Below are 41,682 nucleotides of genomic sequence, written 5' to 3' on the forward strand. Positions count from 1 at the left end.
GGAGAACAGGTCGCCGAGCCCGTTCGGCGGGTTGTCGACGCGCTGATGCTCGGCAAGCAGCGCCTGCCTGCGATCGACGAACAGCGCCGCCGCGCCCTGCTTCAGCATGGAATGCGCCGAGGTGACCACGACTTCCGCCGGCCCGAGCGCAAGTGCTGCATCGATTGCGGCCGTATTGTCTTCAAGCGTGCGCCCTGAAAGCCAGGCGAGTTCGAATCGGTTGGGCGTCGCGATATCGGCGAGCGGCAGAAGCCGGTCGCGGATCGCGCGGGCGGTGTCTTCGCCGACATAAAGCCCGCCCTCATCGCCGATCACGGGATCGCAGAGATAGATGAGGTCGGGTTTTTCGGCGCGCAGGTTTTCCACCAGTTTCGCGATCGCATCGGCCTGCGCCGCGCTGGCGAGATAGCCGCTGATGACGGCGCGAACCTCGCCGCGCCAGCGGCTTTCGCCGAGTTCGTGCAGCGCCGTCGCGAAAGCCTCGCCTTCAAATTGCAGCCGTGTCGCCCGCCCGTGTCCCGGATGCCAGGGCAGCACGACGGTGGGCACGGCCCAGGTCTCGTAGCCCAGAGATTCAAGTGCAAAGACGATGGCGCGGTTGCCAATCTTGCCGCGCATGACGTAGCTTGAAATCGCGATAACGGCGCCGTCGGGGATGTCGAATGTCATAATGGGTCCCGTTGATGCCTGGGCTGAATGCAACCAAAACGATAAAATGGCGAAATTGTTTTGTCATTCGCCTCAATTACGCTCTAAATCGCCTATTGGAGCAAGCTGTCAAGCGGCTGTCATGGCCGCGGCTTTAAACGGTATCCCAATGGCGCGGAAAATCGCCCAAAATAGCGGCTCGATCCGCTGACATAAAATAAGCTGGAGGAAACATGGACACCAAAGCCGATCAGAAGCGCAAGTCCCTGATGCAGCAGGCCGAGCGCCTCGCCAGGGAGGCCAACAAGGCTTACATCAACCCGGCTTTCATGTTCGACCATGCCAGTCCCGAGGATCTGGAGCGCTACACGCCCGAAGCGATCGCCGCTGCGGCATACCACGCGGCTGACGAGATCGCGGCCTATGACGGCGGCGACGCGCGGGTCACGATCGGCGCGGTCGAAGGCATCGTTCCGCAAGGCATCGCAACCGACGTGATAACGGTCACCGACCGCAACATGCCGTTCATCTATGATTCGGTAATGGCGGAGATCGCGGAATTCACCAATGATTTCATGTTGGCCGTCCACCCGATCCTGGTTGTTGCGCCGGGACAGGCGCCGGTGGCGTTCTCATCCGATGTCGAGCATGCCGAGGACGATCGCATCAGCCATGTCCAGGTCCATGTCCGCCAGCTCGCGCCGGAAACGCGCGCGCGGCTGAAGGGGCAGCTCGAATATATCCTGAACCATGTTCGCCTCGCGGTCGCCGGCTGGCCGGAAATGCTCGCCAAGCTCGAAACCGCGATGAACGAAATCAAAACCCGCGCCCCGGCTGCCGTCGCGGATGCGCGGGAGGAGGCGCTTGCCTTTCTCGCCTGGCTGCGTGATGGCAATTTCACCTTCCTCGGCATGCGCGAGCTTGTCTATCTCAAGGATGCGGACGGCGCGCGGGTCGAGCATGTGCCGGATGCGGCGATCGGCATCCTCTCCGATCCGGAAATGCGGGTGCTGCGGCGCGGCCCCAATCCTGTGGTCTCGACGCCGGAAATCATCGGCTTTCTGGAAAGTCCGAAACTGCTTCTGGTGACCAAGGCTAACACCACCTCCACGGTTCACCGCCGCGCCTATATGGATTATATCGGCGTCAAGCGTTTCGGTGAAAACGGCGAGGTGGTTGGCGAGCTCAGGATCGTCGGCCTGTTCACCTTCACCGCCTATACCCAGTCGGCGGTGCGCATACCGCTCTTGCGCGCCAAGATCGCGGATGTCACCCGCCGCTTCGGTTACGAACCGAAGAGCCATGCGGGGCGGATGCTGCAGAACATTCTGGAATCCTATCCGCGCGACGAACTGTTCCAGGCCCCGGTGCCGCTGCTTGCCGATTTCTGCGAGCAGATCATGGCGATTGCCGACAGGCCGCGCATCCGGGTGCTGAGCCGGATCGACAATTTCGACCGTTTCGTCTCGGTGCTCGTCTATGTGCCGCGCAACCTTTACGATTCCCGCCTGCGCGAGAAGATCGGCGACTATCTGGCCAGCGTTTACAAGGGCCGCGTGTCCGCCTATTATCCGTCATTCCCTGAGGGGCGTTCGGCGCGGGTGCATTTCATCATCGGCCGGCGCAGCATGGACAAGACGCCGGACGTGCCGCAGGCCGAACTTGAGGCCGAGGTCACAAGGCTTGCCGCCGACTGGACGGAACGGTTCAAGGAACTGTCCGGGCCCGGCGCGCCGGAGATCGAGGCCAACGAGGCCTATCACGAGGCCTTCTCCCCGGACGAGGCCTATGCCGATCTCGGTCTGATCGGTGACGCGGCCAAGAAAGGCATGCGCATCGATTTCTACCGCGACCGGCATGAGGACGAGGCAGAGGTGCTCCGTCTCAAGATATTCCATGGCGGTTCTCATGTACCATTGTCGCGCCGCGTGCCGCTTCTGGAAAATCTCGGCTTCTCCGTCGTCTCGGAGCGGACCTTCGAACTGGAATATGCCGAAAGCGGCGCGGCCAGCATCGAGGTTGTCCTTCATGACATGGAGCTGCTGGTCGAAAGCGATGTCGATCTGGAGGCCGATGGCGACCGGCTTGAGGAAGCCTTCGTCGACGCCTTTCAGGGCGCGATCAGCAATGACAGCTTCAACCGGCTGGTTCTGCTGGCGCGGCTCAGCGGGCGTCAGGCCAACGTGCTGCGCGCCTATGCGCAATATCTGCGCCAGGCCGGCGTCAACTACACCGGCGATTACATCGCCAATTCGCTCTGCCAGTATCCGGTGATCGCGCGGGCCTTGTTTTCCATGTTCGAGACCGCCTTCAATCCGGCGCTCTCCGATGACGCCCGCAGCGACGGCATGAAAAGCGCGCGCGGCACGATCACGGAAGGGCTGGAGGGCGTGCCGAATATCGATGACGACCGCATTCTGCGGCTGTTCGTCAAGCTGATCGACGCGACGCTCAGGACTAACTATTTCCAGACCGACGAGAATGGCGCGCCGCGGCCAAACCTCGCCTTCAAGTTCGCCTCGCAGTCGCTTGCCATCCTGCCGCAGCCAAGGCCGTTCCGAGAGGTCTATCTTTACGGTCCGCAGGTGGAAGGCGTGCATCTGCGCTTCGGCAAGGTCGCGCGCGGCGGTCTCAGATGGTCGGATCGCGGCCAGGACTACCGCACCGAGGTGCTGGGGCTGGTCAAGGCCCAGCAGGTGAAGAACGCCGTGATCGTGCCGGTCGGCGCCAAGGGTGGCTTCTACCCGAAGAACCTCCCGATCGGCGGCAGCCGCGAGGAGGTGTTCAACGCCGGCCGCGAGGCCTACAAGAGCTATATCCGGACACTGCTTTCGATCACCGACAACATCATCGACGGCGAGGTGGTGCCGCCGAAGGACACGGTGCGCGCCGACGAGGACGATCCCTATTTCGTCGTCGCCGCCGACAAGGGCACGGCGACCTTCTCCGACACCGCCAACGCGCTGGCGCAGGAAGCGGGCTTCTGGCTCGACGATGCCTTCGCCTCCGGCGGCTCGGCCGGTTACGACCACAAGAAGATGGGCATCACCGCGCGCGGCGCCTGGGAGGCGGTCAAGCGGCATTTCCGCGAGATGAACATCGATATCCAGACCACGCCGTTCACCGTGGCGGGCGTCGGCGACATGTCGGGCGATGTCTTCGGCAACGGCATGCTGCTGTCGGAACAGATCCGGCTGGTGGCCGCCTTCGACCACCGCGATATCTTCATCGACCCGAACCCCGATCCGGCAACCGGCTTTGCCGAGCGCAAGCGGCTATTCGACCTGCCACGTTCGAGCTGGCAGGATTATGACCGGGAGAAGCTGTCTGCGGGCGGGATGATCATCTCCCGCAACGAGAAATCGGTCCGGCTGACGCCCGAGGCGGCGGCCGCGATTGGTCTCAAGGCGGAGGAGTATTCGCCGTTCGATGTGATGACCGCGATCCTCAAGAGCGAGGTCGATCTGCTCTGGTTCGGCGGCATCGGCACCTATATCAAGGCCGCCGGCGAGACCAATGCCGAGGTCGGCGATCGCGGCAATGACGCGATCCGCATCAATGCCAACGAGCTTCGCGTCAAGGTGATCGGCGAGGGCGCCAATCTCGGCGTCACCCAGAAGGGCCGCATCGCCTTTGGGCTGAAGGGCGGGCGCTGCAATTCCGACGCCATCGATAATTCCGCCGGCGTCAACTGCTCCGACGTCGAGGTCAACATCAAGATCGCGCTGGCCTCCGCAATGCGCGCCGGCCGGCTTTCGCGCGAGGACCGCGACCACCTGCTGGCGGAGATGACCGAGGCGGTGGCCGAAATCGTGCTCGAAAACAACTATCTCCAGACGCTGGCGATCTCGCTCAGCACCCGCGAGGGGTTGCAGAGCCTGCTGTCGCTGTCGCGGATGATGGACGTGCTGGAGCGCGAGGGCCATCTCGATCGCGCCGTGGAAATGCTGCCGGACGAGGAGGCGCTGAAGACGCGCCGGCAAGCCGATCAGGCGATGACCCGGGCCGAAACCGGCGTGCTGCTCTCCTATGGCAAGATCGTGCTGTTCGACCAGATTCTGGAAAGCGACCTGCCGGACGATCCCTATATGGAGCCGGTGCTCTACGGCTATTTCCCGGAGCGGATGCGCAAGGCGTTTTCCGATGATATCGCCGGCCATCGACTGCGCCGCGAGATCATCTCCACCGGGCTTGCCAATGACGTGATCAATCGCGGTGGTCCGGAATTCGTGATCAACGCCTGCGATATGACGGCGGCGACGCCGGCCGAGGTGGTCAAGGCCGCGATCATCGCCCGCGATGGTTTCGCGATGGACGAGGTCTGGGACGCGGTCCATGCGCTGGACGGCACGATCGACGGCGATGTCCAAAACGCGATCTATGCGCAGCTTCGTTATCTGTTCCGGATTTTGACGCATCTGTTGCTGCGCAACGGCCTTGCCGAGGGCGATATCGCCGGTTCGGTCGCGAAGCTGCGCGACGCCTTCTCGCTGTTCGAGTCGGATATCGAGGGCCTGCTGCCGGAGGCGCGGGCCGAGTGGCTGGCGGACCAGGAGGCGGGCTGGCGGCAGGCGGGCGTGCCGGAGGCGCTGTCGCGGCGGCTCGCGCATCATCTGGCGATGATGTTCGTGCCGGAGGCGCTGCAGATCGCAAGCCGCAGCGGCCACAGCCTGGAAAAGGCCGCCAGGGCCTATTTCGAGGTGACGCGGATGTTCTACGTCTCGCCGCTGCTCTCGGCGGCAGCCCGGATGAGCCCGACCGACTTCTACGATTCGCTCGCGCTCGCCCGCTCCATGGACCAGATTTCCGCAAGCCGCCGCGATCTCGCCGCCAATGCGCTGATCGGTCACGGCGATGCGGAGGAACCCGTCGAGGCCTGGCGCGAGGCGCATGCCCAGCGGGTGTTGCAGGTCACCGACCAGCTCTCGCGTCTCGCGGCGTCGGGCGATCCGACCATCGCCAAGACGACCGTGGCGGCCGGCCTGCTCAGCGATCTCGCGCGCGATCTCGTCTGACGGGCTTGCGCCAGACCTGCCGTCATTCTATCGGATAGGGGCAGGCAGGAATGGGGGCGAGACGATGGCGCTGGCTGAGGGCGAGGCGGACGAACGCGCGGCGGGCCGGTCGGGAATCCTTGGTTGGATGTTTTTCGACTGGGCGGCGCAGCCCTTCTTCACGGTGATCATCACCTTCATCTTCGGCCCCTATTTCGTGGCCTCGCTCGGTCCGGACAAGGTCGCGGGCCAGACGGCCTGGGCGAATGCGGCGACGGTGGCGGGCGTCGTGATCGCGCTCACCGCCCCGCTGGCCGGCGCGCTGTCGGATTCAACCGGCGGCAACAAGCGCTTCATCGGCAGCCTCGCCATCGTCCAGATCGCAGCCCTTTGCATGCTCTGGCAGGCCGCGCCGGGGAGCGGCTATTTCTGGCCGGCGGTGATGATCGTGCTCGCCACGGTGGCGGCCGAGCTCTCGGTGGTCTTCAACGACGCCATGCTGCCCCGGCTGGTCGAGCGGGGCGCGATCACCCGGATTTCCAACGATGCCTGGGGGCTCGGCTATCTCGGCGGCATGATCTTCCTCATCCTGTTCCTGCTGTTCCTGTCCGCAGACCCCGATACCGGCCTCACCATCCTAGGCAAGCCGCCGCTGTTCGGGCTGTCGGCGGTCGAAGGCGAGCCGGCGCGCCTTGCCGGACCGCTTTCGGCGCTGTGGTATCTGGTGTTTCTGATGCCGATGATCCTGCTGACGCCCGACCATGTGAAGACCGGCGCGGCGGGCCGGCGGCTGAAGGGCTGGCTTGCAGACTTTTTCGCGACCCTTTTAAGCCTCAGGAAGCGTCCGGCGCTGTTCAGCTTCTTTATCGCGCGCATGCTCTATATGGACGGGCTCAACGGCCTGCTGATCCTCGGCGGCGCGTTTGCCGCCTCGATGTTCGACTGGTCGATCACCGAGATCGGCATCTACGGCATGATCCTCAACGTCGCCGCCATTTTCGGCTGCTTTTGCGCCGCCCGCCTCGGGCATCGCCTCAGTGCGGGGCGGGTGGTGATCGTCACGCTGTCGATGCTGATCTTCGCGACCCTGGGCGTGGTGTCCACAAGCGTCGATGCCACGGCGTTCGGCCTAGTGCCGCTTGCGCCGGCTGGTCACGGGCTGTTCTCGTCCGGCGCGGAGAGGGCATTCCTGTTCTACGGCGTGATCATCGGCCTGGCATTCGGGCCCGTGCAGGCGGGCTCGCGCGCGTTTCTGGCGCGGGCGGTGGACCGCGCTGAAGCCGGCCGCTTCTTCGGCCTGTTCTCGCTCACGGGCCGGCTGACGAGCTTCATGGCGACCGCGGGCTTCGCGGTGCTCACAAGCTGGACGGGCTCGCCGAATATCGGCATGGCGAGCCTGCTTGTTTTTCTGGTCGCGGGGCTGGCGCTGTTCGTGCCGGCGGCCGTGGCCGTCAGTGACGGAAAGTCCTGACGCCTGTGAACACCATCGCCACGCCATTGGCGTTGGCGGCGTCGATCACCTCCTGATCGCGGATCGATCCGCCTGGCTGGATCACGGCGGTGGCCCCGGCGGCAACGGCCGAAAGCAGCCCGTCCGCAAACGGGAAGAAGGCTTCCGAGGCGACCGCCGAACCGCGCGTCATCGGCTCGGGCCAGCCGGCGGCTTTCGCGGCTTCCTCTGCCTTGATGCCAGCAATGCGGGCACTGTCGATGCGGCTCATCTGGCCGGCGCCGATGCCGGCGGTCTGGCCGTCCTTGACGTACACGATCGCGTTCGACTTGACGTGCTTGGCGATCGCGAAGGCCATCTTCATGTCTTCCAGCTCGCGATCGGTCGGCGCGCGTTCGGTGACCACGTTGAGGGCGATCTCGTCGATCATCGAGGTATCGCGCGACTGCACCAGGAAGCCGCCGGCAACGGTCTTGAAATTCACGCCGCGCGCGCGCGGGTCCGGCAGGCCGCCGGTGGTGAGCAGGCGCAGGTTCTTCTTGGCGGCGAGGATTTCACGGGCGGCCTCATCGGCGTCGGGCGCGATGATCACCTCGGTGAACAGCTTCACGATTTCCGACGCGGTCTCGGCATCGAGCGTGCCGTTGAGCGCGACGATGCCGCCGAAGGCCGACTGGCTGTCGCAGGCAAGCGCCCGCTTGTAGGCCTCGGTCAGCGTCCCGGCCCGCGCCACGCCGCAGGGATTGGCATGCTTGATGATGGCGCAGGCGGGGGCCATTTCCGGCGGAAACTCCGCGACCAGCTCGAAGGCGGCGTCGGTGTCGTTGATATTGTTGTAGGAAAGCTGCTTGCCCTGATGCTGCACGGCGTTCGCCACGCCCGGTCGCTTGTCGCCGGTGACGTAGAAGGCCGCCGACTGGTGCGGATTTTCGCCGTAGCGCATTTCCTGGCGCAGCGTGCCGCCAAGCGTCATGTGGCGCGGATTTTCGATCGACAGCGCCTCGGCGAACCAGCCGGAAATCGCGGCGTCATAGGCGGCGGTGCGGGCATAGGCGCGGGCGGCAAGCGTCTGGCGAAGCGCATAGGGAACGGCGCCGTTGCCGGCTTCGATCGCCGTGCGCACCTCGTCGTAATCGGCGGGGTCGGTGATCACCGTGACATAGGCGTGGTTCTTGGCCGCCGCGCGGATCATCGCCGGGCCGCCGATATCGATGTTTTCCACCGTCGTCGGATAATCGCCGCCGGCGGCGCGGACCTCCTCGAACGGATAGAGGTTGATCACCGCGAGATCGATGCCGGAAATGCCGTGCTCGCGCATCGCCGCCTGATGCTCCTCGTCGTCGCGGATGGCCAGCAGGCCGCCATGGACATTCGGATGCAGCGTCTTGACCCGCCCGTCCATGATTTCGGGAAAGCCGGTGACGGCGGAAACATCGGTGACCTCAAGGCCGGCCTCGGCGAGCGCCTTGTGGGTGCCGCCGGTCGACAGCAGCCTGATCCCCTGGGCCGCAAGCGCGCTTGCGAATTCGACGATGCCGCTCTTGTCGGAGACCGAAAGCAGCGCGGTTTTCACGGTCACGAGATCGGGTGCGGGAATTTTCTTGGAGGCGACAGCCATGGCGATGTCCTTCGGGCGGTCGCTGCGGAGGCCGCAGCGCTGAAATTCGGGGATACCTGCGGCGCTTTAGCATGCTGCGCGGGAATTATAAACCGCTGCCTGGAGGGCTTGGCGTTATGTCCACTTATAAGAGATCGTCTCAGTCCAGGCGTTTGAACTGCCAGGCGATGTCGGCGTGTTCGGCGATGTCGGCGGTGATCACGATCTGGTGCGAGGCCCTGGCGCCCGTGCTTGCGGCGAAGAAGACGTCGTCTTCGATTTCAGGCGCAAAGCCCGGGGCGGAAAACAGCCAGCTTTCATTGTCCGGCGCGGTCATGAAGATCGTGTCGGCATCTTCCCGCATCGTCCAGATGGCCGGATGGAGGTGGAAGCGGATGGTGGCGACATGGCCGTCGCGCGCAAGCGGCAGGGCGTCATGCGGGCGGCGAAACCGGTCGATGCCGGACAGCGTGCGTCCGTCCGGCGACAGCGTCAGGCTGCGTTCGCAATAGAGCCGGAAGCGCGACAGATAGCCGTCATGGCGCATGACGAGACGGTCATCGCCGCGCTCGTCCTCATCCCGCTCAACCGCGATATGGCGCAGACCGCCGAAGGCGACGGGGCCGAGAAAATCCGAGCGGGAGAAGCGGATCGAGGAGTGGTCGTCGATCGTGACGGTGGAATGTGCGGCGGTGGCGCGCGCCATGCGGGCCGCATCGCCGCGCGGGGCCGCGGGAACGCCGGCATTGACGATGAAACGGTTCCTGCCGGATGACAGTTCGAAGGCGGTCGCGCCAGCATGGGCGGTCTTCGACAGATGCGCGGAAAGCGGTTTGCCGGCATCGACGATCAGCACGGTTCCGCCGGCCTCCAGTCGCTGGAAACCGGTATGGGGCAGGGCCTTGAAACCGGCGCTGCCGATCTCGTCATAGCGCAGAAGCGCGGAAAGCGCGGTGGAGGGCACCCGGCCCGAGCCGTTGAAGAGCGCAAGCTCGCCATCGCTGTGGCGGAAGAAATTCAGCGCCGCATAGGCCCGGTCGATGCTGGCGAGCAGGCGCTTGGGCAGCGGCTGTTCCAGATTGATATAGGTCTGCCTGAGCGGCAGCAGGCCGAGCAGAAGGCGTAGCAGCGCATCGGGGCAGCGCGAGACATGGCCGCCATCGGGCAGGATCTGACGGGCAAGCTCGTCGTCGAGCCTTTGTCGCGCTTCGGACTTGCGCCGGTCGGAAAGATCGAGGCTGATCGAGGCCATGGCGAGCGTCATGGCCACCTGCAGCTTCAATTCGTCGCGCGCCATGCCGCGATAACGCCGGCGCAGCAAGCGCTCGTGGCTGATGACGGCATCGATGAAACGGCGGTAGAAGGCGGCGTCCGCGCCCTTGAGAATGACGGTGGAATGGCAGAGCCAGGCGTTGAGCCGGGTGGCCACCGTTTCCGTCGCAAAGCTCGGCCCCGTTCGTGTGCGGTGGCGGCGCAGGAAGCTCAGCACCGCAGCGCGGGCGAACTCGTTCGCGCTGCTGTCGCGCTGGGTCCTCAGATGCCTCAGCCAGCCGAAGCCGGACACGATTCGCTCGAAGTTCGGGCTCGGCATTTCACAGGAGAACAGCGGCCGGCCTTCCGTGAGCAGCAGTTCGCCGGCAAAGGCGAAGCGGCCGGAGACGATGTCCTCGCCCTCCAGCGGATCGGCGATGCGCAGGTCGGTGGGGGCCACCAGCAATTGCGGCGTTGCGCCGCCGGGCCAGCGCGGCAATGGCAGCGACAATACGGCCGCCCTGGCACGCCGGAGAGATTCCTCGGCGTACAGAAAGGCATATCGTGCGATTTCCGCGCCCGGAAAAACCAATTTCAGACCCTTTTTGTTTGTTTCGTTCGCCGGAAACCGGCGTGACCCGACCTTACGGGGTAGCGCAAGAGCCTGAACACTTGCTTAACAGGTTGTGCTTTGTCAGTTTTTGCTTACCCGTCTGTGCGTCGGAGTGCGACGGCGTAGAAGCCGTCGAGCCCGGTCTTGCCGTCAAGCATGGCCGCCGGCGTGGTGCGGATCGCGCCGTGGGCATCGAAAAACGGCGCAAGCGCTTCCGGACTTCCGGCCGGGAAGGCCGCGCGCTCGGCGGGCGCGCCATCGGCCAGAAGCCGCTCGACAACGGCCTCGCCCTCCAGCGGATCGAGCGAACAGTTGGAGAAGATCACGATGCCGCCGGGGCGCACCAGACCGAGCGCGCGCCGCGTCATGGCGTATTGCACCTCCGCAAGCTTCTCGATGTCGGAGAAATCCTTGGTCCAGAACACGTCCGGATGCCGGCGCGCGGTGCCGGTGGAAGAGCAGGGGGCATCCAGAAGGGCGGCGTCGAACGGGGCTTCCGGTTGGTACTCCATCATGTCGGCGGCGATCGTTTCGGCGGAAAGCTGCAAGCGGGAAAGGTTCTGCTCCAGCCGCCGGAGCCTGCTCCTGGAGCGCTCCAGCGCGGTCACCTGGCCGCCCTGCATGATCAGTTGCGCCGTCTTGCCGCCGGGAGCGGCGCAGAGATCGAGAACGCGCTGGCCCGAAAGATCGCCGAACAGCGTTGCGGGGATCGCGGCGGCGGCATCCTGCACCCACCATTCACCCTCGGCAAAGCCGTCCATGTCGGAGACTGCGCCCGACGGCGCATCGAGGCGGATTGTGCCGGTGGACAGCACCGTGCCGCCAAGCCGCGCGGCCCAGCCTTCCGGATCGGACTTGACGGTGATATCGATCGTCGGCGGCTGAAGCTGGGCACGGCCGATGGCTGCGGCCTTATCCGCGCCATAGACGGCGGTCAGCCGCTCGGCGAACCAGTCGGGGATCGGGCTCACGGTTTCGAGTTCGTCCAGGATTTTCGCCTTGCGCCGCGTCATGCCGCGCAGAACGGCGTTGACGAGGCCGGCAAAGCGCTTGTTGCGCGGATCGGCATTGGCCTGCTCCACGGCGATATCGACGGCGGAATGATCGGGCACGTCGAGATAAAGGATCTGGGCGGCGGCGATTGCCAGCACATGCGACAGCGCCCGCGCGCCGCCCGGCAGCGGACGGTCGAGCAGCGAGGCGATCGCCTGATCGATCATCGGCTTGTGGCGCAGCGTGGTCAGCACCAGCGCGCGGGTGAGCGCCCGGTCGGCGGGGCTGAGCGCGCGATAGGCGGCATTGCCGTGCTCGGTGTCGATCATGCCATCGAGCGGCGTCTTGCGGTCGACAACGGCTGCGAGGATTTTGGAGGCGGCGGCGCGGGCGGCGTAGCCGGGCTTATCGGTCGGACGGTCCTTTTTCGGGGCCGTCCGCTTCATGTCATCATTCAAGACCAGGGACCTTTGAAGGGCGGTTCATTGCCGTTGCCGGTATTGGGAACCGACTGCGATCTGCGGGTCGCTGTAGCAGGCCGGTAGCCCTGCGTCGAGGTCTGCCCCATGCTTGCGGCCTGATCGCGCAGTGCCGCGATCCGGTTTTCAGTGTTGGGGTGGGTCGAAAACAGATTGTCCATGTTCTGGCCCGAGAGCGGGTTGATGATGAACATATGCGCCGTCGCCGGGTTGCGCTCGGCACGTTCATTGTGGATCGCCTGCGCCCCATGATGGATTTTCTGCAGCGCGGAGGCAAGCGCCATCGGATTGCCGCAGATCTCGCCGCCGCGCCGGTCGGCCGAATATTCGCGGGTGCGGCTGATCGCCATCTGCACAAGTGCTGCCGCCATGGGCGCGACGATCATCATCAGCAGAACGCCGACAATGCCGAGCGGATTGTCGCGCCCGCGCCCGAAGAAGAAGGCGAAATTGGCGAGCATGGAGATCGCGCCGGCAAGGGTCGCGGTAATCGTCATGGTCAGCGTGTCGCGATGCTGGACGTGGGCGAGCTCATGGGCCATCACGCCGGCCAGTTCCTCGCGCGAGAGCATTTTCACGATGCCGGTCGAGGCGGCGACGGCGGCGTGTTGCGGGTTCCTGCCGGTGGCAAAGGCGTTCGGCTGCGGGCTGTCATAGAGATAGACCTTGGGCATGGGCAGGCCGGCGCGGCCGACAAGCTCGCGCACCATGCCGTAATATTCCGGCGCCGTGCGCTCGTCGACCTCCTGGGCGCCGTACATTTTCAGCACCATGCGGTCTGAATTCCAGTAGGAGAAAACGTTCATGGCGGCGGCCACGAGGAAGGCGATCACCATGCCGCTCTGGCCGCCAAGCATATAACCAATGCCCATGAACAGCGCCGTCATCGCGGCAAGCAGCATGGCGGTGCGAACGAAATTCATGTCCAGGTCTCCTGAAGCGACAAAGAGGAACTCTTCAGATTGGTTGAAGCTTGCCCTATAATTGGGGCATGGTCGCGCATATATCAATATTGCGGCGACGCAGGGTTTGATTGACGAGAGACGTGGCATGACAGACGGAAACGACGGCAACAGCAACGAAAACGATATCGCCGGCCTGCCATCGGCAGCCGATCTGGCGGCGCTGACGTCGACGCCGGAAAAGCCCGCCGATGAGCCGGATGCGCAGCACCGCGACCTGCCAGAGGCCGCAAAACGGGCCTTGGCCGAGGCCGAGGAACGCCGCCGCAACGCCGCAAGTGCGGCTGGCAAGCCGGCAACCGAGCTTGGCGGGCGTGGTGGGCTCGACCCGGCCCGTTTCGGGGACTGGGAGATCAAGGGCCGGGCAATCGATTTTTAACTATGGGTAAAAATTCCTATTGATGTGGTCGAAACAAAGGAATAAATTCCTTTGTCATGAATCGCCCCTTTTCCACATGCGCGCTGTTGTGCACCGTTTTCCTGTCGCTGCCGCCTGTCGCTGGCGCCGTCGAGATATTCGCGGGGCCGGTGAGCGCTGAGGTGGTGCGCGTTGTGGATGGCGATACAATCGCAGTCGAGGCGCGGCCCTGGCCGGGGCAGGTGATCGAGACGCTTGTCAGAGTGCGCGGCGTCGATACGCCGGAACTCCGCTCGTCCTGCGGGGCCGAGAAGGAAGCGGCCAATATCGCGAAAGACTATGTGATCTCGCTGCTCAACGAGGGCGACCGGGTGGAGCTGCGCGAGATCGCGGGCGACAAATATTTCGGCCGCGTGGTGGCCGATGTCGGCGTGCCCGAGAAGGGCGATCTCACAACATTGCTGCTGACCGGCGGTTATGGGGTGCCCTATGACGGCGGTCGCAAGACGCCGTTTGTGTGCCCGTCTTCCTGAAGCTCACGCAGCGTCGGCGTGGACGAGGATGTTGAGCAGCAGGCCATCGGGATCGCGCACGAAGAAACGACGCACGCCCCAGGGTTCCTCGGCGGGACCATAGGCGAGGGCAAGGCCCATCGCCTCCGCCCGGGCAAGGACCTCGTCAAGATCATCGACCTCGATGGAAAGATCGGGCACCGGCGTGCCGGAACCGCCTTCGCTCGCGAAGGCGATCTGCACCAGCGCGCGTTCGTCGGATGTCAGGGTAACGATCCAGCCGTGATCCATCACCGCCTTCAGCCCCAGCAATTCCTCATAGAAACGGCGGCGCTCCGTTATCGACTGCGTGGCGATGTTGGCAACGATCCGTTTGACGGTCATGACGCCTCCCTGGCTTTTTCACGGGGCCGGCGATGCGTCCGGGTCAGATCGAGGCCCCCGATTCATCGAAAAAGTGTAATTTTTCCGGCCGGAATTTCAACCCGACCTCCTTTCCGCGCATGCCGGCCTCGATCTCCGCCACGCGCACGATCAGGCGGCCAGCTGTGCCGCAATCGACATAGAGGAAGGTGTCGGAGCCGAGATATTCGTCGATCTCGACTTTGCCGGTGACCTGCCCCTCGCCGGGGGCGACGACGTCGATATGTTCGGGACGGATGCCGAGCGATGCCGGTGTCCCGCCTGTGCCATCCGGCAGGTCGCCGCCGCCATGGCCTTCGATGGCGTACTTCTCGTCGCCGCCGGTACACGGCATGATGTTCATCTTCGGTGACCCTATGAATTGCGCCACGAACAAATTGTCGGGTTTTTCGTAGAGTTCGCGCGGCGTCCCGATCTGCATGATCCTGCCGTCCTTGAGCACCACGATCCGGTCGGCAAGCGTCATCGCCTCCACCTGGTCATGGGTCACGTAGATCATCGTGGTGCCGAGCGTTTCGTGCAGGCGGGCAATCTCGAAGCGCATCTCGACGCGGAGCGCCGCGTCGAGATTGGAGAGCGGCTCGTCGAACAGAAAACCCTTGGGCTCGCGCACGATCGCGCGGCCGATCGCGACCCGCTGACGCTGGCCGCCGGAAAGCGCCTTGGGGCGGCGGTCGAGATAATCGTCGAGTTTGAGGATTTCGGCGGCGCGGCCGACCTTTTGTTCGATTTCCGATTTCGGACTGCCGGCGGTCTTCAGCGAAAAGCCCATATTGTCGCGCACATTCATGTGCGGATAGAGCGCGTAGGATTGGAACACCATGGAAAGCCCGCGCTCCGACGGCAGGCGGTCTGTGACGTCGTCGCCGTCGAGCAGGATGCGGCCGCGGCTGGTCTCCTCGAGCCCGGCGATCATCCGGAGCAGCGTCGATTTTCCGCAGCCCGACGGGCCGACGAAGATGACGAACTCGCCATCGGCAATCTCGAGGTCGATGCCCTTGATGACCTGCAGGTCGCCGAACCATTTTTCCACGTTTTCGAGCTTGATCGCGCCCATATCAGTCTCCTTCCGCCTGCAGCATGTCGTCGCCCATGGCCCAGGCCAGATGGATGGCCGCCGTCCAGGTAAACAGCTTGCCGCCCAGTCCTTCACCCGAAAGCGGGTCGAAATATTCGTAGAAGCCGGATTTTTCCACCGCCTTGCGGGTGTCGGCTCTCAGCCGTTCGGCAAGCGCCGTCTCGCCCTTTTCGGCAAGGCCGAGGCCGATCATGCAGTTGACCACGGACCAGATAGGCCCGCGCCAATAGCGCCGGCTTTCGAACCGCTCGTCGCGCGGGTCCCAGCTTGGGAAACCATAGGTGCAATTGTCGAGGATGGCGGCGATTTCGGCCACCGAGCGCGCCTGCTGTTCGGTGGTGCCAGCATCGGCGTAGAGCGCCATGGCGGAAGCATTGGTGAAGGCTGTCGAGAGCCCGCCGGAGCGCAGGTCCTTGGCCACGAAGCCGCCGACCTCGTCGTTCCAGAAGCTTTCGCAGCCCGCCTTCGAGCGCTTCAGCCACGCCTCGCATTCGTCGCGGATGCCGGGCTCGCCGAATTCACCGGCAAGTTCGGCAAGGTCGCGGTCGCCCCGCATCAGGGCGAACTGGACGCAGGGGTCGACCATGAAGAACGGGCCGTTGCGGGCGATCTCCAGATGATCCCATCGGCATTCATGGCCGAATTTCACGATGGCGAGATAGCGGTTATATTGCTCCGCCGTCGGGCGTTCGGACGGGTTGACATGGGTGATGTCGCGGCGCGGCAGGTCGCCGAGATCCTCCGGCACGGCCACTTGCGCCATGCCGATATCCCAGTCCGGGCAGTTGTCGCGGCCGGATTCCCAAGGGTGGACGATGCCGACCACGCCGGTTTCATCCGGGTCTCGGTATGTGTGGAACCAGCGATGCCACCGGACGAGCTTTTCGAAGAGCGCCTTGGCCCGCGCCCGGTCCATCGCGCCGCCGGTCTTCATCATCGTCAGCATCGCGCTTGCGGCGACCGGCGGCTGGGAATGGCCGGAGGAGGGCGGCGCGGTGTTGGATTTCCACATTTCCGGGCCGGGGAAATAATCCGGGTCGGTCTTGTGGAAAATGATGTGCGGCACCATGCCGTCGGCCCACTGGCCGGAAAACAGCGTTTCGATTTCCTGCCATGCCCGGTCGCGGTCGAAGGTCGCGAAGCCGAGAGCCGCGAACACGGAATCCCACTCCCACTGATAGGGATAGAGCCGGGCGGTGGGCACGGTGTAACCGCCGCGGTCGTTCATGCGGAGGATGTCGATGGCCTGTTGTTTCAGCGAGCTATGCATGCTCATCCTTTCACGCTGCCGGCCGTCAGCCCGGCCACCAGGAAGCGTTCGAACCAGAGGAACACGAACAGCACCGGCACGGTGGCGATCACCGCGCCCGCCATCAGATGCTGGCGCGGGACCTCCGAGGAATTGAGCGAGACAACGCCGCGCGAGAGCGTGAACATGTTGATGTCGTCGAGGAACATGAAAGCGAACAGGAACTCGTTCCAGGCGATCATGAAGACGTAAAGCGCGACGGAGGCGAGCGCTGGCAGGGCAAGCGGCAGGGTGATCTTGAGGATCACGCCCGGGCGCTTCAGCCCGTCCATCAGGCCCGCCTCCTCCAGTTCGGAGGGCAGGCCCCGGAAATAGCCCTGCAGCATGTAGAGCGCGACCGGAATGGTGGTGGCCGGATAGACGATCATCAGCCCGAACAGCGAGTTTCTGAGGCCGATCTGCGAAAAGGCCGAATAGAGCGGGATCACCAGCACGATCGCCGGCACCATGTAGATCAGCAGGATAGAGCGGGACAGGAAGTTCTGTCCGGGAAAGCGCAGCCGCGCCACCGCATAGGCGCCGGGCACGGCGAAGACCAGCGTGATCACCACGGTGGCGACAGAGACGATCGCCGAATTCATCAGGAACGTGCCGAAGTGATAGGTGGTGAACAGCTCGATATAGGAGCTGAACAGGCCGGAAAGCCCTTGCGACAAGTCGATGGAAAGGTCGAGCGGATTGGAGACCAGCGATTGCTGGCTCTTGAAGCTCGTCATCACCATTACATAGAAGGGCAGGGCCACGACGATGGTGAACAGCGTCAGCCCGAGGCCCTTCATGAACCGCAGGAACACGACTTCGAGGTGATAGCGGCCGATATTGCCGGCCGGCTGATCATGAAGCGCCGCCACGATCGACCAGCACAAGGCGGCGATGAAGGCGACAAGCGCGATCAACTGATAGAGCGTGGAGTAGAGCAGCGACAGGCCGAAGGGCTCGCCGAAGGTCACGATCATCAGCACCGCGAAGATGGCGATGGCCACGATCGCCTTAAGCCGTGTGCCGCGCGCCTTCGGCCGGTCGCGGGTCTTCACCGGCGATAGTATGTAGATCGCTGCGGCCACCGCGCCTGCAAGGGCGGCCACCCATACCTGCGGCGCGCTCGCCTCGCCGGCAAACAGCGTGTAGATCAGGCCGATGACGACCATCCAGACCGCGCCCCAGAAGGCACCGAGCAGGATGGCCGCGATGAAACCGGTTCCGATACGCATCATCCCTCGTCCTGCGGTGAGAATTTGAAGAACAGCAGCGCGAACGCCAGAAGCACGACGAACACCACGACCGCGACCGCAGCGCCCGCGCCGAGATTGGAAACCGCAAAGGCCTGCTCATAGACATCGACGGTCAGCGTGCGCGTGCCGGCAGCACCACCCGTCAGAAGGAAGATGTCGTCGAACTTGTTGAAGGTCCAGATGAAGCGCAGCAGGAACAGCACCGCCAGAATGCCGACGAGCTGCGGCAGAGAGATGTACCAGAACTGCTGCAGCGGCGTCGCGCCGTCGATCTCGGCCGCCTCGTAGACATCGGTGGAAAGCGCCTGCATGCGCGCCAGGATGAACAGGAAGGACAGCGGGAAATAGCGCCAGGCCTCGAACGCGATCACCGTCGTCAGCGCCACCGGGAAATTGAAGGTGAGGCCGAACACAGAGATCGGGATATCGCGCTGGCCGAAGAAATCCACCGGCGCGCCGATCATGCCGGAGCGCACCAGAAGCGCGTTGAGCGTGCCCGAATAGGGGTCGAGCAGAATGACCCAGGTGAAGGCGACGGCAATGACGGGCGCGACATAGGGAAACAGGAACAGGCCGCGCAGCGCCGTACGCCCGCGGAAGCTCTGGTTCAGAAGCTGTGCTGCGAACAGGCCCAGCACCAACGCGCTCGCCGTGCCGAACACGGTGTAATAGAAGGTGACCCGCAGCACCTTCCAGAAATCCTGCGAGGAAAAGATGCGCGCGAAATTGTCGAGCGTGAACTCGAAATTGGTCAGGATGTTTTCCGCGCTGCCGAAGGCTGCCGGGTCGCTGTCGCGCGGGCTGACGGGCGTTTGAAGATAGGCGGTGTCGGCGATCACTTGCAGGCGGATGCTGTCGCGGAATTTGGGCGGCAGGTCACCGAGCGTGCAGCTCACCTGCCGGCCCTCGACCACGCAGCGCTCATCGACGCCGGTTACCGTCAGGCCATCGGGCACGATGTCGACGAAGCCAGCCTCATAGATCGAGGCATCCTGCGAGGTGTTACGGAGGCGATATTCGAGTTCGACCGCATCGCCGGCGTTTTCGATATCGCCGCGAATGCGCTCGTTGATGTTGAGCTGCGGCGGGCGCAGGTCGGAAAGCTGGACCGGCTTGAACGAGATCCAGAAATTGGCGATCAGCGGCATCAGCACGACCGCGAGCACGATCAGGAAGGTCGGCGCCAGCATGGAATAAGCAAAGCGCATCTCGCGCCTGGCCATGCGGCCTATGGTCTTGGGCGGCCCCTTCAGCGTCGTTTCGGTTGTGTCTGTCATGCGATCGTTTCCGGCCTGGAGACTGTTCGCGCGTCCGGCGGGGACGGGCTGCAGGATCGGCCGGGCGGTTCAGAAGACCCGCCCGGCGGTTTTCCCGAAAGGGCAATCAGTTGATTGCGCCAAGCTCCGTGTTGAGCCTTTCGACGGCCTGCTGACCATCGATCTCGCCGTCGATATACTGGCGCACGACCTGATTGATGATCTGGCTGTTGATCATCTTGGAGGCGAGCGCGAGCTGGCCTTCTTTCACGCCCCAGCGATTGGCGGTTTCAAGGCCGGTCACGATCTTGTCCACCGTCGCTTCCGGGTAGAGATCGGCAAGCGGGGCCTTGCGGTCGACGCCGACAGGCAGAGTCGCCCATTCTTCGACGAATTCCGTAGGCGCGTCCGCCGTGCCGCGACGAACCGGGAACTTGCCCTCCGGCGCCATCGACAGCGTGCTCATATAGCCCTCATCCATCGAGAACTTGATGAAGTCGGCGGCGACATCGATATTGGCGTCCGCGGTCACGCCGAGATAGCGGATATCGGCCCAGGCCGCGCCATCCGGATTGGAGGGGCCGGAGAAGGTGGTGACGACGTCGGTCTTTTGGGCAAGTTCGGTGGAGGTCGGATCGTCATTGATGGTCGGCGGCGCGCTGTCGCGCAGGCCGGCGAGTTCATCGAGAATGAAGGGCGACCAGATGATCATCGCCGCCTTGCCGTCGAAATAGAGCGAGCGCGACTGATCCCAGTAGAGTTCGCCGGCGGGAGAGGCATCGGCCAGCGTCTTGTAGAATTCCAGAACCTCGATCGTCTTCGCCTCATCCAGCGGCTTGAAGCCGTTCTCATCGACCGGCGTCACGCCGTTGGCGAGGAAGACATGCTCCAGAACCTGGCTCATGAAGTTCTCGTCGATCTTGGTGGCGGCGACAAAGCCGTACATATCCGGCGGATTGTGCAGTGCCTCGATCGCGGTTGCGATGTTTTCGTAGGAATCCGGCGCGGCAAGGCCGTTCTCGTCGAACAGATCCTTGCGGTAGATGATCATCTGGGTCCAGCCATCCACCGGCACGGCGGCAGTCATGCCCTCGAACTGCGCCATCTCGATCGCGCCGGGCGCGAAGGTGTCGATGCCCAGATCATTGACGATTTCGTCGTTGATCTCGACGTCCAGAATGCCGGCTTCGGCCCAGGGCAGGACATATTGCACGGTGTGGTAGATCACATCGGGAAGATCGCCTGCGGCGAAGGCTGCGGTGGCGCGGGTGCCGAGATCGGTCTCGGTCACCGGTATGACCTGAACCTCGTTGCCGGTTGCTTCCTTGAAAGCGTCCGCGATTTCCTGCTGCTTGGCAAGGCGCTCCGGCTGCTCCTCCGTGGTCCAGAAGCGGATCGTGTCCGCCTGCGCCATGGTCGCGGTGCTGGCGGTCAGCGCCAGAGCGGCGGTCAGTTTGCTCAAAGTCGACATGTCAGTCCTCCCTCATTTTCAACCGGCGGCTTGCCGGGACCGAACTCCTGCGGGGCAAAAAGGCGATTGACCGGGGCGGCCCCTGTCCCGGTGTCGTTGGCAAAATCCATCAGACGCTTCCCGGAGCACCGGGTCGGCGTTTCGTTTTTCAAAGAAACTATCAGACTTCACCGAAGGTGAAGCACCCTCCCTAACGCGTTGGGCGCGTCTTTTGTTGCACAAAAAATACGCCTGACCGCTTCTTAGGCAAAAATGTAGCGCCGAAAACGACACGGGGTCAAGGCGCAGCGGCGTTTCGGCTCTTTGCCACTTTGGTCTGATGGGGCCTGGGGCCGGTGCCCCGCGCGAGGAACAAAGCCACGGGCCGCACGTTGGCTCACTGACTATTCACGCAAAACAGGATTGGGGAACGTTCAATGGTGCAGGGCGCGAGATGGCTAAAACCGCTGGCCCGCACGGGCTATTTTGCCCGGGGCGTAGTCTACACGATCATCGGCTTCTTTGCCATTCTGGCGGCGATCGGCTCCAGCGAGAACAAGGATACCAAGGGCGCGCTGGAGACGCTACTCGGCCAGCCCTTCGGGGCGGTGCTGATCGCGGTGTTGATCATCGGCTTGATGAGCTACGCGGTGTGGCGGTTGTTCCAGTCGGTCATGGATCCTGATGAGCATGGCACCAAGCCGACAGGGCTTGCCGTGCGCGCCGGGCTTCTGGCCAGCGCTTTTACCTATACCGTGCTCGCATTCTACGCGTTATCGCTGATCGCGTTTTCGGGCTCTGGCGGCGAGGGCGGGGGACAGTCGCCGGCGCAATATATTGCCGGCTTCATCGGCTCGCGGCCCGTCTCGCTTGGCCTTGCGGCGATCTTCGCCGGCGTTGCGATCGCCCATTGGGTGAAGGCGTTCAAGCGCAAATACGCCGATCATCTGAAGGCGTCGGAAGAGGTGATGGCTTATGTCCATCCGATCTCGATCGCCGGTCTGATGGCGCGCGGCGCGGTGTTCGCGATCCTGTCGGTCATGCTGGTGTTCCGCGGTCTTACCGCCGACGATTCCTCCGGCACGCCCGGCATCAAGGAGGCGATGGAGTTCATCCAGGGGCTTCCCTTCGGCGCCATCCTGCTCGCCGCCATGGGCGCCGGCGTCATCATGTTCGCCGCCTATTCCTTCGCCGAGGCGATCTGGCGGGAGATCAATATCGAGGATGCGTGAGGCGAGGGGGCTCAGCCCTCAATCGAAAGGGTCGATGAACGGAGCAGAAGGGCACGGGCGTACCGTACCCCCGACGCTCTACTCGCTTTCAAACTCGGTCGGCGCGTTCTCGCTCAGAAGATCGCCGCGGCCGCGAGAGCGGCGCTCCCGTTCCATGCGCCGCTGCAGACCGGCATCGATATCGGTGTTTTGCGGAACAGCCGTTTCCTCTCGGACCTTCTTCTTCGGAGCGGGCTCGACCGGCTTTTCCTCCGCGCCGGTGAAACCGGAAAGCGCCGATTTGAGGTCGTCATCATCGAAGCGCAGGCGATAGATCGGCTCCGGCAGAGAGAAGCCGTTGGACTCGAGCGCCCGTTTCACCAGCCGCATCGCCTCGGATCGCGCCTTCGCCCAGTTTGTGCTGCTCTGGTCGATCCAGCCGACAAAATAGAGCACCACATTGGAATCGCCGAGTTCCTCGATCCAGGCATCGGCTTCCGGGTCATCGAGGATGAAGTCCTGCGCCGCGATGGTTTCAAGCCCGATCTTCAGGGCCATGTCGAGATCGCTGTCGGCGCTGACGCCGAGTTCGAAGGTGAAGCGGCGCTGCGGATTGACGGTGTAATTGGTGATCGCGCTCTTGAAGACGGTGGCGTTGGGAATGCGGATATGGTTGCCGTCAACTTCCATCAGAATGGTGGCGCGCGAGGTCAGGCTGATGACGAACCCCTCGAAGGCGTCGATTTTCACAAGGTCCTTGGGCCGGAATGGTTGGCGGATGGAGAGCAGGATACTGGCGATATAATTCTCCACCGTATCACGCACTGCGAAACCGACGGCCAAACCGACGATGCCGGCGGCGCCCAGGAGCGTGCCGAGCAGCGCGGTTGCGCCCAGAATATCGAGCGCCAGAACGCCGCCGATCACGAAGAACACGATCCGGACCACCTGGCGCAGAAGATCGGCTATGAAGGCGTTCGGCGCGATCCGCGACCACGGCCAGCTTCGCGAGGCAAGATAGAGGCCGAAAACGATGACGACGACGCAGACGACGAAGGCCACCAGCAGCAGCGGCAGGTAGCTCAGCGCCTGGGCGGCCCGGTCTTCCAGCCTGTCATAGACCGGCTCCAGCCGTTCGCCGAGCGAGGTTTCGACCATGATCCGGCCATTGACGGCGACGACGCCGTTAAGGCTGCCGGCAAGCTCTCTGGCGCGGCTTGCAAGCTGCGCCTCCTGCACCTCGCCGCCGAGCGTGACAACGCCGTAATGCACGGAAACGTCGACCGCCGACAGTCCTTCGATCTGGCTGAAAATGCCCTCAAGCCGGTTCCGGATCGCGGTGTCCGCAGCGGCATCGGCATCGTCCGGCACAGTCCGCGCGCTCTCGTGCTGCGTGGGCTCTTCCGTCAATTGGGCGAGAGAGGGAGACGCCGGCGAGAGCAGGATGAGGGCGGCGACGGCGATGCATCCAAGAATCCTGTTGCATCGCGCTGTCTGTTCGCCAGCGCCTGAACCGGCGCAAAACGACAAAATCCCGCGGGCGCGCCGCAGGAGGGTAGGAAAAAGGGCCCTCTGCGGGCCCTTTCTTATGGTGATGGCTTCCATACTTACGGCTGCGTGCGGCGGAAGAACGGGCCGCGGAAGGCCGAGATCGCAATGCCTTCGTCGCGGTGGTTGCCGCCGGCAAGGGCCGCGAACCACGCGCCTGCCGCGGCAAGAACAGCGCCGGCGCCTGCCGCGAAGGCGGTGATCGTGGAGGCGGACTGCATCAGCTGCATCATTTCCGCGCTCACTTCCGGATCCGCTGCGGCGGGAGCCATGGCTGACGAGACCGCCGCCGAAAATCCGGCCGCAAGGCCCGTCGCTACGGTGGCGAGCGCCCAGACGACGATACCGTGAATGCCGTCGCGGAATTCACTCTCGTCTTCCGTGCCGTCGCCGAAATGCGAGCGCATCCGGCCTGCAACATAGCCGCCGGCGCTGGCGCTGGCGAAGGGGATGAGAACCAGCCACAGGCCCACCAGGAAGATGCCCCATGTGAGGCCGTCTTCGAGCGTCGGGTCGGCGGTTGCGATGCCGATGCCGGCGCCGAACTGCGTCAGCACCACTGTCAGCGCGCCGGCAACCACGGAGCCGGCGAATATCGCGCCCCATTCGATGTAAGAGACGCCCGGCCTTGCAGCGGCGGTTGTTACGGGTTTGTGATCGATATCACTCATGGTTACGCCAGACCCAGAACGGACAGGATGAACATGACGACCACGATCAGACCGACGAGATAAATAATACCACTCATTTTTCTGCTCCGATTGAAATTGATATCCGGTAAAACGGCTTGACGCCGCGAACGTTCCGCAACCGGCCTGTTTTTTCAGGTCCGCGCGCCAAACGCGGGTCGTGGCTGTGTCCGGCAACGGCCTTTTTCGAAGGGAGAAAGTCGGAAATCTGCACGTTGCCCGTGGACCGGGGCGGAGAGTTTCGCCACTTTGCGGCTGAGGAAAGCTCTATCGGGAGAAGAATGAAATGTCGCATCGCCGCCTGCGTTCACAAGACTGGTTCGACAATCCGGACCATGCGGATATGACCGCGCTCTATCTCGAGCGGTTCATGAACTATGGCACCACGCCGGAGGAGCTGCGCTCTGGCCGGCCGATCATCGGCATTGCCCAGAGCGGCAGCGACATCAATCCCTGCAACCGTCACCATCTCGACCTCGCGCGCCGGGTTCGCGACGGCATTCGCGATGCCGGCGGTATTCCGATCGAGTTTCCCTCGCATCCGCTGTTTGAAAACTGCAAGCGCCCGACGGCGGCGCTCGACCGCAACCTCGCCTATCTCGGCCTCGTGGAGATCCTTTACGGCTATCCGCTGGACGGCGTGGTGCTGACGACGGGCTGCGACAAGACCACGCCTTCGGCGCTGATGGCCGCGGCGACCGTGAACATTCCGGCGATCGTCTATTCCGGCGGCCCGATGCTCGATGGCTGGCATGAAGGCGAGCTTGTCGGCTCCGGCACGGTGATCTGGCGCTCGCGGCGCAAGCTCGCCGCCGGCGAGATCACCCGCGAGGAGTTCCTTGAGGCGGCGCTCGATTCCGCGCCGTCGGTCGGCCATTGCAACACGATGGGCACGGCCTCGACGATGAATGCGCTGGCCGAGGCGCTCGGCATGTCGCTGACCGGCTCGGCGGCGATCCCGGCGGCCTATCGCGAGCGCGGTCAGGTTGGCTATCGCACCGGCCGCCGCGCGGTGGAGCTCGTCAACGAAAATATCCGTCCGCTCGATATCCTGACCCGCCGGGCTTTCCTCAACGCCATCCGCGTCAATGCCGCGATCGGCGGATCGACCAATGCCCAGCCGCATCTGGCCGCAATCGCCCGCCACGCCGGCGTCGAGCTGAAGCCGGAGGACTGGCAGGAGCATGGCTATGACATACCGCTGCTTGCCAATGTCCAGCCGGCCGGCAAGTATCTCGGCGAACGCTTCCATCGCGCCGGCGGCGTGCCCGCGATCATGTGGGAACTGCTGAAGGCCGGCAGGCTCGATGGCGATGCGCCGACAGTTACCGGCGCGACCATGGCCGATAATCTTGAAGGGCGCGAGGCGGTGGATCGCGAGGTGATCCTGCCTTACGACAAGCCGATGCAGGAGCGCGCGGGTTTTCTGGTGATGAAGGGCAATCTCTTCGATTTCGCGATCATGAAGATGAGCGTGATATCCGATGCATTCCGAGAGCGCTATCTCATGGAGCCCGGCCATGAGGGCGTGTTCGAGGGCAAGGCGGTGATCTTCGACGGCTCGGAAGACTATCACGCGCGGATCAATGATCCGGCGCTTGATATCGACGAGCGCACGATCCTGGTGATCCGCGGCGCCGGGCCGCTGGGCTGGCCGGGTTCCGCCGAGGTGGTGAACATGCAGCCGCCGGATCATCTGATCCGGAAGGGCATCACCAGCCTGCCGACAATCGGCGACGGCCGCCAGTCTGGGACGGCGGACAGCCCGTCCATCCTCAACGCAGCGCCGGAGAGCGCTGCCGGCGGCGGCCTCGCCTTCCTGCGCGATGGCGACACGATCCGCATCGATTTCAATCAGGGGCGCTGCGACATGCTGGTCGACGACGCTGAAATCGAGAGACGCAAGACCGAGGGTCTGCCGAAGGTGCCGGACGACGCGACGCCGTGGCAGCGGCTCTACCGCCAGACGGTGACGCAGCTTTCCGACGGCGGCACGATCGCGTGCGCCGAGGAATTTCGCGATATCGCCCGCCGCCCGCCGCGCCACAATCATTGACATTTCGCGCTGAAAACCGCCGGCGGGTTAAAAAACGGTCATGAATACGGTATCTTTAGAAATTGCGGATACAGCTATTGACAATCGCGCTGTTGCCTTTTTCTCGACAGTGCAGCGTATTGGCTCGACCGCGCGGGCGATGCGGTTGAATCAAAACCGTCAGAGTGTGTTTTCCGGGCGCGAAAATGCCCCGGACGTCAGACCCAAAGGAGGGTCATGTGGTACGAGTAAGCGTGTTTGGCATCGGCTATACCGGCACCGTTTCAGCGGCCTGCCTCGCCGAGCAGGGTCATCAGGTGGTCGCAGTCGATATCGATCCCGCCAAGGTCGCCTCCATCAACGCCGGGCGTACGCCGATCGTCGAGGAACGTCTCGATGAGCTGGTCTCGACCAATCATGCCGCCGGCAGGCTTTCGGCGACCACGGATATCGCCGAAGCCATCCTGAACACCGACGTCTCGATCGTTTGTGTCGGCACGCCCGGCGAGGAAACGGGGGCGATCGGGCTCTCCTATGTCACGGCGCTCTGCCGCTCCATCGGCGCGGCGCTGGCTGAAAGGAAAGGCCATCACAGCGTCATCCTGCGCTCCACGCTGGTGCCGGGAACGATGGAAAGCGTCTGCGTGCCGGAGCTCGAGCGCGCCTCGGGGCTGAAGGCCGGAACGGATTTCGGCGTCGGTTATTTCCCGGAATTTCTGCGCGAAGGCACCGCTGTCGCGGACTATTTCGAGCCGTGCCTGATCGTCTACGGCGCAATGGACGCGCCGACGATGACGATGCTGCGCGAGCTCAACGCGAGCCTGCCGGGCGAACATCATGCCGTCGACATGAAGACCGCGGAGATGATCAAATACACCAGCAACAGCTGGCGTGCGACCAAGATCACCTTCGCCAACGAAATCGGCAATATCGCCAAGAGCGTCGGCGTCGACGGCCAGGCGGTGATGAAGATCCTGTGCTCGGACGATAAGGTGGCGATGTCGCCCTATTTCCTGCGCCCGGGCTTCTCCTTTGGCGGCTCGTGCCTGCCGAAGGACCTGCGCGCTCTGCGCTTCCTCGCCAATTCCCAAGATGTGGCCGCGCCGCTGCTTCAAGGCGTGCTGGAGGCCAACGAGAACCAGATCGCCCGCGCCGAGGCGCTGGTGAAGACCTTCGAGGGGCGCACGGTCGGCATGGTCGGCATCAGTTTCAAGCCGGGCACGGATGATCTGCGCGAAAGCCCGCTCGCGGCGCTCGCCAGCCGACTTCTGGATGGCGGCTACGAGGTGAAAATCTACGATCCCTCCGTCAAGGCCGCTTATGACGAGGGCATGAGCGGGGCAGGCCGCGGCAATGACAGGATCGGCGATCTGCCGGAAAGGCTCGTCGCTGATTTGAAAGACCTGATAGCGTTGTCAGACATCCTTGTGGTCGGCCATCGCTACAAGGAGGCCGTCGAGCCGCTCGCCGCGCTGATCGGCAACAAGCCGATGGTCGATCTCGCCCGCATCGCGCCGGGCGTGGTCACGGGCCATGCCTATGAGGGGATCTGCTGGTAGGAACGGGATGCTCTATCATATCCTCTACATATGCACGGCCGTGAATATCGCATTGTTCGCAGCGCCGAACGTTGTCGGCAAGTCCGGCACGCTCGCGCTGACGATCGGGGTGCTCGGCATCTGGCGCTATTCCTGGGGGATATTGAATTTCATCCGCGCGAAATACTACATGCATTTCGCGTTTCCGCGCCGCCGCAAGCGGGCCGAGGCGCTCTATGCCGCGCAGACCTATCGGGCGCACGCCTTCTTCCTGGTGACTACCTACAAGATCGATCCGGCGATCACTGCGCCGGTCTATCGCTCGATCTTCGATGCGGCGCGAAACTCCGAGGGCGGGGCGACGATTGTCGCCTCCGTCGTCGATGCAAGCGATATCCGCCTGATCAAGGCCGTCTTCGCCGGCTCCGATGCAAGCCGCTGCGGCACGGTTTCGCTGGTCTTCGACCGCATTGCCGGCACCGGCAAGCGTGATGCGCTGGCGACATCGCTGCGCACCATCACCCGTCACAACCCGACCCGCGACGACATGATCTTCCTTGTCGATGGCGACACACGGGTTCCGCCCTCCCTGGTGGCCAAGTCGGCCCCCTTCTTCACCGACGAGAAGATGGGTGCGCTCACCTCCGACGAGGTTTCCGATGCGACCGGCGGCCGGCTGTTTCAGGACTGGTTCCACCTGCGCTTCGCCCAGCGCCAGCTCATGATGAGCTCGATGGGCCTCAGCGAGCGCGTGCTGACCCTGACGGGGCGCATGTCGGTGTTTCGCGGCGACCTTGCGACCCAGCCCGGCTTCATCAGCGGCGTGCAGCACGATTTCATCGATCACTGGCGCTTCGGCCGGGTGAATTTCCTGACCGGCGACGACAAGTCGACCTGGTTCTGGCTTCTGAAGCACGGCTACAAGATGGGCTATCTGCCCGATGTGAAAACCGTTTCGGTCGAAACCCAGCCGCGCGACAGCTTCTACGATTCCGCGATCGTGCTGATGCGGCGTTGGTTCGGCAACACGCTGCGCACCAGCAACCGGGCGCTCGCTCTGCCAGCGAGCCGGATCGGCTATTTCACCTGGTGGTCGATCCTGGACCAGCGCATGTCGATGTGGACGACGCTCGCCGGGCCCTGCGGCATGATTCTGGCGGCCTATGTCTTCAACCCCTACGTCTTCCTCGCCTATCTCGCCTGGGTCATGGCATCGCGCTACGTGATGTGCACGATGATCTCGACTTTCCGGGCCGGCGGGTTTCCGGTCACCTACCCATTCCTTCTCTATTTCGGCCAGATCGGCGGGGCGCTGGTCAAGACATATGTGCTGTTTCGCCTGGACCGGCAGAAATGGACCCGACAGAACACAGCAACCGGAACGGCCCGGCAGAAGAAGGGCATTCTCGGATCCGACGGATTTTCTTTGTATCTTCACGCGCTCGCAGTAGCATGGCTGATACTGGGCATGATCTGGTTCGTCGATATTTCGGGCGCTTAGGAGCTTCGCATGCTTATGGAACATCACCCGAACGCCGATACCGGCCCCGAGGAAACCGCGATCGAACTGCCGGACAATGGCCATGACAGCGACCATCCCTCGATCTGGATGCCGTTCTCGGTGTTCATCGATGGGCATGAACTGGAAGGTATCGGCGTTTCGCTGGTCGCGGCCTATGTCGGCGGCTGGCATGGCGGGGATATGTCCGGACATCGCATGATCGCCCGGTTCAGCTTCCAGTTCGAGGGCTATTCGGTGGTACTGCCGATCGAGGTGCGCGCCGAGCTGGAATCGGCAAGCGGCGGCGTCTACAAGCTGGTCTTCCTCAATCCCACCGGCCCGCACCTGGCGCATCTGCGCTATATGATGAACGCCTATCTGGCGGGCGATCTGGTGCAGATCAACGAATTGCTGCGCGTGCCGCCGGAAGCGCGGCAGAAATCGGTGGCGGCACCCCCGCCGCGCAAGAGTTTCCGCGAGAGGATGCGGCGCATGGCGGGCGCGGGCATGGTGGCGGCTCTGACGCTCGGCCTGATCGCGCTCACGGCTTACACCATCCACTATCACATCTTCGTCCATCGGGTGCCGGGGCTTGCCACCGTCACGCCGGCGGGCCTGCCGCTGACGGCGCCGGAAGCCGGACAGATCGCCTATGTCGACCAGAGCGCCGGGGAGGGGGACGTGGTGTTTTCGCTGCAGTCGGCGCGCGGCGGTATGCTGAACTTCTCCAATCCCTGCGATTGCAGGATCGTGCTGACCGAAAACGGCGCAGTCGGCGCCACCGTTCTGCCCGGCACGCCGATCGCCTATGTCAGGACCGATGATGCCGGCCCGACGATCAAGGTCACGATGCCGGACGATCTGGCGAAACTTCTGCTGTTCGGTGCGCAAGCCCATGCCTCGCTGCCGAATGGCGACGATCTGCCGCTGACCGTCAAGGACGTCAAGGCGGAGGACGGCGCTTCCGGCACGACGGCGCTGGTGACGTTCAGCGCCGCGCCCGATGCGCTGACGGCGGCCGATATCGGCAAGACGGTGGCGCTGACGGTGACCAGCAAGCCCTATGCGAACTTCCTGGAGCGGATCAAGACCCGGGTCTTGCGCTTCACCGCGACGAAGGAGATGAGCGAGCGGGCGAAGGCCTGGCCGCTGATCGGCAATGCGCAGGCCGCGACGGAGACGGGCCGATGAGGGCCGTCTATCCGCTCATCATGTGCGGCGGCGTCGGCATGCGGCTGTGGCCGCTGTCGCGGGCGGAAACGCCGAAGCAGTTTCACCGCGTGGCCGGTCGCGGCTCGCCGAGCTTCTTCCAGGCGACCGTCGAGCGGCATGGCGGCACCGGCTTTCACGCGCCCTATGTCAGCGTAAACAACCGCTACGAAACGCTGGTGCGCGCGCAGCTTCATGCGATCGGCCGCACGGGCGAACTCATGATCGAACAGAGTTCGCGGCACACCGGCCCGGCGGTGCTGGCAGCCGCCTTTGCGATCGAGGCACGCGATCCCGGCGCGTTGATGGCGGTGCTCCCGTCCGACCATCTGATCGAGGGCGATTTCGGCGCGGTGGTGCTGTCGATGCGCGCGGCCGCCGAGAGCGGCCGCATCGTGCTTTTCGGCATCCGTCCCGCTTACGCCGAAACCGGCTATGGCTATATTGTCGACGATGGACCCAACGACCGTTTCGAGGGCGCGCGCAATGTCTCCCACTTCATCGAAAAGCCGCCACGCGAGACCGCCGAGAAGCTGATCGAGAACGGCAACGCCTATTGGGCGTCAGGCGTCAGCCTGTTTCGCGCGGATGTGCTGATTTCTGAATATCAGCGTCTCGATCCCGAAACGACGGAGACCGTCCGGGCGGCGGTGGAGCGGGCTGCGCGGGAGCCTGGCCGCACCGTTCTCGACGACCGCTGCTTCCGCAAGGCCCATGCCGCGGCGACCGAAAGCGTCGTCTTCGAGCACAGCGACCGGGTGCTGATGGCGCCGGCTGATATTTCCTGGAACGATGTCGGAAGCTGGCGTTCGCTCTACGAGATCGGCCGGAAGGACGGCGATGGCAACGTCCTGAGCGGCGATGTCGTGCCGGTGGACACCGGCAATTCCTACATCCGCGCCGAGGATGGCAAGCTGATCGCGACGATCGGCGTCGACAATCTCGCCATCATCGACACCGAGGACGTTTTGCTGGTTGCCTCGCTTGAGCGCACCCAGGACGTGCCGCAGGTGCTCTCCGCGCTCAAGGAGCACAAGGGCGAACTGACCAAGCCGAAATGGGCGCATTCGGGCACGCCGTTGAAGACCGGCCCCGGTTTTCGCCTCGCCGAACACGAGATCATACCGGGGGCGGCGCTGACGATTGCGGCGGAGGAGAGCCGCCGCCGGGTGCTGACGGTCTGCGCCGGACATCTCCACCTGGAGCAGGGCGGAAGCCGGCGTGCCGGCGAGGCCGGAGACAGCTTTGCCATTGCCGCCGGCCATGGCGGCGTGCTGCGCAATCTTGGCGACGTCACCGCGACGCTGATCGAACTGCAATATGACGCCGACGACGTCAACGACGCGCCCTTTCTGGCGTCCGGAGGCGAGGCAAGATGACCCGAGTCGGGCGCGTTTATGGATGTTGCGCGGCACTGCTGCTGCTCGCCTTCGCGCCCGTTGCCGACGCGCATGATCATAATCGCCTGGCCGAGATCAACCGCAATGCGGACAGCCTGCTCGAGACGCTGAAGAGCGACGGCGCGGGCATCGCGCCGACGCTTGACGCGGCGCGAAAGCTGCTGGACGAGGCCGGCGTCAAGCCTGCGCCGCAGGCCCGGACGCACACATTGGAGCCGGCGGCGAACGCCGCCGATGCCGCCGGGGGCGCAAGTGCCCCCGCCGAATTCGACACGGTGCTTTTCGCGCCGCTCCTGCAGCAGGTCGCGCTGGAGACCGGCAATCTCGGTCACCGCGAACTGATGGAGGCGGCCGCGCCTTCGGGCGGACAGGCGCTGTTGCTGAAGCGCGGGTCGTTTACGCTCGCGGGCCTTGCCGACGCTCTGGCCGGCGACAGCGAAGGCGGCTGGCTTGCGGCCGCAGACAATGCTTACCGCCTCACGCTGCCGCTTTTCATTTCTGAAGGTGCCGCGCTTGCGATGACGAAGGGCGACCGTCTGGAAATGGCGACGGAGCGCGGCGTCTTCATCATCAATGAGGGGCTTCTGACGATCCGCGATGCCGAGGTGACCGGAACGGATGCAGCGCCGAGGGTCGTCGATTTCCATCCCTTTATCCTGACCGCTCGCGGCGGTCGCGCGGAGATCGAAGACAGCCGGCTTTCAGGTCTCGGCTATGACGGCCAGCCGCTGATGAGCGGGATCAGCTTTGCCTCCAGCCGCTTTGCCGGCAAGCGCAGCAGCGGGCGCGTCACTGGCAATATCCTCAAGGATATCCGCTCGGTGGAAGTGACCGCCGTCGCCGATTTCAGCTTTTCCGAAAACCGTCTCGATGGCGCGCGCGGCATGGGGCTCAGGCTCGAGCGGGTTGATCAGGGCGTCATCAGCGACAATCTGATCGTGGCGAGCGGGCAGCACGGCCTGCTGATGATCGGCGGCAAGAGCACGCTGGTCAGCGGGAATGTGATGGCGGAAAACGCCGGCCGCGGCATTTTCGCGCGCGACGGCGTCGGCCATGCGACGATCGCGGATAATGTCCTTCTGGCAAACGGCGTTGAGGGGATTTCGGTCGCCGGCGGGGCCTGTGTCGATATTTTCTCCAACGCCGTCATTCGCAACCGCGCCGATGGCATCCGGGTGGCGCAAAGTCTCGGCGTGCGCATTTCCGGCAACCTGCTTGCCCGCAACCAGGGCGCCGGCATTGCCGTCACCGATGCGATCTCTCCCGATGACGAGACCGAAATCACCGACAATATCTTCCTCGCCAATGTTTCCGGCATTTCCGCAGAGCGCTTCTCGCGTCTGCTTTTGAAGCAGAACGACCTGTCCAATCAGTTGCCGGTCATATTCGCCGGCGCGCTGCAATATGAAACGCCGCGCTATCTCACCTTCCTGCGCGCTCTCGACAAGGCATCCGATGCCGGCTTCCGGATATCCGCCGACGCCTCTGCGCCGCCATCGCTGTTTCGCGGCAATGGCGGGCAGTTTCGTCTGTCCGATTTCACCGGCTGCCATCCCGGGGAGGGCGAGTGATATGGCGAAGGTCCGCGCGATAGCCGCCCTGTCGCTGCTTTTGCCCGCCATTGCTTTCGCTGGCGACGGGTCGGTCCAGACAGCGGCCTCGATCTACGACAATGCCCCGCGGCTCAAGGATATCCGGGCGCGGATCGTTGCCGATGAGCCGGTGACGATCACCGAGCTCCAGATTCTCGCCGATGTTGGCGACGGGCTGGCCGCCTACCGGCTCGCCCAGCGGCTTCTGGCAATGAACCGGCCGGATCTGAACGGCAAGGCCGCGCAATATCTCGCGATCGCCGTGGAGGATGGCCGCACTTATGCCGTACCGCCGCTGTTTGATATCCTGTCGGATCGGACCAGCGATATCTCGCCGGTGCGGCTCGCCCATATCGAAAACGCGCTGGCCAGGCAGGCAGCCGCCGGAGATCCGGCATCGGTGATCGCGCTGTCGCGGCTTTACATGCAGGGCCATCCGTTCGGCTTGAGGCCGGATAAAGCCAAGGCGTTGTTGCGGGGTGCCGTCGACCAGCAATTCGTCGACGAAGCGCTCGCCCTGCAGATGGCCATGTTGATCGCCTCCGGAGGCTCGTTGACCACGGAGGATACTGCAGCGGTGCGCGCCTATCTAAAGGTGGCGCAGGAAAGCCCGGATATTGGAACGCGCACGGCAGCGGAAAACCTGCTGCGCGCCTTTGCAGAGCCAGAAGCGATCTCGGGGGAGGATGAGCATGGATAGCATGAAAACGATAGCGGCCTTGTGTCTCGCGACCGGGCTTGGTTGCGCCATTGCCCATGCCGAAGATGCGCCGTCATCTTACGGATGCGTCAATCTCGCGGAGCAGGGCGATCCGCAGGCGCTGGAGGGCAAGGACGGATTTTTCTTCACGGTGATGGATGATATCGCGATGAAATCCGTCGCCGATCCGGTGTTGGCGGAGAACGTTGCGGCGTTTTCGAAGCTGTTGAAGGCGCAGGGCACCATTCTGGTGTTCGTGCCCGTTCCCACGCGCAGCCAGGTGCTTGCCGACAAGGTGCCGCAATCGGCCTGGCTCTACGGCTACAAGGAAAACATAAATGCCGAAATCTATCAGGAGGCGATCAAGCGGCTGAATGACGCGGGCGTGGCTACGGTCGATCTGCTGACGCCGATGAAGGCCAAGGCAGCCGGTGACAGTTCTGTCTACCAGAAGGCCGATCCGCTTTGGACCACCGAAGGCGCGCGCATTGCCGCAGAGGCGATCGCGCAAAAGATTACGGCCATGCCGGAATCGCGCAAGGCCAATCTGATGACCTTCACCACCACGAAAGGCGAGGACTACACCCGCCGTTCGGACTTGCGCGAGGCGATCCAGGTCCATTGCAGCGATAGCCTGCCGCCGGTCACGGAAACCCGCTACGAGACCGTGGGCGAGGAAGCCTTTGCCGCCGACCGGCCGTTCAATATTCTGGGGTCGGATGCGCCGGTGCCGATCGTCCTCGTCGGGTCGCGGTTTTCGGCCGATGGCCAGAGCCACTTCGACGGGTTCCTGAAACAGTTCTCCAGCATGGATGTCGATAACCGGGCAAGCGCTTCGGGCAGTCCGTTCAAGCCGATCACCGACTATCTCCAGTCGGGCGATTTTCAGGCAAAGCCGCCGCTCTTCCTGGTCTGGGAGGTGCCGCCGGGCGGCAATCTCGCCAGCTACGGCCCAGAGCCATGGGAGACGCTTTCGAAAGGCGCTGCAGGCGATTGCGGGCCTGACGGCTGCGGCGCGGCGGCGAAAGGAAGCGAATGAGGCGTTTGAGCATGCCCGGACTGCGACACTGTGGACGCGACCGCGTCCGGTCATTCCTACTGACCCTCGCGCTGGCGGCGGCGGCACCGGCGGCGATGGCGCAACAGCCCGTCATCGATTTCCGCCCGCCCGATATCGAGGCGGCGAAGGTGTGTGCCGACCGCAAGTCCAACGACGCGCTGGAACTGCAATGGTCGAACTGGGACGGAAGGCAATTGCCGCCGGGCGTCGAATACCGTGATCTCGACCGTGAACTCATGCGGCTGCGCAATATCGATGCGGACAAATATTTCGACACGGTCAAGTCCGCCTACGACCTGCGCCGCCAGGAAGACCCCTATTACAGCCGGGCGGCCTATCTGCTGGATGTGGTGGCGCTCTATGTCGAGGCGGAGCGTTTCGACGAATTGAAGGCAACCGGCTTCGTCACGGAGCTGGAAACCATCGGGCCTTCGGCAACGCCGGGCACGATCAATTTCCTCGCCGACCTTTATCTGAATGGCAAGGCGGTGCCGCAGGATATCGACCGCGGCATCCAGCGCAAACTCCAGGCCGCCTATAACGGCGATCCCGACGCGGTGCTCTATCTGGCCGAAAAGACCAGCAAGGGAGAGGCGGTTCCGGGCTGGGACATGGATCCGCAACTCGCCTTCACGCTCGGCTTTTCATCGCTGCTTGGCAATCTCGACAATGCGATCTGCGGTCGGGTGCGCCGCATCGCGCGGGCGTTCGAAAGCGGGGAGGTGATCGCGCAGGACCATGCGCTTGCCGAGGCGTGGTATCGTTTCGCGGCAGATCTCGGCGATGGCCAGTCCGCCTGGGAGACGGCGCGCTATCATCTTTCCGGCGAGGGCATCGCGAAGGATAACACCACGCTTCTGCGTTACCTCCAGCAGGCTTTCGACGCCGATATCGTTCCGGCGAAAGTGCAGATGGCAAGGCTCTACGAGGACGGCGTGCTGGTGCCGCCCGATCCCGAGCGGGCGATGGCGATCTACGATCAGCTTGCCGAAGACGGCGAGCGCGAGGGCTTTGCCGGCGCCACGCGGCTGCTTGCCGCGCGCGGGCTCGAGACGCCGGAAGACCGTCAGAAATATCACGACCGTCTGGTGGCGCTGGCGCGCTTCCCTGATGCGCCGGGCTGGGCGTTTTCGCGGCTTGGCTCGATGGCGCTTGAGGAAAGCGGCCCGTGGGAAGGGCAGGCGGAGGCGCGGCAGTTCTTCGAAGCGGCCGCCGAACGCGGCGACAGCGCCGGCAAGCTTGAGCTCGCCCGGCTCTACCTGCGCGACGGCGACGAGGCCGACCGCAAAAAGGCCGTGGAACTGCTCAAGGAACTGATCGCCGCCGAGGGGGCGACCCCGGCCGTGGACGAACTGAAAAACGCGTTGCTCTGCGCCAATCCCGATGGCCCCCAGACGGCCGAGTGGGAGAAGTGGAAACACCTCGATCGCGACAACCAGCCGCAATTGCCGGAGGATATCACCGCCGATGCGCTGGTCGACAATGCGGAGGCGACAGCCAGCCTGCAGAGCGCCGCCCTTTCCGGCAGCACCCAATCGGCCGGCGACCTGACGTCGGTCCTGGCGCGGCTGCATCCAGACCGGTTCGATGATATCGTTGCGCATTGGCGGGCGGCGATGCGCAGCCAGGACGGCGGCGAGGCGGCGGTGCTTGAGGGCGCCTATCATGCCGCGGACTCTGATGCGAAGCGCGAAAGCGTGCTTTCCGCCCTGGAGACGCTTGCCGCCTCCGGCGATGTCGCGGCCAAGACCGTGCTCGCCGAGATCCATATGGCGGCTGCGGGCAGTGACGCCGCTTCGCTCGACAAGGCCACGGCGCTTGTGGAAGATGCCGGAGGGCAGATCAAGGGCTCTACGCTCTGGCACCTCGATGACGCCTACCGCGCCGCCGGCAAGGGCCGTTACGAGCCGCCGCAGGACCTGCTTTCGGATATCGCGGCCTATGGCGATTTCGAGGCTCTGCTTTTCGCCGCGACCCGGGCCGCAAGCGATGAGGATCGCTCGCTTTTCTATGACCGCGCCAGGGCGGCGATGCCCTGCGATTTGAACGCTCTTGCCCGCAAGGCTCAGTATGCGCTGAACGCCGGCCGCCCCGGGGAGGCTGACGACGCGCTGGATGTCGCGCTGGCGCTTTCGCCCGATCAGGGGTGGCAGCAGGTCAAGCTCGCCGACATCTACACCACGCTCGGCTCGATCGCCGATCGCGAGGAGGCCTTCAAGCTCTATGAAGCCGCGCATGGTCAGGGCTATGAGCCGGCCTCGCGCCGGCTGCTCGACTGGTATTCCGATCCAGACAGCCGGTTCTATCAGGAGGATGAACACGCGAAACTTCTGCTGGAGGAGCTCCAGAAGGCCGCTCCTTCCGAGCTTTACGGACTGGCCAACCGGTTGAAATATGCGCCCGAAGCCGTCAGAAACAGCGTCAGCGCGGCCTTCGACTTGAAGGACGCCTATCGCCAGGGCGCCGAAGCGGGCGATCCCGTGGCCATGCGCGAATATGCCAAGATGCTGAACCGCGATCCCGCTTCGCAAAAGGAGCTGAGCGACGCGACCGACTGGCTCACAAAGGCCGCCAATGCCGGTGACGCCGAGGCGATGCTGCTGCTGGCACAGGCCTATGCCTTCGGCGCGGGCGTGGAGCATTCCGCCGAGAAGGCGGGGCAATGGCTGAAGGCGGCGGCGGCAGCGGGCGATGAAACCGCCGGGACCCTGTTGCCCGGCCTCAACACCAATTGAACATGACCAAGCGAAAGGCCGCGATTTGTCAGAGCTCCGACCATCTTTCCCGCAAATCGGCCGGCTGGCGGCCGGCATTGCCGTTCTCGCGCTCGCCGGCTCGCCTGCCCTGGCCCAGGAGGGTGATGAAGCGTGCCCGGCCTTTCCGCCGCCGACCGTCACCCTCGACTATGGCAGCCGCTACGACGAGGGCAGCGCCGATCGCTCCACGCTCGATGAGGATAGCGACGCTGCGGTGGATGCGGCGCTGAAGGACGCCGATGACTTTATTCGCGAAATCACCGGCCTTGCCAATGATGCCCGGGCCAATCCCGCTGTCGCGCCCTTCAACGCGGCTTGCGTGATTAACGGCGTTCATGCCTGGGCCGCGGCCGATGCCTTCGGTAAGCTGGAGACGGAAAACGCCAAGATGACCTATGCCGCGCGCGTTGGCGGCATTGCCAGCGCCTACCGCCAGGTGCGCGATCTGGCCGATGGCCTGACCAACGAGAAGGCGACGATCGAGGCGTGGCTGAAGAAGAATGGCGATTTCCTGATTGCCTATTGGGACAATGATGCCCCGCCCAAGGCGAAGCTCGGCAATCTGCGGCTATGGGCCGCCTATGCGGTGACGGAAATCGCGCTGATCGTCAAAAGCCAGGATTACATCAATTGGGCCTTTGCGAGCCACCGCGCCGTGCTGGCGACGGTCGCCGAGGATGGCAGCATGCCCTATGAAATGCGCCGGGGAAAATACGCGCTGCATTATCAGCTTCATGCGCTCGCGCCGCTTTCGGCCTCCGCCGCGCTGATCTGCCACAATGATTACAGCTATAGTTCGGACGAGGAAGCGGTGATCGAGAAGGCCGTCGGCTTCGCGCTCGCCGGGATCGAGGACCCGTCGAAGGTTGCCGCAATCGCCGGCGTACACCAGTCGGTGCCGCAGGGGCTTTCCGAACAGGAGCCGTTCACGATTGCATGGCTGGAGGCCTATCTGAGCCTTGTCAGCGATGGCGATCTCGACCGCAAGCTTGCGCCGCTGCGCCCGCTTTCCAATTCCAAGCTCGGGGGTGATCTGACCCTGCTTTATCGCAATAACCCGGCCATGCAGCCGGGATGTTTCGGGAAGCAGAAGTGATCAGGAGCAGCGCCGAAGCTGCGCTTCGTAGATCTGGGTCATCTTCTGGGCGCGCGCCGCGCCGCTCTTGGCCACCGGCCGGTTCTTCCACACGCCGCGGGAATAGCCGCTGTGGCCGGAATGATAGGCGAGGTAGAGATTATAGGGATCGTTAAGCGCGATGCCGTTCCGGATATGGCTCTGGTAGTGATACCAGGCGATGAAGTAGATCGCGTCGCCGAAATCCGTGCGGCTTGCGCCGCGCTGGCCGGCGCGGGCCTGATATTCCGCCCAGGTGCCGTCCAGCGCCTGCGAATAGCCGAGCGCGCTGGAGGCGCGGGGGCCGGGGATAAAGCCGAGGATTTTCTTGCGCGGCGGACGGGCGTGGGAATCGAAGGAGGATTCGACATAGATCGTCGCCATCAGCACCGAAACCGGCACGCCGTAGTCGCGCGAGGCCTTCTCGGCGTCGCGGCGCCAGTTTTCGAAGATTCCGTTCTTCTGCGCGAAGATCGCGCAGCTGTTGCCGACATTGCTGACCGTGGTCGAGCAGGAGGCGAGCGCGGCAAGCGAAATCACCGCAAAGAGCGTGATGAGGCGACGAATAGACATGGAACCAGCATCTACCCGGCAGGATTTAAGAAAGGGTTCTTAAAAATGGTTAACGTTGAAATTCGCGATCCCGCCCGGCTTTCGCGGCAGCCCGGAAAACGATGAACTTAGCCTTTGACAGACGGACGGCATGACGATAAGGGACCGCCTGATGCAAAAGCGCACAGGCGCTGGTGATGCCAGCCTTCAACCGCAACATGAGAGGTCGATCGTGGCGAAAGCGGAACTCGGAACCAAAAGAACATGCCCCGATACGGGCAAGAAATTCTATGACCTGAACAAGGACCCGGTGGTTTCGCCCTATTCGGGCGGTTCCTGGCCGCTTTCATATTTCGAGGATACCGCCTCGATCGCGGTTGTCGAAAGCGAGGAAGAGGAAAATGACGTCAAGGAAGTCGATACCGAGGAGGGCGATGTCGAACTGGCCTCGATCGAAGCCTCCGACGACGACAGCCCCTCCGACAACATCCCGGGCGACGACGATGACGATGTCGACCTCGATGATGACGACGACGATACCTTCCTCGAGACCGACGATGACGATGATGACGACGATGTCTCCGGCATTATCGGCGTCTCAGACGACGACGACGACAGCTGACGCGACCGCAAGCGGTCTTTGACGATACAGGCGACGCCGGGTCAACGCGACCCGGCGTTCTGTTTTTAAAAGGCATGTCCGGCTTCGTTTTCGGGACAAGTCGGGCGGCGGATCGGGCCCGAGGGATTTTTTCAGGGCTTTGATTTTTTGGGGCTTGCATCGTGCGAAAATCCACAGTAACAAGCCGCCACCCGACGCGAAAACGTCGCTTCGCACCGCCCCGGCGGTCTCGAAGATTGGGGCTATAGCTCAGCTGGGAGAGCGCCTGCATGGCATGCAGGAGGTCAGCGGTTCGATCCCGCTTAGCTCCACCAAAACTTTCTTTTTGTTGTAAAATGTCACATGGATTGACCTTTTTGTGCAGGCTTTGACCTTTTCGGTCACTTGGTTTGAACTTTTTCTATGTTCGAGGCGGCAACATGGGCTGCTGGCATGGCATTAGGGAGTTGGGATCGGTTCGTTCTGCCGATGGTCGAGGTTTTCGCCCGTTGGTTTCAGGATGCGCTTTAAATCAGCCAGCATGTTAGCCAGGTCATCATGACAGGGCATACCTGACCGCTTCGCGTGTCCAAAAGTCGTTGTGCGTAGGGCAGCTAGAACTCCCCATAAGCGGACCCCGCCGATGACGATATTTCGTCGATTGTCCTGTGGGTCTTCTCAAGCCATTGATCGTTCCAGCCTCTGCTTCCGGCACTCCCAGTCAGGCATCACCTTATCTAGAAGTTCGAAGAATGCTGGGCTGTGATATGGCTCGGCCACATGGCAGAGCTCATGGGTGATCACATAGTCTATAGCGTCGACTGGCGCCTGCACGAGGCGCCGGTTCAGCAGAAGGCGTCCTGTCGGAGACATGGACCCCCACCTCTGCCGGATCTGACGCACGATGAGACCTTTCGGTCGGAATGCTTCGGGAGCAGGAAAACGACCCAGACAGAGTTCGATCCGCTCAGGAAACTTGATGTGGGCCCGATCCCGATACCATGCCTCGACAAGTTCGCGCGTCACATCAGACCTATTAGGCCGGTGGGTTTGCACCACGATGAAACCGCGGATCAACTTCACACTTTCCTGGAGATGTGGAACGACTTTCAGCCGGTAGTGGCGCCCGAGGTAGAGATGCGTCTCCCCAGCCACGAACCTGCGCTCTGGCGTCCTCGGCAGGAACTGGGAGAAGTATCGCTGCTGCCTTGTCACCCATGCTGCCCGCTTCCGCAGCTTGGCTTCGATCGCCTCTAGCGTCGCGTCTTCCGGGGCTGCGATAACCACCGACGTATCCGGCTCAACGGCGATCTCCAGTGTTTTCCTCGGGCGTCGTACGATCTCGTACTGAATTTCCTGCATACCGTACTGCAGGCAGCGCAGCTCCCGCGTCATGCCGCAAACCGGGCCCGAGCGAGGTCCATGATTTTCAGTTCGAGCTCGTCGAGCACCTCCACAGGAAGGTCGATGCCCTTTTTGTCGCGCAGGATATCGAAGAAGTAGTCATCAATGGCGTTTGAACCGCTCCGGGTTTGCCGGAGGCTTGGTTTCAATAGTTACGCGGCTTGGAC

31 protein-coding genes and 1 tRNA gene (1 of these 32 cut by a window edge) are annotated in these 41,682 nt (G+C 63.6%); 17 read left to right on the forward strand and 15 right to left on the reverse strand.

Features of this window, described 5'->3' with window-relative positions; genetic code table 11:
- Window positions 1–669 carry the 5' portion of a pyridoxal kinase PdxY gene (gene pdxY, locus V6767_RS12285; RefSeq protein WP_448473758.1) on the reverse strand. Its footprint begins 213 nt before the window's first position, so the window shows 669 of its 882 coding nt (coding positions 1–669); the start codon lies at window positions 667–669; its stop codon lies off the left edge, out of view.
- 212 nt (window positions 670–881) lie between these two features.
- Here pdxY and V6767_RS12290 point away from each other — a divergent pair, with 212 nt between their 5' ends.
- A complete protein-coding gene (locus V6767_RS12290; protein ID WP_448473759.1) occupies window positions 882–5,663 on the forward strand; it encodes an NAD-glutamate dehydrogenase in 4,782 nt (1,593 codons plus the stop codon).
- Between the two features lie 64 nt (window positions 5,664–5,727).
- Window positions 5,728–7,113: an MFS transporter gene (locus V6767_RS12295; protein WP_448473760.1), complete on the forward strand. Its 1,386-nt coding sequence runs from the start codon at window positions 5,728–5,730 to the stop codon at window positions 7,111–7,113.
- Here the strand turns inward: V6767_RS12295 and purH are convergent.
- From purH to htpX, 4 genes are all read right to left on the reverse strand, one after another.
- Window positions 7,094–8,710, reverse strand: a complete 1,617-nt coding sequence (gene purH / locus V6767_RS12300) for a bifunctional phosphoribosylaminoimidazolecarboxamide formyltransferase/IMP cyclohydrolase (protein ID WP_448473761.1) — start codon at window positions 8,708–8,710, stop codon at window positions 7,094–7,096. The genes V6767_RS12295 and purH overlap by 20 nt on opposite strands.
- Window positions 8,711–8,849: 139 nt before the next feature.
- The gene (locus V6767_RS12305; RefSeq protein ID WP_448473762.1) at window positions 8,850–10,451 is read right to left on the reverse strand and encodes a heparinase II/III family protein; all 1,602 of its coding nucleotides are present in this window, start codon (window positions 10,449–10,451) and stop codon (window positions 8,850–8,852) included.
- Between the two features lie 194 nt (window positions 10,452–10,645).
- A complete protein-coding gene (locus tag V6767_RS12310; RefSeq protein ID WP_448473787.1) occupies window positions 10,646–12,010 on the reverse strand; it encodes an RsmB/NOP family class I SAM-dependent RNA methyltransferase in 1,365 nt (454 codons plus the stop codon).
- Window positions 12,001–12,948: a zinc metalloprotease HtpX gene (gene htpX / locus V6767_RS12315; protein ID WP_448473763.1), complete on the reverse strand. Its 948-nt coding sequence runs from the start codon at window positions 12,946–12,948 to the stop codon at window positions 12,001–12,003. The genes V6767_RS12310 and htpX overlap by 10 nt, the downstream gene beginning before the upstream one ends.
- A 175-nt stretch (window positions 12,949–13,123) precedes the next feature.
- On the opposite strand from htpX, the gene V6767_RS12320 reads away from it, so the two are divergent.
- Complete coding sequence (locus V6767_RS12320; protein ID WP_448473788.1) at window positions 13,124–13,366, forward strand: DUF1674 domain-containing protein; 243 nt, start codon at window positions 13,124–13,126, stop codon at window positions 13,364–13,366.
- A gap of 56 nt (window positions 13,367–13,422) precedes the next feature.
- Window positions 13,423–13,878 (forward strand): thermonuclease family protein, encoded by a 456-nt coding sequence (locus V6767_RS12325; protein ID WP_448473764.1) that lies wholly within the window; start codon window positions 13,423–13,425, stop codon window positions 13,876–13,878.
- Between the two features lie 3 nt (window positions 13,879–13,881).
- Here V6767_RS12325 and V6767_RS12330 read toward each other — a convergent pair whose 3' ends face one another.
- From V6767_RS12330 to V6767_RS12355, 6 genes are all read right to left on the reverse strand, one after another.
- Entirely contained in the window at window positions 13,882–14,241 is a 360-nt protein-coding gene (locus V6767_RS12330) for a VOC family protein (protein ID WP_448473765.1), read from the reverse strand.
- 43 nt (window positions 14,242–14,284) lie between these two features.
- A complete protein-coding gene (locus V6767_RS12335) occupies window positions 14,285–15,337 on the reverse strand; it encodes an ABC transporter ATP-binding protein (protein ID WP_448473766.1) in 1,053 nt (350 codons plus the stop codon).
- Window position 15,338: 1 nt separating this feature from the next.
- Window positions 15,339–16,634 (reverse strand): MGH1-like glycoside hydrolase domain-containing protein, encoded by a 1,296-nt coding sequence (locus tag V6767_RS12340; RefSeq protein WP_448473767.1) that lies wholly within the window; start codon window positions 16,632–16,634, stop codon window positions 15,339–15,341.
- On the reverse strand, window positions 16,631–17,878 hold the full coding sequence (locus tag V6767_RS12345) for a carbohydrate ABC transporter permease (RefSeq protein WP_448473768.1): 1,248 nt from the start codon (window positions 17,876–17,878) through the stop codon (window positions 16,631–16,633). The genes V6767_RS12340 and V6767_RS12345 overlap by 4 nt, the downstream gene beginning before the upstream one ends.
- Window positions 17,878–19,176: a carbohydrate ABC transporter permease gene (locus tag V6767_RS12350; protein ID WP_448473769.1), complete on the reverse strand. Its 1,299-nt coding sequence runs from the start codon at window positions 19,174–19,176 to the stop codon at window positions 17,878–17,880. The genes V6767_RS12345 and V6767_RS12350 overlap by 1 nt, the downstream gene beginning before the upstream one ends.
- A 106-nt stretch (window positions 19,177–19,282) precedes the next feature.
- Entirely contained in the window at window positions 19,283–20,626 is a 1,344-nt protein-coding gene (locus tag V6767_RS12355; protein ID WP_448473770.1) for an ABC transporter substrate-binding protein, read from the reverse strand.
- 416 nt (window positions 20,627–21,042) lie between these two features.
- Between V6767_RS12355 and V6767_RS12360 the strand changes: the two genes are divergently transcribed.
- Window positions 21,043–21,837 carry a DUF1206 domain-containing protein gene (locus V6767_RS12360; RefSeq protein WP_448473771.1) on the forward strand — a complete coding sequence of 265 codons (795 nt, stop codon included), beginning with the start codon at window positions 21,043–21,045 and terminating at the stop codon, window positions 21,835–21,837.
- Between the two features lie 78 nt (window positions 21,838–21,915).
- On the opposite strand, the gene V6767_RS12365 is transcribed toward V6767_RS12360, so the two are convergent.
- Entirely contained in the window at window positions 21,916–23,187 is a 1,272-nt protein-coding gene (locus tag V6767_RS12365) for a mechanosensitive ion channel domain-containing protein (protein ID WP_448473772.1), read from the reverse strand.
- A gap of 236 nt (window positions 23,188–23,423) precedes the next feature.
- Window positions 23,424–24,035: a hypothetical protein gene (locus V6767_RS12370; RefSeq protein WP_448473773.1), complete on the reverse strand. Its 612-nt coding sequence runs from the start codon at window positions 24,033–24,035 to the stop codon at window positions 23,424–23,426.
- Window positions 24,036–24,339: 304 nt separating this feature from the next.
- Here V6767_RS12370 and V6767_RS12375 point away from each other — a divergent pair, with 304 nt between their 5' ends.
- The 10 genes from V6767_RS12375 (at window position 24,340) to V6767_RS12420 (ending at window position 38,940) form a co-directional block, all read left to right on the forward strand.
- Window positions 24,340–26,109, forward strand: coding sequence for an IlvD/Edd family dehydratase (locus V6767_RS12375; RefSeq protein ID WP_448473774.1), 1,770 nt, complete (start codon window positions 24,340–24,342; stop codon window positions 26,107–26,109).
- Between the two features lie 218 nt (window positions 26,110–26,327).
- A complete protein-coding gene (locus tag V6767_RS12380; RefSeq protein WP_448473775.1) occupies window positions 26,328–27,647 on the forward strand; it encodes a UDP-glucose dehydrogenase family protein in 1,320 nt (439 codons plus the stop codon).
- A gap of 7 nt (window positions 27,648–27,654) precedes the next feature.
- Window positions 27,655–29,127: a glycosyltransferase gene (locus V6767_RS12385; RefSeq protein WP_448473776.1), complete on the forward strand. Its 1,473-nt coding sequence runs from the start codon at window positions 27,655–27,657 to the stop codon at window positions 29,125–29,127.
- A 9-nt stretch (window positions 29,128–29,136) separates the two neighbouring features.
- Window positions 29,137–30,318 (forward strand): hypothetical protein, encoded by a 1,182-nt coding sequence (locus V6767_RS12390; RefSeq protein ID WP_448473777.1) that lies wholly within the window; start codon window positions 29,137–29,139, stop codon window positions 30,316–30,318.
- Window positions 30,315–31,715 carry a mannose-1-phosphate guanylyltransferase gene (locus V6767_RS12395; RefSeq protein WP_448473778.1) on the forward strand — a complete coding sequence of 467 codons (1,401 nt, stop codon included), beginning with the start codon at window positions 30,315–30,317 and terminating at the stop codon, window positions 31,713–31,715. Before V6767_RS12390 ends, V6767_RS12395 begins: the two co-directional genes overlap by 4 nt.
- Window positions 31,712–33,307: a right-handed parallel beta-helix repeat-containing protein gene (locus V6767_RS12400; RefSeq protein WP_448473779.1), complete on the forward strand. Its 1,596-nt coding sequence runs from the start codon at window positions 31,712–31,714 to the stop codon at window positions 33,305–33,307. Before V6767_RS12395 ends, V6767_RS12400 begins: the two co-directional genes overlap by 4 nt.
- Before the next feature lies 1 nt (window position 33,308).
- Window positions 33,309–34,028, forward strand: coding sequence for a hypothetical protein (locus tag V6767_RS12405; protein ID WP_448473780.1), 720 nt, complete (start codon window positions 33,309–33,311; stop codon window positions 34,026–34,028).
- Window positions 34,021–35,067: an alginate O-acetyltransferase AlgX-related protein gene (locus tag V6767_RS12410; RefSeq protein WP_448473781.1), complete on the forward strand. Its 1,047-nt coding sequence runs from the start codon at window positions 34,021–34,023 to the stop codon at window positions 35,065–35,067. The genes V6767_RS12405 and V6767_RS12410 overlap by 8 nt, the downstream gene beginning before the upstream one ends.
- 11 nt (window positions 35,068–35,078) lie before the next feature.
- Window positions 35,079–37,823: a tetratricopeptide repeat protein gene (locus tag V6767_RS12415; RefSeq protein WP_448473782.1), complete on the forward strand. Its 2,745-nt coding sequence runs from the start codon at window positions 35,079–35,081 to the stop codon at window positions 37,821–37,823.
- A 25-nt stretch (window positions 37,824–37,848) separates the two neighbouring features.
- On the forward strand, window positions 37,849–38,940 hold the full coding sequence (locus V6767_RS12420) for an alginate lyase family protein (RefSeq protein WP_448473783.1): 1,092 nt from the start codon (window positions 37,849–37,851) through the stop codon (window positions 38,938–38,940).
- Here the strand turns inward: V6767_RS12420 and V6767_RS12425 are convergent, their stop codons facing one another.
- Entirely contained in the window at window positions 38,941–39,531 is a 591-nt protein-coding gene (locus V6767_RS12425; protein ID WP_230722757.1) for a transglycosylase SLT domain-containing protein, read from the reverse strand.
- A gap of 211 nt (window positions 39,532–39,742) precedes the next feature.
- Between V6767_RS12425 and V6767_RS12430 the strand changes: the two genes are divergently transcribed.
- Both V6767_RS12430 and V6767_RS12435 read left to right on the forward strand, forming a co-directional pair.
- Window positions 39,743–40,132: a TIGR02300 family protein gene (locus V6767_RS12430; protein ID WP_026173289.1), complete on the forward strand. Its 390-nt coding sequence runs from the start codon at window positions 39,743–39,745 to the stop codon at window positions 40,130–40,132.
- Window positions 40,133–40,370: 238 nt separating this feature from the next.
- Window positions 40,371–40,446: transfer RNA gene (locus V6767_RS12435), tRNA-Ala, on the forward strand.
- A 343-nt stretch (window positions 40,447–40,789) separates the two neighbouring features.
- On the opposite strand, the gene V6767_RS12440 is transcribed toward V6767_RS12435, so the two are convergent.
- A complete protein-coding gene (locus tag V6767_RS12440; protein ID WP_448473784.1) occupies window positions 40,790–41,506 on the reverse strand; it encodes a M48 family metallopeptidase in 717 nt (238 codons plus the stop codon).
- Between the last annotated feature and the right edge of the window lie 176 nt (window positions 41,507–41,682).

It is taken from the genome of Martelella sp. FLE1502, from assembly GCF_053484255.1.

What these genes read in the sequence shown, in the direction of transcription:
- V6767_RS12340 (WP_448473767.1), bottom strand. Translation starts at nt 16,634, where the DNA reads ATGAGCATGCATAGCTCGCTGAAACAACAGGCCATCGACATCCTCCGC.
- V6767_RS12330 (WP_448473765.1), bottom strand. Translation starts at nt 14,241, where the DNA reads ATGACCGTCAAACGGATCGTTGCCAACATCGCCACGCAGTCGATAACG.
- V6767_RS12415 (WP_448473782.1), top strand. Translation starts at nt 35,079, where the DNA reads ATGCCCGGACTGCGACACTGTGGACGCGACCGCGTCCGGTCATTCCTA.
- V6767_RS12395 (WP_448473778.1), top strand. Translation starts at nt 30,315, where the DNA reads ATGAGGGCCGTCTATCCGCTCATCATGTGCGGCGGCGTCGGCATGCGG.
- V6767_RS12335 (WP_448473766.1), bottom strand. Translation starts at nt 15,337, where the DNA reads ATGGGCGCGATCAAGCTCGAAAACGTGGAAAAATGGTTCGGCGACCTG.
- purH (WP_448473761.1), bottom strand. Translation starts at nt 8,710, where the DNA reads ATGGCTGTCGCCTCCAAGAAAATTCCCGCACCCGATCTCGTGACCGTG.
- V6767_RS12405 (WP_448473780.1), top strand. Translation starts at nt 33,309, where the DNA reads ATGGCGAAGGTCCGCGCGATAGCCGCCCTGTCGCTGCTTTTGCCCGCC.
- V6767_RS12350 (WP_448473769.1), bottom strand. Translation starts at nt 19,176, where the DNA reads ATGACAGACACAACCGAAACGACGCTGAAGGGGCCGCCCAAGACCATA.
- V6767_RS12375 (WP_448473774.1), top strand. Translation starts at nt 24,340, where the DNA reads ATGTCGCATCGCCGCCTGCGTTCACAAGACTGGTTCGACAATCCGGAC.
- V6767_RS12325 (WP_448473764.1), top strand. Translation starts at nt 13,423, where the DNA reads ATGAATCGCCCCTTTTCCACATGCGCGCTGTTGTGCACCGTTTTCCTG.
- V6767_RS12400 (WP_448473779.1), top strand. Translation starts at nt 31,712, where the DNA reads ATGACCCGAGTCGGGCGCGTTTATGGATGTTGCGCGGCACTGCTGCTG.
- V6767_RS12440 (WP_448473784.1), bottom strand. Translation starts at nt 41,506, where the DNA reads ATGACGCGGGAGCTGCGCTGCCTGCAGTACGGTATGCAGGAAATTCAG.
- V6767_RS12295 (WP_448473760.1), top strand. Translation starts at nt 5,728, where the DNA reads ATGGCGCTGGCTGAGGGCGAGGCGGACGAACGCGCGGCGGGCCGGTCG.
- V6767_RS12370 (WP_448473773.1), bottom strand. Translation starts at nt 24,035, where the DNA reads ATGAGTGATATCGATCACAAACCCGTAACAACCGCCGCTGCAAGGCCG.
- V6767_RS12345 (WP_448473768.1), bottom strand. Translation starts at nt 17,878, where the DNA reads ATGCGTATCGGAACCGGTTTCATCGCGGCCATCCTGCTCGGTGCCTTC.
- V6767_RS12360 (WP_448473771.1), top strand. Translation starts at nt 21,043, where the DNA reads ATGGTGCAGGGCGCGAGATGGCTAAAACCGCTGGCCCGCACGGGCTAT.
- V6767_RS12390 (WP_448473777.1), top strand. Translation starts at nt 29,137, where the DNA reads ATGCTTATGGAACATCACCCGAACGCCGATACCGGCCCCGAGGAAACC.
- V6767_RS12385 (WP_448473776.1), top strand. Translation starts at nt 27,655, where the DNA reads ATGCTCTATCATATCCTCTACATATGCACGGCCGTGAATATCGCATTG.
- V6767_RS12290 (WP_448473759.1), top strand. Translation starts at nt 882, where the DNA reads ATGGACACCAAAGCCGATCAGAAGCGCAAGTCCCTGATGCAGCAGGCC.
- V6767_RS12355 (WP_448473770.1), bottom strand. Translation starts at nt 20,626, where the DNA reads ATGTCGACTTTGAGCAAACTGACCGCCGCTCTGGCGCTGACCGCCAGC.
- htpX (WP_448473763.1), bottom strand. Translation starts at nt 12,948, where the DNA reads ATGAATTTCGTTCGCACCGCCATGCTGCTTGCCGCGATGACGGCGCTG.
- V6767_RS12410 (WP_448473781.1), top strand. Translation starts at nt 34,021, where the DNA reads ATGGATAGCATGAAAACGATAGCGGCCTTGTGTCTCGCGACCGGGCTT.
- V6767_RS12425 (WP_230722757.1), bottom strand. Translation starts at nt 39,531, where the DNA reads ATGTCTATTCGTCGCCTCATCACGCTCTTTGCGGTGATTTCGCTTGCC.